Consider the following 57671-nt stretch of genomic DNA (forward strand, 5'->3'; position numbering starts at 1 on the left):
CCCTTCCCCACCCCTTCGGGCTCTATATCCCTCATTTCTCCCCCCTTCTTTTTCCCCTTGTACCACTCCCGGGTCTCGGGCCTCTATATCTCTTAGCGGAAAAATCAAACCACCATCTCCCCCCCCCCCCCCCCCCCCGCCAGTAATAGCCTGTAGTCGAGTGACTTAACATCTGTGAGATATAGTTAGCAATCTGTACTAGCATATAGCTGCGTATAGCAGGTTGTGAAAGCAATTACCGATTTGTCAATCTTTTTCTTACTACTTGCTCTGCTACCCTTTTGGGCCTGCACGCACACTGAGGTGCCGCCCACGCTGATGGCCACACCCCCCGTATCGGCGGCTACTATCAGCTTTCTATCGTTAGGCGACTCTTATACTATAGGCGAGGGCGTGAGCGAACAAGCCCGCTGGAGCGTGCAGTTGGCGCAACAGTTGCGCCAGCGCGGTACCGAGGTAGCGCCGCCCGACCTCATAGCCCGCACCGGCTGGACAACCCAGGACCTGCAACGGGCTATTGTGGCCTCCGGCAATCAGCGCACTTATGAGCTGGTGTCGTTGCTGATTGGCGTCAACGATCAGTACCAGGGGCAAAGCGCCGCTGATTATCGCCTACGCCTGCGCCAACTGCTGCAAACGGCCACGCGCTTTGCCGGTGGCCGTTCTGGCCGAGTGGTTGTGCTGTCCATACCAGACTGGGGACAGACGCCCTACGCGCAAGGGCGCAACCGGACGCAGATTGGGGAGGAAATCGACCAGTTCAACGAGGTGGCTCGGCAGGAATGCCAGCAGGCCGGCGTTGCCTTCGTGGATATTACCGGCCTCACGCGTTCCGCCAGCGGTGATGCTTCCCAGTTTGCTCCCGATGGCCTGCACTATTCCGGTCAGCAGATGGCAAGATGGGCGGAAGCGGCGCTACCCGTGGTGCAGAAAGTAGTGGCCGTGAGCGCAAAGTAGTTGCACGGCTGGCAGTGGCGCGCCACTTTATAAATTGCCGATAAGCATATAATGATCTGAAGTATAATATATTATAACTGTATCGCTACGGAAGAAGTATACTTTTTTTGTTTCAAGCAATACATCCTGCGGGATATTCTGTTCATATCGTGAAAAACGGTAGATGGTCGCGTCGCCCTTGTAGGCTGTTGTTGGCATCAAGAAGGGTAGTCCTCTTCGGCAAATTTGCATCTTCTTTTATTTTCTTCTCTGAACGCGTATGCGCCAAACCTTACTCTATTCTATTGTGTGTGCCAGCCTGTTGCCCGCCGCCGCGTGGGCCCAGACGCAGACCGTAACCGGCCGCGTAACTGGGCCTACCGGTGCCGCCCTACCCGGCGTGACGGTACTGGAAAAAGGCACCAGCAACGGCACCTCTACCGACGCGGAAGGCCGCTACCGCCTCGCCGTGCCCACGTCGGCTACCCTCATCTTCTCGGCCATTGGACAAACCTCGCAGGAAATCCCGTTGAATGGCCGTTCTGTGCTGAACGCGCGTTTGCAGGATGCCAGTACCGACCTCAACGAAGTGGTGGTAACCGGCTCGCGGGCCTCCGAAGGCCGCTCCAACATCCTCACCACCGCGCCAGTCGACGTAATTTCGGCCCGTGAAATCAAAGCGTTTGCTCAAACGGATGTCACCCAAGTGCTTACCTATGTTGCGCCTTCTTTTCAGTCGTCGCGGCAGGCTGTTTCGGATGGTACCGACTTCGTGGACCCAGCCAGCTTACGCGGCCTCGGCCCCGATCAGGTGCTGGTGTTGGTGAACGGCAAGCGCCGCCACAACTCGGCCTTGGTCAACATCAACGGCACGGTAGGGCGGGGCTCGGTGGGCACCGACCTCAACGTGATTCCCACGGCTAGCATCAAACGCATTGAGGTGCTGCGCGATGGCGCTTCGGCCTTGTATGGCTCCGATGCCATTGCGGGTGTTATCAATATTCAGCTCAAAGACGATTCGACGGGCGTGACCAGCACCGGCTACTACGGCCAGACTGCTGAATTCGACGGCAAAACCGAGCAAGTTGACATCAACGTGGGCATTGGCCTGAACAAGCGCGGCTTTCTGGACCTGAGCGGGCAGTTCCTGAACCGCGGCTACACTGACCGCTCGTTTGCGGACCGGACGCCGCTGATTTACTTGGGTAACGGCGGGGCCTATCCGGCTTCTGCCAATACCGAGGAAGCCCGCCGCGCCCTCAAGGCGCAGGACGATGCGCTGGTAGCGGCCAATGGTTTCGACCGGCGAGACTTTCGGGTAGGACAGTCAGCTACGCGCAACTTCGGTGGCTTTCTGAATGGTGGGTATCGGCTGGGACGTGGCTACGAGGTGTACCTGTCTGGTGGTGCCTCGTACCGCACGGGCCAGGGCTCGGGCTTCAACCGCCTACCCAACCAGGCCACTCAAAGTGACCTGACCATCTTTCCGAACGGCTACCTACCCTTCATCAACACTACTATCTACGACCAGTCGGCCATTGTGGGCGTACGCAACACCTTCGGCGGCTTTGCGGTTGATCTAAGCAATACCTTCGGCCGCAACGAGTTGCGCTACGACGTCAGTAATTCTGTGAATGCCTCCCTACCCCAGGGACCTGGTATTGTGAACCCGACGGATTTCTACGCAGGCCGACTGGCGTTCCTGCAAAACACTACGAACTTGAGCGTGTCGCGGCGCTTCATGGACGTGGGGCCGCTGGCTAGCCTGAACGTGGCTGCGGGGGGCGAGTTTCGGTATGATAACTTCCTGATCGGCAAAGGTGAGTACGCGTCGTATATCAACGGTGGCCGCAGAATCAACGGCGCGCCTACTGCTTCTGGCGCCCAGGTGTTTCCGGGGTATCAGCCCCAGGATGAGGTGAACAAGGGCCGCACCAACGTGGCGGGCTACCTCGATTTTGAAAGTGACATTACCGATAAGCTGCTGGTGCACCTAGCTGGTCGGGCCGAGCGCTACAGCGACTTTGGGGGCAACGTGAGCGGCCAGCTGGGTGCCCGCTACAGCATTCTGCGGACGGTGGCCGTGCGCGGTTCTATCGGCAATGGCTTCCGGGCGCCCTCGTTGCAGCAGCGCTACTTCACCAATACCAGCACGCAGTTTGTCAGCGGACTACCCAATCAGGTGCTCACCGTTAACAACGATAACCCGATTGTGCGTAACAGCTTTGATGACCCCAGCCAGCGGGGGTTTGGGGTAGGGTCGCTGAAGCAGGAAAAGTCGAAGAACTACAGCCTGGGCCTGACCAGCAGCATCGGCCGCACCTTCACGCTGACGGTAGACGCCTACCAGATTGATATCCGCGACCGGATTGTACTGTCGTCGCAGTTTGCCAAGAGCAACCCCGCCGTGACGCCGCCTACCATTGTAGACCAAATTCTGGCCGGCCGCGATGTGAGCCGAGTACAGTTCTTTGCTAATGCTGTGAATACCCGCACCCAAGGCATTGACATCGTGGCCAATGAGCGCCTGCCCTTGGGCGAAAACAGTCGCCTGACCCTGACGGCCGCCGCCAACTTCAACAAAACGGAAGTAACGGGCTTCAACAGCACGTCCTCTACCATTAACAACGACCAAACGGTAGGGACCGGCAACCTGCAAAACACGCTCTTCGACCGGCAGCAGCGCACCCGCCTCGAATACGGCAACCCGCGCAGTAAAATCAATCTGTCGGCGGCCTACACCCGCGGCATCTTCGGCATTGAAGCCCGCACGGTACGCTTTGGCGAAATCCGTACGGCCGATGCCAACCCAGCCCGCGCCAACCTCGATCAGACCTTCTCGGCCAAGTGGATTACGGACTTGACGCTGAATGCGCAAATCACCAAGCAAATAGGACTGGCCATCGGCTCCAACAACCTGTTCAACGTGTATCCAGACAAGATTTACGTGAACCCGCGCAACGAACCAAACAACTTCTCCGTGGACCCCAACCTGAGCTATAGTTCTTCGCTGGACAACTCCAACCGGGGCCGCTACCTATACAGCGCCAACCAGTTTGGCTTCAACGGTGCGTTTTACTTTGCTCGCGTAAGCGTTTCGCTGTAAGCACTTAGTGTACTACTGAAACGGCCAGCCTTCTCAGAAGGCTGGCCGTTTTGCTTAAGATAGGGAACCGTGGAGCTATTGCCCACCAGCACTCGCCGCCGAATTACTATCCAGAATCTGAAACAGCTCGTTGAGCTTGGGCGTGAGGATAATTTCGGTGCGGCGGTTCAGGGCTTTGTCGGCGGCGTTGTCGTTAGGGGCTATGGGTAGGTATTGCGAGCGGCCTGAGGCCGTCACGCGCTGGGGCGCTACTCCACTCACGGTGAGCAAACGAGCAATTTCGGTGGCGCGCAGTACGCTCAGATCCCAGTTGTCTTGCATGCCAGCGGTGCCACGCGAGATGGGCACATTGTCGGTGTGGCCCTCCACTACCACATTCACGTCGGGCTGCTCTTGCAGCACCTGGGCCAGCTTTTTAAGGGCGTCCTGGCCCTTGGGGTCCACCTTGGTAGAGCCCGATTTGAACAGCAGCTGCTCCGAAAGCGACACGTACACCTTGCCGTTGCGCAGCTCCACTTTCAAATCATTGGACTTAAAGCCTAGGAGCGCATTATTAACCTTGGCGCGCAGGTCGTTCACGGCCTTGTCTTTGGCAGCCAGTGCCTGTTGCAGCTCCGCTAGCTTTGCTTCACGCGTTTTTAGGTCCGTATTAAGCTGGTCGATTTGCGTGCGGCTTTTCTTCAGGTTCACGTCCAGCTCGCCCAACTCGGCTTCGCGGCGGGCCAGGTCCTTGGCTACCTTGTCGTAATCGGCCGATTTGTTGGCCATAGCCCGGTCGCTGTTCTTGAGCAGCTTATCGTACGAGTCGTTCAGCTCGCCGTAGAGGCTTTGCGTTTTGCGCAGGATGTTGCCCGTTTGGGTAGAGTCGTTTACGAGGCGCTTCTTGTCGAGGCGGAGTTGGGCTAGCTCGTCGTTGGCTTTCTGCAACTCGGCTACTGCCTGGCGTTGGCGTTTTTCTAAATCTTCTTTGGCTTGCTGGGTAGCCGTTTGGCGAGCCTGTAATTCGTCGTATTTGCGGGAGGCTACGCAGCTGGGTAGGGTAGTGGAAGCGGCCACTACAAGAGCGGCTAGGGTCAGCGAAGAGAATTTATACACGGAATAAATGTAGGTGAAACAGCAAGAGTAACAGAATAGTCCGGTTGGGGCTACCCTGTAGCAAGGTAGCCGGTTGCTGGGGCAACTTCCAATTCTTAAGGCCGGCTCAAACCATTTTTCAGACTATCTTTGTTGCTGTTCAACGCCGAATACAATGCTTGCAGTCAAGTCATTAGCCGAAATTTCTATCTGAATTTCAGAAATAGCCAGACAATTCTTCCGGCCAAAAAGCCGGCCCGTAGCCACCCGGCGTAGTATCTTTGTCGTCACACGCTAGTATCCGCCCCTCAATTCTTACCTGATGTCTTGGTTTAAACGCGTAGAAAAAGGCATTGTCACGCCCACGGAGGAAAAAAAGGAAACCCCCGACGGCCTGTGGTACAAGTGCCCGGAATGCAAAACCGTGGCTACCATGGCCGAGCACAAGCGCCTGCTCTATACCTGCGCCAACTGCAACCACCACGACCGCATCAACTCGGCCGAGTATTTCGAGGTGCTGTTTGATGACAACCAGTTCACGGAGCTGGACGCTGACCTCACTTCCGGCGACCCGCTGCACTTCGTCGATACCAAGCCCTACCCCCAGCGCGTAGCGGCTACCGAGCGCGCCACCGGCCTACACGACGCCGTGCGCACGGCGTATGGCCGCAGCCAGGGCGCCGAGCTGGTGATTGCCTGCATGGACTTTAAATTTATTGGGGGCTCCATGGGCTCAGTGGTAGGCGAGAAGATTGCCCGCGCCATCGACTATGCCCGCCAGCATCGCATCCCGTTCCTGATGATCAGCAAATCGGGGGGCGCACGCATGATGGAAGCGGGCTACTCGCTGATGCAGATGGCCAAAACGTCGGCCAAGCTGGCGCTGCTTTCCGAAGCCGGTGTGCCCTACGTATCCTTGCTCACCGACCCCACCACGGGCGGCGTAACGGCCTCGTTTGCCATGCTGGGCGATTTTAACATTGCCGAGCCGGGTGCACTCATTGGTTTCGCCGGTCCGCGCGTGATCAAAGAAACCATCGGCAAAGACCTGCCGAAAGATTTCCAAAGCTCCGAGTTCGTGTTGGAGCACGGCTTCCTCGATTTCATTGTAGATCGTAAAGATCTGAAGCAGAAGCTGGCAGATTTGCTGCACCTGCTGCGCCCAGCCGCAGTGGCAGAGGCTGCAACCGTGACGGCAGCACGTCGTTAAATAAATTGCCGGCAAAAGCGGCAAGCTTTTTGAAAAAGTCTCTTCAACTGTATTATTCAGATGTTGAAGAGGCTTTTTTCGTGTTGAGGTGCTTGACTTAGATAGCCTTACAGCTATAAAGCAATTTCAAACAAACATTTTTGGCCGAAGTACAGTACCCAACACCGGACAACCATCGTTTCTCTTTCCCTACATTTTTCACCAAAGTTCCTACTGATGAAATCTCCTAATGCAATTATTTCGCTGTGCTTGGCACTGATGCTGTTTCTGGGCTCGTGCGCAACCTCGCGCAATCCTAACATTCCGGACGCCAACGGCACTGGCCCACGCAAAACTGGTATGAATAAAACCACGAAGGGTGGTCTGCTGGGTGCTGGTGGCGGCGCTGTAGTAGGCGGCGTACTCGGCCGCGTAATTGGCGGCTCGGGTGGTACAGCTGCCGGCGCTATTATTGGTGCTGCCGTCGGTGGTGGTGCTGGTGCCCTCATTGGCCGCAAAATGGACAAGCAGGCCGAAGAGCTACAGCGCGATATGCAGAACGCTAAGGTAGAGCGCGTGGGCGAAGGCATTAAAGTGACCTTCGACTCGGGCATCCTGTTCGATACCAACAAATCGGATCTGCGTCCGGCTTCGATGACGGAAATTCAGAAGATGGCTGCTACCCTCAAAAAGTACCCCGACACTAACATCCTGGTAGAAGGCCACACCGACAACACCGGCACCGACGCTATCAACGACCCCTTGTCGTTGCGCCGCGCCCAGGCTGTTGCCAACTACACGCAGACGCAAGGCGTAGATGCTTCGCGCATCACTACCAACGGCTACGGCTCGAAGCAGCCCATTGCTGATAACTCGACGGAAGCTGGTCGTCAGGCCAACCGCCGCGTAGAAATCGCCATTTTCGCCAACGAGAAAATGAAAAAGGCTGCTGAAAACGGCACGCTGTAAGCTCAACTGTAGCGTAAAGAAAAGGGCTACTCCACACCGGAGTAGCCCTTTTGCATATAAGAGCTGGGCAAAAAGGCGCGTACCTCAACTTAGACTAGTGGCATTGCGTTATAAAGCCTAGAATTTTTCTCATTCGGGCCATTTCTGGGCCTTTTACGATACTAATGCACCATGAAGAAGTTACGTTTGCTCGCCCTTGCTGGCGCTTGTTTTTTTATGACGGAATGCCGGACTAGCACGGCCGTAGGCGCTGGTGCTGGTGCCGTGGGTGGTGGCCTGATTGGTGGTGGCAAAGGCGCTGCCATTGGTGCTGGGGTAGGCGCCATAGGCGGTTCACTCTATGGTAAAAGCCGCGATAAGAAAAAACGCGAGCAGCGCCGGGAAGAACGCCGTAACCGTCGCAATAACTAGCCCAGCAATATACTTTGCGGGCAATAGCAGCAGAAGGACTATCCACGATGGGTAGTCCTTCTGCTTTTAGCGTTGGTATCAAATAGCGTATTTCGCTGCTAGCTCAGTGGCGAACCAGAAGATTCCGAAGGGCAATTATTTGATAATCAAAAAGCAACTAAGAATTGTGCTGAAGGCATAACAAATAGGGGGATTTTGGCAAGGTGGTTGCCAATAGGCCAATGGCAGCCCGGTGCTGTGCGTATTCTCTCCCATTTATCTGACTTTTATGAAAACCTCCCGTTCCCTACTCTCCCTGCTGCTGGCGCTGCTGTTGCTGGGTGGCCACTTTGCCGAAGCGCAAACTACTACAACCACCAAAAAGCCTATGAGCAAAACCGCGAAGGGTGGTTTGCTGGGTGCCGGTGGTGGCGCCTTAGTAGGCGGCGTACTTGGTCGCGTAATTGGTGGTAAAAACAGCACCGCCGGTGGTGCCATTATTGGCGCGGCAGTAGGCGGCGGCGCGGGCGCCCTTATCGGCCGCCGTATGGATAAGCAGGCTGCCGAGCTGAAGCGTGAAATGGCTGGTGCCACGGTAGAGCGCGTAGGCGAAGGCATCAAAATCACCTTCGACTCGGGTATTCTATTTGCTAAGAACTCCTCTACACTGACCTCAGCGGCGCAGGAGAATATTGCTACCCTGGCTGCTACCCTCAAAAAGTACGGCGACACCAACGTACTGGTAGAAGGCCACACCGATAACACCGGCACCGACGCCATTAACAACCCGTTGTCGCAGCGCCGGGCGCAGGCTGTAGCCAACTATACGCAGTCGCAAGGCGTGGATGCATCGCGCTTTCAGGTGACGGGCTATGGCTCCAAGGAACCCATTGCTGACAATTCGACGGAAGCTGGCCGCAGCGCCAACCGCCGTGTAGAAGTGGCTATCTATGCTAATGAGAAACTGAAGAAAGCTGCCGAAAAAGGGACTATCTAACAAAATTCGCATTGCCAGGTACTACAGTCGGCGGCTTCCCTACCCAGGGAAGCCGCTACTTTTTTCGGGGGTAGGGAGGCAACTCCGCGGGGCGCTTGTGGGTAGAAAGCACATGACCAACGCCGCCCCGCTTTCGCCCGCCCAGAAAACCTGGGAAAACCACTTGATCCTGAACGATTTCTACGGCGAATTATCCTCCACTCCGCGGCGCACGCCCATGCGTGAGCTCATCAGTACCGTGTTGTCGCACCGCACTACGCACGCCGACGAGGAGCTGGCGTATTCCCGCATGCTGGAAACCTTCGGCGACTGGGAGGGCGTACTGGCCGCGCCTACCCCTGCGTTGGCCCATGCTATCCGGACCACGCGCTGGCCCGACACGCAGGCGCCGCGCATCCAGGAGATTCTGCGCCGCATCAAGGCCGAGCGGGGCGAGTTTGCGCTGGATTTCCTGGCCGACTGGCCCACCGAGCGTGGCTTGCAATGGCTGACCGATATGCCCGGCATCGGCCTGAAAACGGCCTCACTAGTGTTGCTGTTCAACTTTCAGAAACCCGTACTGCCGGTCGATACGCATGTGCACCGCATTGCCCAGCGGGTAGGGATGATTGGGCCGAAAGTGTCGGCAGACCGGGCGCACAAACTGCTACTGGAACAACTGCCGCAGGATGCGCGCGTGCTACTCAATTTCCACAAACACAACTACTGGCACGGCCAGCGCGTGTGCCTCTACACCAAGCCCGACTGCGCCCGTTGCCCGCTCAAAGCCTTCTGCGACTACTATACCGAGCACTACGGCCCCGCCACACCCGAAGCGCTGGCTGCTACCCCCAAGCGTTGGGATACGGCCTGGGGAGAGTTGCCGCATTAAGGTTTATTGAGCAGTATGATGTGTTAAGTTCTATATTATCTCAACAGATCGATTCTCGCTTTTACTTCACTATGGAAAGCATGCAATGAACTAGGTACATTAGCTTTATCGGCTTCCATGTACCAGTGCCTTTTCTCATCACCCTGTTGTATCTCCACATAATACGTGTAAGCATCAGCTACTGCATGGATGTTGACGTCTCCATTTGGCATAGCTAGCAAACTCGCGGGAATCTTGTCTGACAAGCCCTTGACTTGATCATACAAGGCTTGGCTCTTCAGTACGTATTGGCCTTGGCGTTCGGGAGATGGAAATGCTGGATATATAGTGGTAGTATCTTCATACAAATGGTGCTGCACGTTGTCAAGTTTGTAGGTTTTGAAGCATTGATCACCAAAGCACTCCATTGAGAAAGCTCCAAATACTATGTAATCTGATTGGATATAAGGCTCTTCTTCTGAGCACGCTGAAAGCAAAGAAAAGCTTAAAAGAATAACGGCGAGTTTTAGTAGTCTCATGTGAAGTTAAGTATAGATTGTTTTAATGGTAGAGCCTTCTGCAACTAATAAGGTTGCAAGGCTTGCCATGTAGTATTATTTACCTTTGTATTCTTATGCGCCTTGTTCGTCACCCAGTTCTGTGCAACTACTACGTCACCTACCGGTGCAACGCTAAGTGCTCGTTTTGCGACATCTGGGAGAAACCTTCGCCCTATATCCAACTGGCGGATGTGGAGCAAAACCTGCGTGATTTGAAGCGCCTGGGCGTGTCGGTGGTGGATTTTACGGGCGGTGAGCCGCTACTGCATCGGCAGATACATGAGTTTGTGGGGCTGGCGCACGACATGGGTTTCATCACTACGCTCACCACGAATTGCCTGCTCTACCCCAAATACGCCGAGCGGCTGCGCGGCAAAGTGGATATGCTGCACTTCTCGCTCGATGCCTCTGAAAAAGAAGTGCACGACCGGGGTAGGGGCGTGGCCTGCTACGATTTTGTGCTGGAAAGCATTCGAGTAGCGCGAGAATTGGGCGAGCGGCCCGACATTCTGTTCACCGTCTTCCGCGAAAACCTGAAGGATCTAGAAGCCGTGTACCGAGACATCGCGCAGCCCAACAAGCTGATGCTGATTCTGAACCCAGCCTTCGAATACAACGGTGTAGACGCCGGCGAGCAGCTGACGATTGAAGAACTAGATTACCTCTCTGCCTTCGGCCGTCGTAAGGGCGTCTACCTCAACGAAGCCTTCATCCAGCTCCGCCGCGATGGTGGCAACCATGTGGCTGCGCCCGTGTGCCGGGCGGCCAGCACTACCCTGGTTATCTCGCCCAGCAACGAACTGGTGCTACCCTGCTACCACCTGGGCCAGCAGAAATTTCCGGTGGAAGGCCGATTGTTCGACCTCTACAACTCTGGCGATGTGCAGCACCTAGCCGCGCTAGAAGGCCGCCTACCCCAGTGCGAAGGCTGCACCATCAACTGCTACATGCAGCCCAGCTTCGCCGTCGAAACCAGCAAGTATTTCTGGCAGGCCCTACCCAGTACCGTGAAGTACAACGTGGCGAAGGGTACGTGGAAGCGGATGCTGACGCGGTGAAGAGGTGAGATGGTGAGATGGTGAGTAGTGAAATGGTGAGTAAAAATACGGTTGTCATCCTGAGTGCAGCGAAGGGCCTTATGCTAGTCGAACGAGTCGTTAGTACGCTTGTCGTTTTGACGTGATAAGGTCCTTCGCTGCACTCAGGATGACAACCGTATTTTTACTCACCATTTCACTACTTACCACTCCTTATGCTTCTTCTACCTGTTCGCGGAAAACAACCTGAAATTAGTCCTGACTGCTACGTGGCCGATAATGCTACCATTGTGGGCGATGTAGTGCTAGGCGCCCGCTGTACCGTATGGTTCAACGCCATTATTCGCGGCGATGTAAACAGCATCCGTATCGGCGAGCAGACCAATATCCAAGATGGTGTGGTAATTCATTGCACCTACCAGCGGGCGGCCACGGTTATTGGCAGTCGTGTGAGCATCGGGCACCGCGCCATTGTGCACGGTTGCACTGTAGAAGACGACGTGCTGATTGGCATGGGCGCCATCGTAATGGACCATGCGGTGGTAGGCTCGGGGTGCATTATTGCGGCCGGCGCGGTAGTGCTGGAAAATACGCAATGCGAGCCGGGCTACCTCTACGCCGGTGTTCCAGCCCGCAAAATCAAGCCCGTAACGGATGAGCAACGTACGACCATTCAGCGCACGGCTGATAACTATGTGCAGTACGCAAGCTGGTTTAAAACGGAATAATGTTTGTCAAATAGATAGGAGTTGCTATAATCGAGAGCCATATTACTTTTTGCAGATAGAGTGAGAAGTACTCAAGTTTGAGAAGAGTACTTCAATGTTTTTATGAAAGCAGTAAGATGTCTCTCGTTTAGGCTCTATCTTTTTCAAACTTTATTTATGAACAAACTCTACATCCATTTAGCTGGCGTCTTGTTGGCTGCAACCTCGTTGACTTCGTGCAATAAAAGTCAATATGCATTTAAGCCTACCGTCTCGCCATATCATGTAAATACCACGCAGAAGCGTGTGGCAGTCGTTACAGAAGAGCCAAAATCCGCTTCTGCTGCATTAGCCGAAACACATGTTTCTTCTGATCCAATTATAGCAACTTCTGCTACCCAGACTCAGTTTGCGAAGCCTAACATAAAAGGCGAAAAGCCTTCCTTCAAAGCTGTCATGCAGAAGCCAGGTGGTAAGGTTCGGCAAATGGCAGTTGCTGGCGTGTTCAAGCAACTTCGTAAACCGCTTGCGCAACACAATGAAGTGTCCAAGGTTAGACGAGGTATGTCGAGTGCAGGTCGCGCAGGCATCATCATTGGTATTGGAGCAGTTATTCTTCTGATAGGCGGCCTTATTGGTGGAACAAACTTTGTGGCTACAATTGGTGGTATTGTCTTTTTGGTAGGGGTGGTATTACTGATTATAGCTTTAATTAACGGGAGATAGATCATAAACAGGAAACTTACAAAAGCTGGGTTCACACGAAAAAAGGGCTGCCGTACGGCAGCCCTTTTTTCGTGTGAAGATTGTATTTACAAATCCAACTCTTCGGCCGTCTCTTCCAGCTCCTGCGGACGCGTCACGCGGAGCTGTACTAGCTCCACGGCGCGGCGGGAGCGTTGCAGCACTCGAAACTCGTAGTTGTCGAGAATAGCCGTGTCGCCCACGTCGGGAATGTTGCCGTAGATCATGTTTAGTAGGCCACCTACCGTCTCATAGTCGTCGCCCTCTGGGAGGGGGTAGGGGAGGTACTCGTTGGCATCGGGAATGGGCGTGGCGGTGTTTACGCGGTATTCGTTTTCTGATACCTTCTCCACTACCGGTACTTCGTTGTCGTACTCGTCCTGTATTTCGCCTACCAGCTCCTCAATGATGTCCTCAATGGTCACAATACCCGACACGCCACCGAACTCGTCCGATACGATGGCCATGTGCATGTGTTTGCGCTGAAACTGGCGCAACAAGCGGTTGATTTTCTTGGTTTCTGGCACAAAATAGGCCGGCCGCATAATGCGCGACACTACAATTGGCTCGCCGCGGCGCACAATCTGCAACAAGTCTTTCACGTAGAGCACGCCCACAATGTTGTCGATGCTATCCTCGTATACTGGAATGCGCGAGTAGCCTTCGCTGTACGCAATTTCCAGTACCTGATCCTGGGGTGCGTTGATGTCGACGGCCGCAATTTTGGTGCGGGGCACCATAATCTGCTTCACCATGCGGTCGTTGAACTCGAATACGTTTTCGAGCAGTTCGTGCTCCGAGTCCTGCAATTCGCCGCTTTGCATGCTCTGGTCGAGCAATAGGCGCAGCTCCTCCGTAGTGTGTACTTCAGAGCTATGCGAAACTTGGCCGCCAAACAGGCCCGCTACCGCGTTGGAGAGCTTGTTGAGTACCCAAATCAGCGGAAATGTGATAAGGTAGAAACCACGTAGAGGCGCTGCAATGGCCATCGAAATAGTTTCGGGCTTCTGAATGGCCAACACCTTCGGTGCTTGCTCGCCAATGACGATGTGCAGCGACGTGATGACAATAAATGACGCGGCTACCACTGAAAAAGTGTGCACCGTCACGTCGCTCACGCCAATGCCCATACTGTGCAAAATGCTCAGTACCACATCCGATACCACGCTTTCGCCAATCCAACCCAATGCCAACGATGCCAGCGTAATGCCCAGCTGCGTAGCCGATAGGTAGGCATCCAGATTCTGTAGCATAGTGAGGGTCAAGCTGGCTAGTCGGTTGCCGCCCTGCGCCTTCAGCTCAATCTGCGAGCTGCGCACTTTCACCAGCGCAAACTCGGCCGCCACAAAAAATCCATTCAGCAAGACAAGCAGAATGGTAAACAAGATCTTTAAGCCCATAGGTGCGGACGCTGCAGCTCACGCGGCTCAGCGCCCTTTGTATCGCAAAAATACGAGATTATTGGCAAGCGGTTGGGGCAGTTCGCTGTTAAGTAAGTAAGCTACTGTTTGAAACCTCGGCAGGTCGAAGCGGTTAGGTCCGCAGGATAGTGTGTCAACGTGTAACTCTGACACACTAATTTTGTGTTAGTTCCTACCGTTCTTTGTGCTACGCAAGCTCCGCCGCGTCGAAAAAAAAGTTTATGTCTACTCTCAAAAAGCTAGTACCGCTGCTGGTGCTCCTGTTGTTGCCGCTGTGGCCCGTTGCCGCGCAGGTACTCACGCCTACCAAGCTCACGGCCGCCGTCAGCAAAACCACTGCGAAGGTGGGCGACGAAATCGACCTGGTGGTGAATGCCCGTATGGAGCCCAACTGGCACCTGTACGCCACCAATTTCGACCCCGACCTAGGGCCAACGGTTTTCACGCTCACTATTCCCAAAAGTGCGGCCTATGCGCTGGTAGGTCCGCCGAAGTCGGTAGGGGAGAAGAAGAAGTTTGACGACGTGTTTAAGGGCGACGTCACCTATTTCGAAGGCACTGGCCAGATCAAACAGCGCATCAAAATTCTCCAGCCCGGTACCCTCACCATCAAAGCTGAAGCCGACTACCAAACCTGCACCGATGTGGACGGCCGCTGCGTGCCTGGCAACGATGCCCTGTTGTTTGGTCCGATTACAGTAACCGGCACGGTTGCCGCCCCCAGCACGGGAGCCGTAACGCCACCCGCCGCTACCCCCATATCGGCTACTACCTCACCCACAGCGACGCCCGCTACGCCTACTGTCACGGCGGCCGCAACGCCCGAATCTGCGACGGCAATTGTCGCAACCGATGCCACCCCGGCACCAACCACTGATACGGCTACCCTGGGCTCCGCAGTAACTACGGAACTGGCCGCGAGTCCGGGTGCCGTTACGGCTGTTCCTACCCCGGCAGCTTCGGTAGCAGCCACGGCCCCTGCCGTCGATCCGGCAGCGGGCGGGCTGTGGGCGTTTGCCTTTGGGGCTTTCGTGTTTGGTTTGGGCGCGTTGATTACGCCTTGCGTTTTCCCCCTGATTCCGATGACGGTTTCGTTTTTTACCAGTGGGGGCGACAGCCGGCAGCGGGGCATCACCAAGGCCGTGGTTTACGGCTTGTCCATCATCTTCATTTATGTGGTGATTGGTTTATTGGTAACGGTGCTGCTGGGGGCCGATGGCCTCAACCTCATCAGCACGCACTGGCTGCCCAACCTGATTTTCTTCGCGGTTTTTGTCACGTTTGGCCTTTCGTTTCTGGGCTTATTTGAAATTACCCTACCCCACGGCATGGTCAATAAGATTGACGCGCAGGCCGATAAAGGTGGCTGGGGCGGCGTGTTTTTCATGGCTCTCACGCTGGTAGTGGTATCTTTTTCGTGCACGGGTCCCATTGTGGCTACCATTCTGAGTCTGGCCGCGCAAGGCCAGCGGGTGACGCCGGTGGTTGGGATGTTGGGCTTTTCGTTGGCGTTTGCGCTGCCGTTCACGTTGTTCGCTATCTTCCCAGCATGGTTGAAAAGCCTACCCCGCTCGGGCGGCTGGCTGAATACAGTGAAGGTGGTGCTGGGCTTTGTGGAATTGATGTTGGCGCTGAAATTCCTGAGTATGGCCGACCTTGCCTACCACTGGGACCTGCTGTCCCGCGACCTGTACATCACCATCTGGATTACGCTTTCGGGCTTGCTGGGCCTCTATCTATTGGGCCGCTTCAAACTCTCCCACGACTCCGACCTACCCCACCTGAGCGTGGGCCGGCTGCTGATGGCCGTGCTGGCCTTTGGCTTTATGGTGTACCTAGTGCCGGGCCTGTTTGGGGCGCCGCTGCCGCTGCTGGCCGGCTACCTGCCTCCCCAAACCAGCCATGATTTCTCGCTGGCCTCGGCTGCTACCCCTATGGCGCCGGCTACCCCCGCTACCAATACGCTCTGCGAAGAGCCCCGCTACGCCGACTTCTTGGAATTGCCCCACGGCCTGCACGGCTACTTCGACCTGGCCCAGGCCCAGCGCTGTGCCCGCGCGCTGAACAAGCCCATCTTTATTGACTTCACGGGTCACGCCTGCGTGAACTGCCGCAAGATGGAAGCCACCGTGTGGAGCGACCCGCAGGTGCTCAAGCGCCTGCGCGACGACTACGTAGTAGTGGCCCTGTACGTAGACGACAAAGCCGCGCTACCCGCCAACGAGCAGTACACCTCCGCCCACGATGGCAAGGAAAAAACCACGCTCGGCAAGAAAAACGCCGATTTGCAGCTCACCGGTTTCAACGTAAATGCCCAGCCCTACTACGTGCTGCTAGACCCGGAGGCTCCCGCCGACCTAGCGCATGCATTGGCGCCCCCCATTGCTTACGAGCCCGATGTAGCCGCTTTCGTGCGCTTCCTGGATGCTGGCTTGGCGCAGTATAAGAAGCAAAATCAGCCGGTGGCGGCGCGCTAGAGGCATCCTTCGCCGTACCATATCTGTCTATTGTCTAGTAAAAGAGGAAACAGCGTCAGCTTTTTCCTCTTTTGCGTTGTTTCGGCTCATTGCAACCCCGGTTTCTGCGCTGCTTTATGAAAAATTGCTTGTTGATTTTCCTGCTTCTATGGGGTGCCGTTGCCGGTCGGGCGCAATCTACCACCGCCCCCGATCCAAACCGCATCACGCTGGTTATTCATGGGGGCGCGGGCACTATCACGCGGGCTAACATGTCGCCAGAGAAGGAGCAGGCCTACCGCACCATGCTGAACCAAGCACTGCAAACCGGCTACGCTGTGCTGAAAAAAGGCGGTACCTCGCTGGACGCCGTGCAGGCTACCATTCAGGTGATGGAAGATTCTCCGCTGTTCAATGCTGGCAAGGGGGCGGTGTTCACCCACGAAGGCCGCAACGAAATGGACGCGGCCATCATGGACGGCAACACACTGAAGGCTGGCGCCGTGGCGGGTGTTACGGTGGTGCGCAGCCCCATCACGGCGGCGCGGGCTGTGATGGACCAGTCGGAGCACGTGATGCTGGCTGGCCGCGGTGCCGAGCAATTTGCCAAAGAGAAAGGCCTCGCTATTGTTGACCCTAGCTATTTCTACACCGAGGCCCGCCACCAACAGCTCGAAAAAGCTTTGGCCGCCGAGAAAAGCGCCGGTACGCCCGATCAACTCAATACTCCTACCAAAGTAGAGGCAGCGCCCGTCAAGAAAGCCAAAACCAAATTGAAACCCGGTAAGCCGCAAAGCGCTGTCCCTTATGAAGACCAGATCTTTATGGAGGGTAGGAAGTATGGTACCGTGGGTGCCGTGGCCGTGGACCAATACGGCAACCTGGCCGCCGCCACCAGCACCGGCGGCATGACCAACAAGCGCTACGGCCGCATTGGCGATGCGCCCCTCATCGGGGCCGGCACCTACGCCGACAATAACGCCTGCGCCGTATCGTGTACGGGTTGGGGCGAGTTCTTCATCCGGGCTACGGTGGCCCGCGATGTGGCCGCCCGCATGGAGTACCAGAAAGTGCCTCTGGCGCAGGCCGCGCAAGCTACCATCGAGAAGGTAGGAAAAATGGGAGGCGATGGTGGTCTGATTGCCGTAGACCGCCAAGGCAACATTGCCATGCCGTTCAATTCGGAAGGCATGTACCGGGGCTATATCAAAGTCAACGGCGACGCGCAAATTCTGATTTACAAGGAGTAAGCGTTTGCTAGTGGGTAGTATTTTGCGGGATTACCAAGCAGCCTCTTCGGATGAGTACAATAATTGTAATGAAACGCCTGTTTTCCTGCCGAAAATACCTGAACTTTGCGCCGCTCTTTATCCAGAGGAGGGTAGGGGGCCGTAAGACAGCTATGGCTATGTGCTCAGAAAAGGGCAAAAAGAAAGGCTGCACCCACCCAGATGCAGCCTCCTAATAAAGAACGTACCCACCCAGATACGTCCCGGTACTCTTCCACTTCCCAAAATCCACCCAAAAAAGCTGTAGAAGAAGGATTCGAACCTCCACGGTGTAGTTAGCCGGCCGCCGGACCAGTTTATCCCGAATCACCACCCGCGAGAGAGGCGGGCATGTCTGCCAGTTTCATCATTCTACAATGTCTGATGTAATCATCCGCCGCTTGCGTTTGATTATGACAAATGTAGTAGTTGAATCGTTATTATAAAATTTTATCAGGCATTTGCTTAAAAATTTACATTAAATTTAATAAAAGGCAATATATTTTGCTAAACGCTTAAACCCACCGCTAAAAAATGGCTCGCAATTACGAACTTGATGACACCGACCGCAAAATATTGGCGTTACTGATAGCAGACGCTAAAATGCCCTACACTGAAATCGCTCGCAAGGTGCACGTATCCGGGGGTACAGTGCACGTGCGTATGGCCCGATTAGAAGAGCTAGGAATTGTACAAGGTGCTACCCTACGCATTGACTACGAGAAACTTGGCTATGGCGTAACGGCCTTTATTGGTATCTACCTGCTTAAAAGCTCGATGTATAATGGCGTGGCGGAAGAGATGAAAAAGATTCCGGAAATTGTGAGTATGAACTACACGACTGGCAACTATGGCATCTTTGCCCGCCTCGTGTGCCGTGATACGCAGCACCTGCGCGAGGTGCTACACGACCAGATTCAACTGATTGAAGGTATCGAGCGGACGGAAACACTAATTTCACTAGAAGAGTCGTTGAACCGCCCTATCCAGCTATTGTAATAATTAAACGCATACACAAAAAGCCCTAACGTACTTCCGGCACATTAGGGCTTTTTGCGTGTGCACTAGCTGTGTAGATGAGTTACGAATAGTATGCCATTGGTAATCAGCTTAAGCTAAGCGTGGTCTATCTACACATGCTAAGCTTTGTCAGCTCTCTATAAACTGTAGGCTTTACTATTCGCTTATACAATTCTATCCATGAATTATGCCAATCCATCGACGTGAAATAAGGCTGTTTTAAGCTAAACAATTGTGGGTGAGATAATTGAGAAAACAAGGGTGAAATGGGTTTGAGGCCGCTGGCACAAGGCTTGTCTTAGCATAGACAGCAATGGTTGCAACGCTGCTGATATCTGGAAATCCCTGATTGTAAAAGCTTTCCGACATACGTTTCACTCTTTACTCTACTTTGTCCCATGAAAACTTCCCTGCTTTCGTTTGTCTTCGCCCTGAGCCTGTTTGCGGCCAGCAACTCCTTCGCAGCCGCTTCCACAGCCAACCACCACGACGACCGTCGTACGGAAATAGCCCGTCGCAAAGAAGCCGAAGCGCGTAGGCGCTACGAGTTGGCCCAGCGCAAGCAAGAACAAGAGCGCCAGCGCAAACTGGTTATGGAACGCACGCGCCGTGAACAAGAGCGCCGCTTAGCTGCCGAGCGTGCCCGCCGCGAAGACGCTCGTCGCTACAACGACCGGTATGACAAGCGTCGCGACTATAGCTACAACCGCCATTAGGCTCGGCTGTAGACATACAAAAAGCCCTGTTCCTGTGTAGGAACGGGGCTTTTGCTCTAACAAAAATAAGGTGCCTTAGGCGACAGTTACCTGCGCGTCCAGCTTCTGAGCCAATACGTGCTTTGGCACAGCGCCCACTTGCTTATCTACGATCTGACCGTTCTTGAAAACGAGCAGAGTAGGAATGCTGCGGATGCCGAATTTGGCGGAGGTCTGAGGGTTGGAGTCTACGTCGACTTTGCCTACCACTACTTTGCCTTCATATTCGCCGGCCAGCTCTTCTACTACGGGGCCTACCATGCGGCAAGGGCCGCACCACTCAGCCCAAAAGTCGACCAGTACCGGCTTATCGGAGTTGATGATTTCGTCGAAGTTAGAATCGGTAATCTCGATTGCTTTGTGTCCCATGACAGTAGGGGGTTGATGGTACAAGGTAAAATGCTTCTTACGAGCCTTGGGCCTGCAAGGTAGCAGATTGTGTGTGTAACATGCGAGTAGACGGAAAGTTCAGTTGCACTACTTTGTATTGGTAAGCTGCCTCATTACCTGCCCGTACAAGTAGCTATGAGGGATAGGCCTACGCAACTGGGGTTTGCGTACGGTGCCGCATTTTATAGAAGACGTATAGATTGAAAAAGTGCATTGCGCCTAAAATCAGAATGATAGTGCCGAGCTTTAAGCTGAGCGCCTCCACAGTTTGTTGGTAGCTGGCAATAGGGTCAGTGGTGCGAAGCGTAACGGTAGCATACCCAATATTGATGAGGTAGAACCCCATCAGGAGCAGCTTGTTGACAGAGTCGGCCAGTTCTTGGTTGCCATCAAATATGTCGACCAAGAACGTGCGGCCGTGCCGGAACAGGGTTTGGGCTACCCAAAGCGTAAGCGCAATGGTGGCGGGCAAATAAAAAGCGTACAACAGCAGATAGTAGTTCATACAGCAAAGAAGAACATGAGGCGAGTGTATCGTCTCGGGTTGGAAAAAAGAAGAGTTGTCTGTGTGAGGCGCGCAACTCAGGAAAGTAAATCAGCCAAGGTCGCTTCGCAGGTAGGGAAGCGAAAAGTGAAGCCAGCGGCCAGTAAGCGTTGGGGGTACACTTTGCGGCTTTTCAGGATAAGCTCGGTTTCAGTGCGCAGGAAGAAAGCGCCGAGTTCTAGTAGCCACGCGGGCTGCGGAAGGCGCACGATCGGCCGAAAATGCTGGTAGAGCAACTGGTTGAAAGGGCGGTTACGCACTGGATGCGGCGCGCATAGATTATAAACGCCAGTGGCTTCGGGTGCACGCAGGAAAAATTCGACGGCCCGGCAAAAGTCCTCGCTGTGCAGCCAGCTAATCCACTGCTGGCCACTACCCTGCGGCGAGCAAAGCCCCCACCGCGCTAGCCGTGCCAGCACCGGTAGCGCACCTCCTTGGCGGCCCAGCACAATGGCAGTGCGCAGCGCCACGCGCCTTGTGGCTGGGGTAGGGGCTGCCCAAAACGCTTCTTCCCAGGCCTTGGCTACCTCTTCCGAAAAACTACTGCCTATCTGGCCTGCCGCTTCCGTGTTTACCGTTTGCTCGCCGGGGGTGTGCTGGTAGATGGTAGCAGTGGAAGAATTGAGCCAGACGGCTGGTGGGCGCTGGCACTGGGCTACTGCTTCGCCCAGTATGCGGGTGCTCTCCAAGCGGCTTGCCAAGATGGTGCGTTTGTTGGCGTCTGTATATCGGCAATCAACTGACCGGCCAGCTAAGTTTATTAACGCAGCGGCTCCTTCCAATTCTTGCACCCACGCGCCAAGCGTTCGGCCGTCCCATGTAACAATGTTTGGGTCGCGGCTAGGGGAGCGACTGAGGATAACTATCCGGTAGTTTAGAGCCGTGAAATACTCCCGGAGGCAATGGCCGAGAAAACCATTCCCACCAGCAATGACAATTGTGGAAGCTTGCATACTGAACGGTTAAAAAGTTGATTTCTTATTATAGAATTTTCAATAAATATTGAAATATAAGAGGCAAAAAAAGGCCATGTATTACGGCCTCATAAGCTTCATAAAGTTGCTTAGGAACCAATTTTCATCGGCTTTGATGAGGGTAGAAGCCGCCCGATCGGCAAAGCCTGCAAACTTCTCAATGCTATCTACCATCGTTGTGAAAGCGTTGAGTTCTTCTTGGGAAGAATCGGCGGAAGAATCCACGTGGCTGATTTCGCCCAGCACTCGCATTAGTGGTTCCAGTTCCCGCTTGCGCCGCTCTTTCAGAATCAGCGTAGCTACTTTATGAATATCTTTTTCGGCCGAGAAAAACTCTCGCCGTTCGCCAGGCCGTAATTCTTTGCGCACGATTCCCCAATCCATAAGCGCACGCACATTCAGATTCACGTTGCCCCGCGAAATCTGCAACTGCTCCATAATATCATCAGCCGATAGTGCCTCGGGGGCTACAAGCAATAAGGCGTGTACTTGCGCCATCGTGCGACTCACACCCCAGGCTGAGCCTAGTGTGCCCCAACCTTCAATAAACCTGCCTTTTGCTTCATCGAGTTGCATGGTCCAAAGGTGTATGTTTATTTTGAATTTTCAATAAAAATTGAAAATAATATTTTTTGAAAAGAATAAGAGGCTGTTTTGTAGGCGAAGCGGTGCAGAAAGTCGTCAGGCTGAGCTAACAGCTTGACGACTTTCTGCACCGCCTTAGCACAAGTAAGATGCCCTATCACACTACTCCTCGTGCTCTTCTATGCCTAACTGCGCGTTGATAAGCGGTGTTTTAGGGGTTAGGAAAAAGCCGGTTAGGCTAGCAAACATAATCGGAACGATGCTGTGAAAGCCCGTGAGGGTAGCCAGCAAAATAGTGGTGCTAATGGGTGTGCGCGTAACACAGGCGTTAATGGCCGCCATGCAGCTAATCAGAATTAGGGGCAGGTTCTGATCGGGAAATAGTGAGTTGATCAGCAGCCCTACCACCGCGCCTACGAAGAACAAGGGAATGATAAAGCCCCCGCGCCAACCCGACGTAACCGTGAAAGCAATGGCTAACACTTTTGCTACGAGTAAGGCCACTAAGAAGTGTAGCGAGAACGACGTGTGGAGAAGTTCTGTCAGCTGATCGTGCCCAAAGTAGCGCGATAGGGGCACGAAGTAGGCAATAATACCGATCAGCAAGCCACCCACAGCCAACTGCCAGTAGATGGGTAGGCGCACCCTACGGAAACCTCTCCGACATTGCCGAACCGTGAAGATAAACAGCCAACCAGCCGCCGTACCGGCCAGCGCGTAGAGGATGGCGAAAAAGAAGTCGTTGATGCTGGAAGGCGTGTAGAGCGGGAACACCCAGGTAGGACCCAAGCCCGTGTGCGTAATCAGCACGAAAATGACGTAGCTGGAGCAACTAGCTACAAAGGCCGGAATCAGGGCTTGGTAGTATTCTACCACGTGCCGGTGGTGCAGGATTTCGAGCGCAAACAGGCTCCCACCCAGCGGCGCACCAAACAAGGCGGTGAAGGCAGCAGCCATGCCCGCAATGGTAAGCGAGCGGAGGTCTTCGCCCCGCAGGCGAAATTTCTGCGCCAGCCATGTGCCGGTAGAGCCTACCACTTGCACCAATGGCGCCTCGGGGCCCGCACTGCCGCCACTGGCAATACAAAGCAACGAGGAGAATATCATAGAAGGGTTGTTGTGCGGATCGAGCTGGCCGCCTTTGAAGCGAATGTTGTTGACAATCAGATCCATTTCGCCGGGGTCACCCAGCTTGTGGATGATGAGGCCCGCCAGAAGTCCCGCGCCCATCATGAGCGGGATAACCAGTAAGCCCTGCACGCCGGAAAGCAACTCTAGTAAGTGCTCAAGCACAATCCAATAGCCACCTGCCAAAATGCCGCCGGCCACACCAATAAGCACCCACAGAAAGAAAAGACGGCTGAAAACGAATGGGTTGAAACGCAACGAGTCGTTCACCTGCTTCCGGAGGACCAGCGCACGCCTACGCGTAGTAAATCTCATAACAACAAAGAATGGAGGGAATACAACGTAACAGCCCAACCCACCTGAGGTTACCAGATGCGTTGGGCTGCCACTAAAAAGTACGGAGGCAGAAGAATCAGATCAGCTGACAAACTTCCAATTCCATTTCCCGCATTTTGGTGATAAAGGCTTTGGGCTCGATTTGAAAGCGCCGCGAGAACATGTCTACTGCCAGGTGCTCGTGGGGCTCAGCAAACTGAATTTCCAGACGCTTGCGACCGGGCGCGGCTTCAATGGCCGCTTCCAGCTTGTCGATCATGGGGCCGGAGACGGTGCGCAGGTCCAGGCGCACGCGCACACCTTTGCTGAGCTTTTCGGCTACCTCGCTCAGCGGTTCCATGTTCAGTATCTTCAGTTCCCACTGGTCCTCCGAGCCGTAGCGCAACGATACTTTAGCCCGAATATACATGGGCGGCACCTGCTCGTTGGGGTAGTTGCGCGGGTTAATCACGTGCGTAAAGCGCGTGTACTCGTCCCGAAACAACGCCAATTGCAGCGACGAATCGTAGTCTTCCAGCGTGAAGGCCGCGAAGGGCTGCCCATTGCGGGTGGTGCGGTAGGCCACGTTCGTAATCAGCCCCGCCACGTTGATGTCCTTGTTCTTGTGGTTCTCGATTTTGTCGAGGGAGGTGGTGCAATACGAGTCGATTTCCATCTTGTAGTTATCGAGCGGGTGGCCCGAGAGGTAGAAACCCACTACATCCTTCTCGCGGCGGAGCTGCTCGGTGGCGGGCCACTTCTCCATGTCGGCTACCTTGGGTAGGGGCATGGCTACCGCGCCAAACGCGCCACCGCCAAACAGGCTCTGTTGGGCTGAGTCCTGATCGGCTTGGTGCTGCTGGCCCAGCTTCACGGCCTTGTCGATGAGGTTTTGGTCACCCGAGGGCGCCTCCACGAACTGGCGGCGGTGGTAGCGTTCAAACGAATCGAACGCGCCCGACAGAGCCAGGCTTTCAAAGGTTTTTTTGTTCACGGCGCGTAGGTTCACACGCTTCGCGAAATCGAAAATATCGGTGTATTTGCCCTTGCGCTTGCGCTCTTGCACGATTTCCTCCACGGCGGCTTCGCCCGCGCCCTTCACCGCAGCCATCCCGAAACGAATCTGGCCCTTCTCGTTCACGTTGAACTTCATGATGGATTCGTTCACGTCGGGGCCGAGTACGGCTACGCCCTGCTTGCGGGCTTCCTCAATGAAGAACGTCACCTTCTTGATGTCGCCCATGTTGTTGGTGAGCACCGCAGCCATGTACTCGGCAGGGTAGTGGGCCTTGAGGTAACCGGTCTGGTAGGCCACCACCGAGTAGGCAGCGGAGTGGGAGCGGTTAAAGCCGTAGGCCGCAAACTTCTCCATCACGTCGAACACCTCGTTGGCTTTTTTCGCCACAATGCCGTGCAGCTTTTTGGCGCCCTCACAGAACTTCTCGCGCTCCATGGCCATCTTCTTCATGTCCTTCTTACCCATGGCACGGCGCAGCAAGTCGGCGCCGCCGAGCGAGTAGCCGGCCAGAATCTGGGCCGTCTGCATAATCTGCTCCTGGTACACCATAATGCCCTGGGAGTAGTTCAGGATGGGTTCCAACAGCTCGTGCGGGTACTCCACCGGCTCCTTGCCGTGCTTGCGGTTGATGAAGTTCGGGATGAACTGCATGGGACCGGGCCGGTACAGGGCGTTCATCGCAATCAAGTCCTCGATGTTGGTCGGGCGCAAGTCTTTGAGGTACATGCGCATGCCTTCCGATTCAAACTGGAACGTGCCGATGGTGTCGCCGCGCTGGTACAGCTCGTAGGTTTTCAGGTCGTCGATCGGAATGTCGTCGATGTCGATTTTGACGCCGTGGTTCTGCTCAATCAGGCGCATGGCATCCTCGATGATGGTCAGGGTTTTGAGGCCCAGAAAGTCCATCTTCAGCATACCGGCACTCTCAATCACCTTGCCGTCGAACTGCGTCACGAGCAGGTCCGAGTCCTTCGAAGTCGATACTGGAATGTACTTCGTGATGTCGTCGGGGGCGATGATGACGCCGGCGGCGTGAATGCCGGTGTTGCGCACCGAGCCTTCGAGGCGCTCGGCTAGGCGCAGAATCTGGCCTTTGAGGTTGTCCGGCGCTTCGTCGCGGCGGATCATGTCCAGCTCCTGCACCTCGGCAAAGGCCTTGGCCAGGGTAGTGCCTACCTGCTCGGGCACCATCTTGGTCAGGTCGTTGGTCTGGGGTAGGGGCAGCTCCATGGCCCGCGCTACGTCTTTGATAGACGACTTGGCGGCCATGGTACCAAAGGTGATGATCTGCGCCACCTGCGTTTTGCCGTACTTGTTTACCACGTAGTCGATGACCTTCTGACGGTTCACGTCGTCGAAGTCAATATCAATATCGGGCATCGACACGCGCTCCGGGTTCAGGAAACGCTCGAACAGCAGGGAGTACTTAATCGGATCGATGTTGGTGATGCCGATGCAGTAGGCCACCGCCGAGCCCGCCGCCGAGCCCCGGCCCGGACCTACCGCCACGCCAATGCTCCGGCCGTGGTTGATAAAGTCCTGGGTAATCAAGAAGTAGCCCGCAAAGCCCATCGTTTCGATGATGCGTAGCTCGTAATCCAGGCGCTCCTCGATTTCGGGCGTGCGTTCCGAGTAGCGGGGGCGGTTGCCCTCAAACGCACCTTTGTAGGTGAGGTGACGCAGGAACGCGTCGGCCGTAGGGTGCTCGGGGGGTAGGGGGAAGTTGGGGAGGAGAATATCGCGCTGCAACTTGGGCGGCGTGATTTTGTCCACGATTTCGTTGGTGTTGTCTACGCTTTCCGGCACGTCGGCAAACAGCCGGTTCATCTCCTCCTGGCTCTTGAAGTAGAACTGGTCGTTGGGGAAGCCGAAACGGGCACGTGGGCGCGGCATCTGTCGCTCCTCATCAATGCGCATGAGCTGCCGGCGCACCGAATCGTCACTGGCCGCCATGGGGCGGATGGTGTCGAGGTGGTCGTAAATCACCTTGTTGTCGCCCGAAATCAAGCGGAAGTAGTTCGTCTCGAAGTCGCCGACCGGAATGCTGTGTTCCTCGCCGGTGTTCACGCAGAGTAGGAGGTCGTGGGGCGCAAAGTCGTTCTGCTCCACGTAGTGCGAATCGTTGGTACAGATGACCTTGACATTGTATTTGTGCGCGAGCCGCAGCAGCACCTGGTTCACATCTTCCTGGCTTTTGCCGGTGTTGTCGATGTTCATCAGGCCGTGGCGCTGGATTTCGATGTAATAGTCATCGCCGAATACATCCAGCCACCACTTCAGCATCTCTTCCGCTTCTACCTCCGATTTCCAGAGAATAGCCTGTGGCAACTCCGCGCCAATGCAGCAAGAAGTAGCAATCAGGCCCTCGTGGTATTGCAGCAGCAACTCCTTATCGATGCGCGGGAACTTGGAGTACACACCTTCGATGTAGCTCATGGAGCACAGCTTGGCCAGGTTGTGGTAGCCGGCTTGGTCCTTAGCTAGCAGCAGTTGGTGGCGGCGAATATCCCGCTCGCCTTTTTCGCGGCTGAACGCCTTTTTGTGGCGGTCTTCTACCAGGTAAAACTCGCAGCCCACAATGGGCTTCACGTTGTATTTATTCGCCTCGGCCACGAAGTTAAACGCCCCAAACATGTTGCCGTGGTCGGTGAGGGCTACGGCGGGCATGCCGTCGGCCTGGGCCTTTTTCATCAGGGCCGAGATGCTGGCTTGGCCGTCGAGAAGGGAATATTGGGTGTGGCAGTGTAAGTGCGAGAATACGGGCATGAGCAACGGGCGTCGCGCCGTTAGGGCGCGAAGCGGATAGTAAAGTTACCCACGAATCAGCGGACAGGAAAGGTTGTGCGGTAAGAGGTTTTGTATAAGACACCACATGCAGGCGTATTACATGCTACTGTACTATTGCCGGAAGTCGTTGGTAAACTAAACCGTGAAATTCACGGAAAGCTGGGGTGAATGACGCCGATACCATCACTCTATTCCACGGTTCGAAAAGAGCAAGCTGAACCCGTTGAGTTTAAAAGCGTTTACCTTAGCATACATAATGTTTTGTTTTTCGGGTCCTGCCGGATTTTTCTCGATATGCAGCGCATTCTTCTCTCCGTCTCCTAACGGTTGCGTCTTTCTGCAGGCAGCAACCCTACCCTCATGAAAGTCCTTACCACCCTCACCGACCCGGTGTATACCGAGCCCGTTGCGCCTACCCGTCTCGATACGTTCCTGCTGCGCTTCTGCCAGGACAAGCGTGACCTGCCGTTTCTCTACCTCTTACTGGAAATCTCGGCGACGCTGCTGCCTATGGCCGTGGCCTTATTCCTGCCGTTGCCGGGGTGGGCATGGTGGTCGGTGCTGGTTGTATATCTAGGGCTATCCACTTTCTACTTTAAAGGTCCGTTTGGGCTGATGCTGCATTGTACCAGCCACCGAATCTTGTTCAAGAAGAAGTATGGGTGGATGAATCAGTACATACCGTGGGTGATTGGGCCACTGTTTGGACAAACGCCCGAAACGTATTACACCCACCACATGGGCATGCACCACCCCGAAAACAACCTGCCCGACGACGAAAGTTCTACCATGTATTACCAGCGCGACTCGTGGCTGAGCTTTGGGCACTACCTCGCCGACTTCTTACTCCTGGGCTTCCCGAAGCTGTTTGGTTATCTGTCGCGCACTGGCAAAACCAAGTTTAAATGGCGTGCTTTCAAGGGGGAGCTGGCCTTCATTCTGGCCTGCGTGGTGCTGGCCTTCTTGAACCTGCCAGCTACGTTTGTTGTGCTGATTCTGCCGTTGATTGTTGCGCGCATCGTGATGATGCTGGGCAACTGGAGCCAGCATGCGTTTATCGACGGCAACGACCCCGCCAACTGCTACACCAATAGTGTAACGTGCATTAATACCAAGTACAATCATAAGTGTTGGAACGATGGCTACCACATCAGCCACCACCTCAAGCCCGCCCTACACTGGACCGAGCACCCCAACCACTTCCGCAAAAACGTGGCTGAGTACGCCCGCCAGGAGTCGGTGGTGTTCGATGGCATTCACTTCCTGCACATCTTCGCCTACCTCATGACGCGCCGCTACGACTTGCTGGCCCGCAACTTTGTGAACCTGGATGGCCGCTACGCGTCAGATGTAGAAATTATTGATCTGCTTAAAGCAAGGACACAGCGCATTGCCCGCGTGCCGGAGCCAGTGTTGGCATAGCTATAGCTACTGAGTAGGAGTTGAGTTGTTCGTTAGCTAGTAGCAAAAAAGCCGCTGTCATCCTGAGCGCAGCGAAGGACCTTCTCACATAGAAACAAGTCGTTGTTACGACTGTCGTTCAGATGTAAGAAGGTCCTTCGCTGTGCCCAGGATGACAGCGGCTTTTTTGCTGCCACCCGACAAATTACTTCGCTGGCGTGACGGTCAGCACCTCACCGGGGCGCACGTTGAAATCAGGCTTGTTGTTCCACTCCATAATTTGCTTGATGGTGACACCGTACTTGCGCGAGATGCCATACATCGACTCGCCGGCCTGCACCGTGTGCTGCACTGTGGTAGGGGCGGCGGGCTGGGCTTTGGCGGGGGTAGGAGGGACAATAGGTGTAGCCTGCGGCTTTGTTGCGGGCGTGGTCGTAGGCTGAAGCGAAGCAGCTTCTTCCGGAGGCGTCACGCGAAGCTGCTGGCCGATTTTTAGAGATGGGTTCAGGGGTAGGCCGTTCCAGGCTTCCAGGTCGCGGGGGCTGATGTGGTAGAGGCGGGCAATACCGTAGAGCGTTTCCTTGGTGCGTACCGTGTGTAGGCCGTTCGGCGGAATGGCAGCGGGCGTGACGGGCGCTGCCATCACGGGGTAGGGGGCAGCGCCCGGCGCAGCGGGAGCCTCCTCAGTAGCTGTTGCCGTAGCAGGGGTAGGGGAGTTGCTGGCTGCCGGCGCTGGAGTGGCAGGGCGGGTAGGAGCCGGCCGGTATACGTTACGCGGGGCTGCCGGAGTTGCTGGGGCTGGGCTGGCTGCGGCGGGCATGGCCGCGGTATCTGCTACGCCAGTGGTAGCAACTTCGTCGTTCAGCATAGCAGCCGTGTCGGCGGGAGCAGACGCAACTACGGGTGCTGGTGCTGGGGCCGGAGCGGCGGGCTGGGTAGAAGGTGGGAACGTTTTGGTAGACGGCACGGGGGCTGGACCAGGTGCGGCCAGGGTAGCGCGCGTTGGGCGGGCAAAAGCTGCCAGCGCCGCTTCGTTCTGTACCGTTTTGTACTCCACGGGCACGTCGCGGGGGCGGGTGTGCTGGAGCCACAGCACACGGCCAGGGCGCAACTCCTCGTTGCGGGCCATGCGGTTTTTGCTCAGAATAGAACGCACCCGTATGCCGTATTGCTGCGAAATGGTGGTGATGCTCTCGTTGGGCTGCGCTACGTGGTACTCCACGGCCGCTTTATCGCGCTTTTTCTGCACGAAGTAGGGCTGGCCAGCCACCACGTTATCAAATGCATAGAGGTCATTATAACGCATGAAGCGGCGCAGCTTCATATCGGCACGCTGAGCCAGGGTCTCCTTGGTTTCGCTGGGTAGGGCAATGAGAGCCCGCAGGCCGTTGATGAGCACAAAGCCAGGGTGGCGCGGGTCGGGGGTAGGCTGGGCCGAAAGAGGGGCCGTGGAGGCCATCGGCTGCTGGGCGGCCAGGGTAGCCAGCTGGGTAGGGTCGGTGATGGGCACCAGCACGGTATACACTTTGTCCGACGGCACGGCCGAGGCTAGCAGCCAGCGGTTGTGCTTGGCTAGTTCCTCGGGCGTAGTCTGAAAGCTGGCGGCCATAGCAGCCAGCGGCTGACCCGCAACAGCCGGAAACTCCTGTAACGCCAGCGCGGGGTTGCCATTCAGCCCCACGGCCTGCTCAAAGGCTATCTTATGCGCCAGAAACGTGATGATGTAGGGGTGCGAGCGTTCCGTCACCTCCATCTCGGTGGCCGCGGCGTCGGTGGGTAGGGTGTAGGGCTTGGTGCCTCCAATGCCTAGGTTGTAGCTCAGCAACACATCCAGCCAGTTATGGAAAGCGTTGTGGCTGCGTTTGAAGTACTTGGCTGCCGCGTGCGAGGCCGTGACAATGTGCTTGCGCTCGTCTACCTGGTCGTTCATCAACAGGCCGAAGTCCGTGGCTGCTTCGCGCTTGAACTGCCAGTAGCCCACCGCGTCGTGGATGCTCTGGGCATCGCCCTGCAAGCCGCTTTCCTGCAACGCCAGGTAGCGAAAATCCAGCGGCACGCCTTCCTCCTGAAATACCCGGTCGATGATGGGAAAATACGCATCGGCCAGCAGCACGCGGGCTTGAAACGAGGCGGGGTGGCTGCGCAACGCATCTACTTTCTGCTGCACGGCGCGCTGGCCGCCGTTGCTGAGGCGCAGGGTAAGGTTGGCGAAGGGTAGGGTAGCGGGCACCGAAGGGCTACCCGACTGTGCCGCCACCAGCAAGGGCAACAGGCACAGCAACAAAGCAAAAAGTCGTTTCATGGGCTACTACAGGGGCGCGCCGGACTGGTGGCGGCCCATCCAACCCCAAAATAGGCGAAAAAATCCGGGTTGGATGCAGACAATGGTAGTGCCTGTATCGAAGCAAGCAGGCCCGAAAAAAAACGGTGGTCATACAGACCACCGTTTTTCACGCAGCTATTAGTTCGATGGCCTGCCTCCACCGCCGGGCGGCCGACCACCAGCAGGACGACTACCGCCACCCGACGGACGACCACCTCCGCGGAAATCACCTCTACCCTCGCGGCCGCCCTCAGTAGGCATGTTCACGTTGCCGCGGCGCAGGTTGTAGGTAAACATCAGCATGAAATACTGTTGCAGGTTGTTGGTTACCACCCGCTCGTTGTAGGCCACCGTGATGTTGTTTTGAATGCTCTGGTTTTGCTTCAGAATATCAAAGGCATACAGCTTAATCTCGCCGCGCTGGCCGGGTAGGATGCGCTTGCCGATGCTGGCATTCCAGAGCAAATACTGCTGGCTGGCCGCCGACAACCCCTGGTTGTACTGATGCGTCACATTGGTTTGCAGGTTGATGCCCGGCCCAAACGTCCAGCTCAGGCGCACCGAGCTATTTTGCACATAATAGTTGGTGTTGAGGCGCACGTTGGTGGTGTTGCGCGCATACGTCAGCCGGCCATCCGTCGAAACCGTGAAATCGAGCGTGGTGCTGATATTGCTGCTCAGCGTGATGCCCAGTCCCACGTTCGGCGACTTCGAATAGTTCAACACCCCGTTGTTGATGCCCGGCGTGCGCGAGTAGCCCACCGAGCCGTTGAGGTTCAGGTTGGTTTTGATGAAGTTCAGCGGCAAACCATAATTGCTGAACGCCCGCACCGAAAATTGCTGACCCAGGTTCACAGGGCGCGTGAGCTGCCCGCCCAAGGGTAGGGCCACCTCGCCGCCGTTGATGGTCAATACCGTGTCGCGGGGCGTTACGAAGGTGCTGTTGGTGATGTAATCGTCGGTAATGGTGCCAAATATGCCAGCAAAAAAGGAGGTCGATTTTTCGGGCTTCGAGGCTGAGTAGCGTAGCGCCAATACGTGCTGGTATTGTTGGCGCAGGTTGGGGTTACCGGTGGTCAGCTGGAGCGGATTGGCGTTATTTACTACCTCCTGTAGCTGCCCAATGCCAGGCGCCGACGTGCGGCCGTTGTAGTTCAGGCGTAGGTTTTTCTCCCGCGAGAAGCGATACCGCACCTGCGCGTTAGGCAGAATATTATAGAACGTGCGGTTGATGCCCGTCCCGGCCGGAAACTTCTGGTCGCTGTCGAGGTCGGCCTTCTGGGCCGTTACGCCCGCCGAGGCTTGCAGCGTTTCAGTCTGGTGGCGGTAGCTGGCGCCTACCCCCTGCGTGAGGTAGGTATTGGTGAAAACGTTGCTCAGGCCTGCATTGATGTCGGAGTAAGCATTGTCGGTCTCCGATAAATCGTAGGTTTTCTTGTCCGAGTCGTTGGGTGTGTAGGCCACGTTGTAGTTGAACTGCAACAGGTCCTTTTTGCTCAGCGGCTCTGTGTATGATACGCCCGAGTTTAGCTCCCAGCCTTGCTGGTTGAGGGTAGCATACTGGTCCAGCACCGTCGTATCTGAGAGGGAGTAGAGGTTGCTGTTGCCGTCCTTGCTGTTATAGTTGGCGTTGAGGTCCAGCGAAATCGTGCGACCGGCTTTGGTAAAGCGGTGGCGATACAGCAGTTGGTTGGATGAGTTGATGCCGGTGAGGCGCGAACGATAATCCGTCGATACCACGCCCCGCGGCACGTCGCCTACCAGGGTCTGGCCGTCCAGCGTACTATTGCCGGTGTTCTGCTGAAACGACAGGCGCGGAATAAACAGAATAGAATTGGCCGAGTCGATCTTGTGCTCCAGGCGCAAGTTTGCGCGGTGGTTGATGTTGCGGCTGTTGACGAAAGAGTTTTCGAGGTAGCGTTGGTTTTGGGTAGCGTACTGGCGGTCGGTGCTGCTAGTAATGCGGTTGTTGGTCTGGTTGAAAAAGTAGCTGCCCGTCACCTGCGTTTTCTTACCCCATTGGTCGGAGTAGTTGAGGCCCACCGCATTAGTCGTGGAGATGCCCCCGCCTTGCGGCACCAGAAAATTTCCCCCGCCACCACCGCGGCCGCCGCGGCCGCCACCGCCGGCTCCTACCAGATCGGCCGAGGCAAAGTTTTGCATGTTGATGTTGTTGGACTGCGCCACCAGCGAAATGCGCTGGTCGCCATTGAAGCTGTTCACGCTCACGCTGGCCTGGTAGCGCTCCGGTCCGGCCCCCAGCACTAGGCGTCCAAACTGCCCCTTTCGGTACTGCGGCTTGGTTACGATATTGATGGTTTTCTGCGTGTTGCCGTCGTTGAAGCCCGAAAACTGCGACTGCTCACTCTGGCGGTCAAACACTTCAATCTTATCAATAATCTCAGCCGGAATATTTTTCATGGCCGCGTCGGGGTCGGTACCGAAAAACTCCTTGCCGTCCACCAAAATCTTCTGCACCTGCTCGCCCTGCGCGTTCACCTTGCCATCTTGCACCGTAATGCCGGGCATTTTGGTCACTAGGTCGCGGGCGTCGGCGTCGGGGTTGGTCTTGAAGGCGTTGGCATTGTACTGGGCCGTGTCGCCTTTTTGCACGGCGGCGGGTGTTTTGCCTACCACTTCCACCCCTTTCAGTGTAATGCCGCCGGCCTGTAAGGGTAGCGTGCCCAGCGTCCGGTTTGTTTGCGTAAGCTGCACCTGCCGCCGGATGGTCTGATAGCCCAGAAACGACACGGCCAAAATGTAGCGCCCGGCAGGCACATCGGCTATGCTGAAGTTGCCTTCCGTATCTACGGCCGCGCCGCGCCGCACCGAGTCGGGCACCTGAATCAGCACCACGTTGGCCCCAATCAGCGGCGATTTGTCGGCGGCATCTTCCACTCGGCCGGTTACTGGCAAGGTGGTCTGGGCCAAGGTGGAGCCGCTGAGCAGCAATAAGATAACGAAGAGAAAAAGTCGTTGCATATAGAGTAGGTAGCGGCTTATTGGACGAAGGTAGAGGGGGCGGGTTTAAGCTTTTGGCCTGTACTCTGCTGGAACTCTGCGGTTCGCCCAGGAATATCTACTAACTGGCAAAAGAGGCCGACGAAATATTCTGCTGGTGGTGCTGAAGCAGACCCTGGAGTGTGCCGGAGGTTGCAGGCAAGGCTACCACTGCGCCGGTTGTTGTAGCGCGCGCCTTGCTCGTGTATTCAGCTTCACGTTTTCCCCTAGGGTTTCACATGCAGTGTAAGTAGGGTAGGGCTGAGCGTAGAGTTGTAGAAACCACAACGGCTCCTTAGCTTGTCGGATATGTTTCACTGCCCTATTCGCTTGCTATTCGTTGGCGCATTGTTAGTTAGTACACTGTTCTGCACAAACGGTATGGCAGCACAGCTACCCGCTGCCGATACAGCGCAGTTGCGCCGCCACCTCGTAGCCCTGACTACCACGCCGCAACCCCGCAACTACCTTCACGAAGCCAGCCTGAACCAAGCCGCCGATTATATCAAAGCGGAACTGGCCGCCGCTGGGGCACACCCTACAGAACAGTCCTACCAGGTACAAGGCCGCATGTACCAGAATATTCTGAGCAGCTTTGGGCCAGTTGATGGGCCACGACTCGTTATTGGTGCCCACTACGATGTGTGCGGCGAGCAGCCCGGTGCCGACGACAACGGGACAGGTGTGGCTGCGCTATTGGAGCTGGCCCGCTTGCTTGGCCACCAGCCACTCACGTGCCGGGTCGATCTGGTGGCCTATACATTAGAAGAACCGCCGTTTTTTCGGACGCCGCAAATGGGTAGCTATGTGCATGCTCGCAGCCTGCACGAGGCCGGTGTGCCAGTGCGTGGTATGATAGCGCTAGAAATGCTGGGCTATTACGACGACCGCAAAAACTCGCAGGACTACCCTTTCAAGCCTTTGCGCTGGCTCTATGGCAGCCGCGGCAACTACGTAACAGTGGCGCAGAAATTTGGTAACGGCCGCTTTGGCCGGCGGTTTGCCCGCCTGTACAAGAAAACCGCCGCCCTACCCGTCAAGCGGTTCAAAGCCCCCGCCTGGCTGCCGGGCATCGACTTCTCCGACCACCTCAACTATTGGCATTTCGACTACCCCGCCGTGCTACTGACGGACACGGCCTTTTACCGCAACAAGCAGTACCACGAAGCCGCCGATACGCTCGACCGACTGGATTTGCGCCGGTTGGCCCTCGCCGTAGATGCCGTGCTGGCGACGGTAGTGCGGCTGGCAACGGAGTAAGCTACCCTTGCCAATCAGTATAGATGCCTGATGCGCTTGTGCTGCACGAACAAGCTTGCTTGAGAATAGCATAAAGGGACTCAGCAACCACCTGTTTCAAAAAAATCATTTTTCTAAAACGTTGGTAAGCAGGGGTATTTGCTTAATGAGATTGTCTGCCAGTCTGAATTAGAAGAGGGCCTTTTCGGTCTAGTACTGTCTTGCAGAAAGGGGCCAACTTCTGTGTAGTAAAGTCGTTATAGTCTCTACTGTGTTATATTTGTATAATAATGGTTATAAAAAATATAATTATTACATTAATTCACCAGCGTTGGCATTTGAACGAATCCAGCGTTGCACCAGCATAGAACAGGCATAAGCATCTTCGAATAGAAGAATTCCTGTTTTGCCTGCTGGTTGAAAAAACTCCTACATGATAAATGTTACAAAGCCTTTTCTGCCGCCTCAAGAGGAATACGACCACTACCTGCAGGGAATTTGGTCGAGAAAATGGCTGACTAACAATGGTCCGTTAGTCAATGAGCTGGAACTTACGCTAAAAAACTATTTTGGCGTGCCACACTTGTTCTACGTGACCAATGGCACCATTGCTTTGCAGCTGGCTATTAAAGCGTTAGATCTGCAGGGGGAAGTTATTACCACCCCGTTTTCTTTCGTTGCCACCACCAGCAGCATTGTGTGGGAGGGGTGTACCCCGGTCTTTGTCGACATCGACCCCGCCACGTATAATATTGATCCAGCGCTGATTGAGGCCGCTATTACGCCCCAAACCACGGCCATTCTGGCTACGCACGTGTTTGGCAATCCGTGTGCTGCGAAGGAAATAGGCTCAATAGCCGCCAAGCACAAGCTGCGCGTGATTTACGATGCAGCCCACGCGTTTGGCACCCAGTATCAGGGGCGCTCTGTGCTGCATCAAGGCGACATCAGCACCTTGAGCTTTCACTCCACCAAATTATTCCACACCATTGAAGGTGGCGCGCTCATCACGCACGACGCGGGCTTGGCCAACAAAATTGCGCACATGCGCAACTTCGGCTTCCATGGTCCCGAAACGTTCCAGGGGGTAGGCATCAACGGCAAGAACAGCGAGTTTCACGCCGCCATGGGTTTGTGCAACCTCAAGTACGTGCAGCAAATCCTGGATCGGCGGCATGAACTGACCGAGGTCTACCACCGCATGCTGAAGTCTTTGCAGGTAGGCAAGCCTTTCCTGCACCCCAATGCCGGCTTCAACTACGCCTACTACCCGGTTGTGTTTGAAAGTGAGGCGGTTTTGTTGCGAATGATTGATGCCATGCACGGCGTGTACGTCTACCCCCGGCGGTATTTCTACCCCTCCCTGGAAAAGCTGAGCTACGTGCGGCCTGGCCAGGAGATGCAGGTATCTTCCGATATTGCTTCCCGCGTATTGTGCCTCCCGCTGTATCACGAGCTATCGGTGGAGGAAGTGAAAATGATTTGTCGGGCTATTCTTCGCGCCGAACGGTATTGAGGGGGGGCTACTCAAAACGGCAGCGGTTAGTTAGGCCAACCGCCCCGGCGCCTTGCCTGATTTGTTGCGTACTTGCCGTGGATCTATGAAGGAAAAAACCTTAAAAGACCGCGCGGCCGTCAGCATGGTATGGCTCACGGGGGAACGATTCGGCAGCCTGATCAGTGATTTTCTGATTTCCGTTTTCCTTGCCCGGATTCTGGGTCCCAGCGAGTTTGGCCTGATAGCCATGGTAGCGGTTTTCATTGCCCTGTTGCAGCCGTTTACGGATGCGGGCCTGGGGAGCGCGCTGCTTCGGAAAAAAGACGCTACTCCCGAAGATTACGACACCGTGTTCTGGAGCAATCTGGGCTTGTCTGTTGCTGCCTACGCCATTGTGTTTGCCTGCGCGCCGCTGGTGGCGCAGTTTTACAAGCAGCCGTTGCTCACGGACATTATCCGGGTGCTGGGCATCAGCTTGATGTTGAACTCGTTGAATATCGTGCAGAACATTCGGCTGACGAAGCTGCTGGATTTTCGTACCATCAGCCTCCGGTCGCTGGTCAGTAATATTCTCTCCGGCGGTATTGGGTTGTATTTAGCCTATCGTGGGTGGAGCTACTGGGCGCTGGTGATGCGGCAACTGCTCAACGCGCTCATTACGAATGTGCTGTATTGGGCGGCGCGAGCGTGGTTTCCGTCGTTCAATTTCTCTACGGCTTCGTTCAAGGATTTCTTTGGGTTCGGCTCCAAAATGCTGCTTTCCAGCCTGCTCGATACGGGCTTTCGCAACATCTACCCGCTGCTGATTGGCAAGTTCTATTCGGCCTCTGCGCTGGGGTTCTATAACCGCGCTGTGAACCTGAAAGACATTCCGCAGACTCTGGTTTCGCAGGTCACCGGCCGGGTTTCCTACCCCGTTCTGATTGAGTTGCAGGACGATCCGCCCCGGTTGACGCAAGCCTACAAGCGCCTCATGCAGCTGGTGTCGTTTGCCTACTTCCCGATTCTGATGGGCCTGATGGGCCTGAGCAAGAGCGTGATACTGGTGCTGTTTACGGACAAATGGGCCAGCGCTATTCCCTTGCTGCAAGGCCTTGCGTTTGTGGGCCTGCTCTACCCCATTCATGCCCTGAACCTGAATATCCTGACGCTCAAAAAACGGTCTGATTTATTTCTCGTTCTCGAGATAATCAAGAAAGCATTGACGGTGGTGTTCCTGCTACTCACCTATCGGTGGGGCGTGATGGGCCTGATCTACGGGCAAATTGCCTTGTCATTCGTGGCCCTGATCATCAATACCCATTACTCCAAACAGCTGATTGCCTACGGTTTTGTGCACCAGTTGCGCGACTTGCTGCCTAGTTTCTGCACATCGCTTGCTATGGGCATGGCCCTGCTGTGGGGTAGTGAGCAGCTACAGGTTTTCACTTGGTGGACCTTGCTGATGTGGGTCGTAGTGGGCGGGGCCATTTACCTCACACTGTCGGCCATCTTCAACCGGAAAAACCTGCGCTACCTATACGATTTCTCCAGGGAGAAGTACCTCACCATGCGGATGGCCGGTTGACGGCTGCTTCGCTTCACAGCGAGAAGCCGCCCGCTTACCTACCCAGCCCAAATTAGTCTAGCCTATGAAAGTCGCCATCATGCAGCCGTATTTATTCCCCTACATCGGGTACTTCCAGCTGCTGGCCGCGGCCGACTTATTCGTGGTGTACGACGACGTGCACTACATCAAAAAAGGGTGGATCAACCGCAACCGCATTCTGCTACACGGAGCCGAGCATCTATTTACGTTGCCCTGCCTGAATGCCAGCCAAAACAAGCTCATTAATGAGGTAGAGGTAGACTGGGCAAGCAAAGAGGTGCGCAAAGTGCGCCTGACCATGGAAACGGCCTATCGGAAAGCGCCTTTTTTCGAACAGGTATACCCGTTGGTGCAACACGTATTGGAGGGTAGCGGCCCCGCTACCATTGCGGAGGTAGCTACCCACAGCATCCGGGCTGTGTGCGCCTACCTTGGCATTGATACGCCGATTGTCACCAGCTCGCAGCAGCCCTACCACAACACCCACCTCAGCAAAGGTGCCCGGCTGGTGGATATCGTGCAGCAAGAGGGCGGCGACCAGTACCTGAACCCCATCGGCGGCGAGGCGCTCTACACCAAAGAGTTCTTTGCTGAGCACGGCATTGCGCTGCACTTCGTGAAATCCCTACCTATCCGGTACGCGCAACCCGTGCCAGACAACGGATTTGTGCCCTGGCTTTCCATCCTGGATGTGCTGATGTACAACGAGAAAGAGACAGTTACAGCCTTTATACAAGACTACGAACTCCTATGAAAAACGTACTAATACTAGGCGGGCAGGGTAATGCCTCCGTTATTGGCAATGCCATATTGGATGCGGCCCAGCGGGGTAGCCAGGAATACCAGTTTTGCGGCTACGTAAACGACCGGGACGGTTGCGAAGAAATAGAAGGCTACCCCGTGAAGGGCGGGCTTCAGGACATTCCGCGTCTGCTGGAAGAAGGCTACTACTTCCTGAACACCATTTACAAGATAGATGGGCAGCGGGAGCGGATTGCGCTGTTCGAGTCGCTGAACATACCGGACGACCGGCTGGCTACCTTCGTGCACCCAACGGCTTACATTGCCGCCAACGTGGAGCTGGGGCCTGGGTGCGTGGTGATGCCCCACGCCATTATCTCGACCAGCGTAAAGCTGGGCAAGTGCACCCGCGTGATGATTGGGGCCATTGTCAGTCACAATTGCACCATTGGCGCCCACACGTTTGTGGCGGCCGGCTCTTGCTCGGGCTCCAACTTGCAAGTAGGCGAAGGCGTGCACATCAGCATGAACGCCACGGTACGGGAGTTTCTGACCATCGGCAATTACTCTACCCTGGCCATGGGCAGTGTGCTGCTGAAGGATGTAGGCGAGCTGGAAATCTGGGCCGGTAACCCAGCTAAAATGCTGCGCAATGCACAGTGAGGTGCCGCTGGTAAGCGTGCGGGTCATCACCTACAACCACGGGCGCTTTCTGCGAGAGTGCCTGGATGGGATTATGGCCCAGAAGACGTCTTTTCCTTTTGAAGTGGTAATTGGGGAAGATTGCAGCACCGACAACACCCGCCAGATTTGCCAGGAGTTTCAGGCGCGCTACCCTGATACCATCAAGTTGCTGCTGCACGCGCAAAACGTAGGTGCGCAGGCCAACGCCCGGCTGGCCCGTGAAGCCTGCACCGGCAAATACATTGCGTTCTGTGAAGGCGATGACTACTGGACCGACCCCACCAAGCTCCAGCAGCAGGTAGACTTCCTGGAGGCAAATCCGGCCTACGTGCTGTGCTTTCACAACTGCTGGATGAAGTTTGAGCAGCAGCCAGACCGGGAAATGGAGCTGTTTCATGACTACACCAAAGCCGACTACGCCATTCCGGACCTCATTGGAAAGTGGCTTATCCCTACTGCTTCCGTTGTATTTCGCAACCACCTCTTCACCGAGTATCCCGAGTGGCTGCGCAACGCGGTGGTAGGCGACACACCCTTTTATATTCTACTAGCTTCTTTTGGCTCGCTGAAACTAGTACCAGGTATTATGGCTGTATACCGTCGGCACGATGGGGGCGCCACTAACTTGCTACACGGATATCGCTACTGGGAGCGTATGATAGAATTGTATTGTGCTATAAATGAACATTTTAAACATCGGTACAGTAAAGAGATAATACCCGTTCTAAAGTGGTTTCACTACAAGCTAACTCAACTGGCCTTGCAAGACAACGACTTTGAAAAATATCGACATTATGCACAGCGCTCTTTGCTCTTTAACACAAAGATGTTGCTACGTTACCAGCATATCGGCATATTTCACTATCGTATTGCTTTCATGGGCCTGACAGCTATAAGTCCTCTATTTTTCAAAGTACGTGTCCAGCGACAAGTGCAAAATAAAGCGTAATAAAAGGCCTGGAATGCTCTGAAATCAGTGATAGTCAGAACTAACTTTCATGGCTAGAGCTGACCTCAGGTTTCGACCTGCTTTTACGTCCATAAACTACCGCTTGCGCACTAGCAGGAGCCCGTCGCGCAAGGGTAGGAACACGTTTTCCACCCGCTCGTCCTGCTGCACCTTATCGTTGAAGGCACGTACGGCCCAGGCGTCTTTGTCGCCGGCCTTGATGGGGTAGGAGGATAGGACCTTGCCGCTCCAGAATACGTTGTCGATCAGGATGAAACCACCTGGCCGCACCTGCGGCAGTACCAGCTCGTAGTAGGCGTCGTTATTGATTTTATCGGCGTCGATAAACACCATATCCCACTCGCCGGGTAGGGTAGGGAGTATTTCCAGAGCTTTCCCGATGTGCAGGTGTACTTGGTTGCTGAGGCCGGCCTCGGCCACGTAGCGCCGAATGCGGGTTTCCAGCTCGGGGTTTTGCTCCACGGTGTGCAGCTCGCCGTCGGCGGGTAGGCCCTCGGCTAGGCACAGGGCCGAGTAGCCCGTAAACGTGCCCAGCTCCAGCACCCGCCGCGGCCGGATCATGTGGCTGAGCATACTCAGCAACCTGCCCTGCAAGTGGCCCGACAACATCCGGGGAGCCAGCACCTGCACGTGTGTTTCGCGGTTGAGGCGAGCTAGCAAAGGCGTTTCGGGGGAGGTGTGGGCTTCGGCGTAGAGGTCAGTTTCGTCGGTCATGAAGAAGGGTAGGCGGTTTGCTCGGCGGGCCAGTCGTTGCGGAGTAGCTGTACGAAGGCCGAAGTAAGCACCACGGCCAGCACACTCGCGCTGATGCTTCCCACCAGCCCCGAAATGATGAAATCCATGCCGTAGTGATGGTGGCTGTACCAGGCAAAAATCAGCACAAATATGCTAAACAGCGCCGCAGTCAATAGCCAGAAAATAGCTTGCTGGCGTGTAGACACACGCGGCGGACGTCGCGTAACCGGCAACTGCCACACAAACCACAGCACTATCAGCACGCCTACTAGCGACGAGCCGTATTGCAGCCACACAAACAGCGGCCGGTTGTGCACGGTATCAATCAGAAAGGGAAGTTGGTGGGCAATGCGGCCCCGCGTGTGCGTCACACCATCCCACACCAAGTGCGACCCAGCGCCAATGATAATAGCCAGCAGCAGGCGCGGGCTCCACAGGTTGCTAAGGGGCCAACGCTGGGCAGCAAAGCGCCCAAACCGGCGCCGCAGAAACACCGGCATACTGCGCACCAGCGGCCGTTTCACCAGCCCATGAAACAAGCCCGTGAGCACCAATGCTAAGGGCAAGTCAAGCACAAAAATACCTACCGTAGAATGCCCGAAGCCGCCGCCCGGCCGCAGCCGCAGGAAATACTCAAAATCGGGCGACATGCTGCCTAGAATCAGGCCCGTAGCTGACAGCCAGCGGCGGCCTTTGTACAGCAACGGCACTACAATGGCCGGGTGAGCAAGGGTGAACGGCATACGGAGGAAGGGTAAGACAGCAAGGCACAGTAAGCCCGCAAAGTAACACGCAATCAGGTAGGGAAGGGGACCAGATGAAATTTCAACACCTGAAAGCCGGCTTTGCCTTGGGCGAAATAATGCTTTGTGACGCGGAATAATCCCTCGTAGCGAAACATCTCCCTACCCTCGTGCCTCACCTTATGTAGCACCCGTACGGGCCGGCCGGTTTCTTGGCTGCGACGCAGGGCTAGGTTACGCCCTGTCATTTCCTGGTTGGTCACCTGTCGACCAGTGCGTAGGTCGCGTCCGCCGCTGCCGGAATAGATGATTTCCTCCTCCGCAAACTCATCATCCTCGTACGCGCCAGCCAGCACAATCGAGTCGGCACCTTCGGCCTGCGTGCCGCTTACGCCCGCCCGCCGTGGCCGGTGCATTCCTACCAGCGACAATGCTAAGCGGTTCTCAAATAAGTCGCCCGGCCGGTAGGAAGCAATGTGGCCGAAAATAGGCATGCTAATAAGTTGGTAAAGGGGTAAAAAGGTGGCTGTTTTAAAACGGCTGTCATCCTGAGCTTGCGAAGGACCTTATCACGCTAGAACGATAGACGTCCTGCCATGATAAGGTCCTTCGCAAGCTCAGGATGACAGCCGTAAGATTACTCACCACTCACCTTACTCAGGCACGTACTGCAACACGCTCAAGTTATCCTCTCGCAGCACGTCATTGGCCATATCCAGCAATTCCGTAGCGGTGATAGTGCGCACCCGATCAAAGATTTCGGTGATGGGCTCCACGCGGTTCAGGTCCAGCGTACTCTTGGCGAGGAGCTGCATCAGGCCGCCGTTGCTTTCTTCGGCCATGGCCAATTGGCCCATGAGCTGCTCTTTGGCAGTGTGTAGCTGCAAGCCACCAAGGGGCTTTTCACGCAGCCTTTTCAACTCCTTTTGCACCAAGCCAATAGTACGGTTTACCTGCTTTTTCTCAGTGCCGAAGTAGATACCGAACATGCCCGTATCGGTGTAAGGCGAGTAGGTGGAGTCGATGGCGTAGACCAAGCCGAATTTCTCGCGCACACCCAGATTCAGACGTGAGTTCATGCCGGGACCGCCCAGCACGTTGTTGAGCAGGAAAAACGGAATCCGGCGGTCATCATCAATAGCATAGGCCGGGCCACCGATGAGGCAGTGCGCCTGCGTGATAGGCTTACGCTCCAGCAGCTCGCGGCGCTGGTAGCCAGCAAAGCTGGTGCGGGGCCGGTCGCCCAGTTGGGCAGGTAGGGGCGCCAGGTATTTCTCGGCCAGGCGCTTCACCTCCTTAAATGGCAGGTTACTCACGGAACTGAACACCAGCCGGTCGGTGCGCACATTTTCGCTCAGGAACTGCCGGAAATCGGCCTGCTGAAAGCTGCTCACGCTCTGGCGTGTGCCTAGGATGTTGTGCCCTAGGGCGTGCTGCCCAAAAATTACCTCGTCAAAATCATCAATAATAGCGTCGTCGGGCGCGTCGAGGTACATCGACATTTCTTCCAAGATCACGCCGCGCTCCTTCTCGATTTCTTTCTCAGGGAATACTGAGTGGAAGGTGAGGTCAGTCAGCAGCTCGAAGGCCCGCTCGAAATGCGTGCTGAGCAGCGAGGCGTAGAAGCAGATTTTTTCCTTGGTGGTGTAGGCATTCAGCTCGCCGCCAACGGTTTCAAGGCGGTTGAGAATGTGGAAGCTCTTGCGGCGCTCAGTGCCTTTGAAGGCCATGTGCTCCCAGAAGTGCGCTAAGCCCTGCTGCTCGGGGCGCTCATCGCGCGAGCCAATATCAAGCAGAAAGCCGCAGTGCGCGATTTTAGTGTGAGGTACCTGTTTATGGAGTACCCGAATGCCGTTGGGCAGTTCGAGCAAATCGTAGTCGAGCATTCGTCGGGAAAAGCAGAAAAGTAGAAAGGCAAAAACCCCGGCGGGCCGGGGTAGGGGCCGGCCGGGCTACTATAACAGCCAAGCCCGGTGCGTAGTTGCAAAGGTACGTGCTGCATGAGGGCAACGTACAAAAAGAGCAACAAAAGCCAACGAAATACGCCGCTGCCTTAGGCCCGCATCAGCTCGCGATATACCACTTCCTGGGGCGCGACCATACGCTGCAGCCGTTCTGCCTCGGCCAGTGGGGCCAACAGCTGAGCTGTGCCGATGCCCCGGCCGCACAGAAAATGCGTGAGCGGGCATTGGGCATACCCCGTCACGTCGCAGGAGCGGCACTCCAGGTCTGCTGCCGATTCTACTACCCAGGCCTGTGGGCTGAGCGGCCCGAAGCCGAAGGTGGGTGCCGTAGAGCAGTACACCGCGCAGGTAGGCGCCGCCACCGCCGAGCACAGGTGCAGCATGGCCGAATCGAGCACGTAGTTGAGTACGGCCCCGCGTAGCAGCACCGCCGTAGCCAGCACCGATAACCGCCCAGCCAGATTAACAACTCCCGAACGGTGGCTACGTGCGGCTAGCTCCGCGCACAAGGCGGCGTCGGCGGTAGTACCTACCAAGTATACTGGGTAGCAGGAGGGTAGGGCGGCCAGCAGCTTCAGCCATTGCTCGGTGGGCAACTGCCGGGTGCGCTGGTCGGCGCCGGGTGCCAGGCACAAGTAGTTACCCGCCAGCGTATAGGGCATGGCTGCCTCCACATCGGCGAGGGTAGGGTAGAGGCGTGGCAGCGTAAGGGGCGTGTAGGCGGGTGGAGCCAGCAGTTGCAGGTTGCGCGCCACCTCGTGCGTATCAGTTGCAATGAAATACGGAACGGCCCGCGTGAAGCCCGTAGATAACGGATTTTTAGTAAATCCAATTCTTTCCTCGGCGCCAGAAAAAGCGGTTAGCAAGCCTGTGGCTGTAGAGTGCTGTAAATTAATGACCCGGTGGTAGTTAACCGCCCTGATCTGCCGCAGTAGCTGATGGGCAACGGGTAGTTTAATCTGTGATTTTTCTACTGTAAGTATCTGATTTATAAAAGGATGATTTTGTAACACACTAGTGTGTTCTTGCTGAATCAACACATCTAAAATACTGGTTGGTTCTATCAGACGAAGGTATTCGATTAGAGCTGTGAGCAGAATAACATCAGCCAACGAGCCAGTTTGAATAAGTAGGGTAGAGCGGTTAGGGAGCATTGCTGTATCGGAAAAAGCCAACTGTATAGAAAAGCAACTTTATTGGTATAGTGCAAAATGACGGCCAAATTTTATTCCTTCCCTTATAACCCGTAACATCAATAGGCTATGCGTATTCCTGTTCGGCTTCCAAACTAGCTGGGCAACATGTTGATGCGTGCCGGTTTTATGCTCTCCTTGCACCAATTTCACTCCCTCTACTCATCTGCATTTCGTTACAAAAGCCGAGGTAGCGTCACTGGTGCTACTGCTGTTGCCGGTTGGTGCATCTGCTGTTGTGCATTCTCTGCCTAAGTCTATGTGGGAAGGAGAAGTGGGCGTTTTAGTCGGTGGCTCCGGCGGCGGCACGGGCCATTTGCTGCCTACTACAACCTGCTTACTTCTTCTGCTACCCTATTAGGGGTTGCAAGCGCTGGCGTGCCCCGCTTGCAAGCCTCACGCGCATGCTCTCCTACTTCCATTTGGCAGCACCGCGCCGATGAATACCTAGCACTGCTACCCCACCCGCCCTGCCTTATGCACCTCAGCAATGCCCAACTGATGGCTGCGGCGTAGCGCTTGCTGGTGGGGTAGGGAATAGCTTTTCGGGACAATCGCCGGCTCAATCTGTTAACTTGCTGCGGCGCTATTTTGGCGTCGTCCTCATCTTCTATCCTGTCTTTTCCATGCGCTACGGCCCCATCGACCCACAGTTATTCATCGAAAACCGCCGCCATTTCAAGGTCTTATTACCCCCGGCGTCGCTGGCTATTTTCAATGCCAACGACATCATGCCCACCAATGCCGACGGCACCATGGCGTTTCGGCAAAACAACGATTTGTTCTACCTGTCCGGCGTCGATCAGGAGGAAAGCATCCTGGTAATCTTCCCCGATGCCAAGTTGCCGCAGTACCGCGAAATTCTGTTCCTGCGCGAAACCAGCGAGCATATTTTGGTGTGGGAAGGCTACAAGCTCACCAAAGACCAGGCCCGCCAACAGTCGGGAGTGCCCACCATCATGTGGCTCGACTCGTTTAAATCGGTGCTGCCGGCCTTGATGAATGAGGCTGAAAATGTGTATTTAAACACCAACGAGCACATTCGGGCTGTGGTGGAGGTGGAAACTCGCGATGCTCGCTTTGGCAAGTGGCTGCGCGAAGCCTACCCCCTGCATCAGTACCGTCGCGTGGCTCCACTCATGCACCGGCTGCGCGCTATTAAAAGCGATGAGGAAGTCCGGCTGATGCGCCAGGCTGCCGACATCACCGATAAAGCGTTTCGCCGCCTACTGGGCTTTGTGAAGCCGGGCGTGATGGAATACGAGATTGAGGCTGAAATCTTTCACGAGTTCCTGCGCAATGGCTCGCGCGGGCCGGCCTACAGCAGCATTATTGCCTCGGGCGAAAATGCCTGCATCCTGCACTACGTCAGCAACGAGCGTGAGTGCAAAGATGGCGATGTGCTGCTGATGGACTTTGGGGCCGAATACGCCAACTACGCCGCCGATTTGTCGCGCTCCATCCCGGTGAATGGCAAGTTCACCAAGCGCCAGCGCGATGTGTACGAGGCTGTGTTGAGCGTGATGAAGTTTGCCACCTCGCAGCTAGTGGCTGGCAACAACATTGAGGAGTACCACGCCGCCGTGGGGCGCCGCATGGAGCAGGAGCTGATTAAGCTGGACCTGCTCAACGCCAACGACGTGAAGAACCAAGACCCCGCCGCGCCCCTGTATAAGAAATACTTTATGCACGGCACCTCTCACTACCTGGGCCTCGATGTGCACGATGTAGGCGACAAATACCGGGTGTTTGAGCCGGGCATGGTGTATACCTGCGAGCCAGGTATTTACATCAGGGAAGAAGGCCTTGGCATACGCCTGGAAAATGATATTCTCATCACGGAAACCGGCAACGATGACCTGATGAAAAACATCCCGTTAGAGGCAGATGATATTGAGCGCCTGATGCAAGCCGGACGCTGATACAGCGCTATCACTAGCGTTCAACTGAAATTCCCGCCGTGCTGCCAACGTGTAGCATGACGGGAATTTTAATTTCTGATCGGAGTTTCTGAGGCTCTGTTTGTTATATTCAATGAATAAAATATATTTTTTTATGCTGGGAAATAAGGCCTAAAATGCGGTCGATTTGCTTGAAAATGGGCTTTATAGGGTAGTAAATCAGTATAGGGTATACGTGACCGAATACGCACTTACTACAACTTTATTCTCCCTAGAACGGTATAGGCAGCATATTCCGCCTCATACTCTCTCCCATATTGAGCGGATCTATTACAAGTTTTACCCAATTTTTTCTCTTCTATGAGACACCTTTTAACCACAACGGCGGCACTCGGACTAGCCATGTTCGCAGCCGCCCCCAAAGCCCAGGCACAGACCTCTGACCACAAGACGGTGATTGGCCTCTCAGCCAATGCCTTCCAGTATAAAGGCAACCTGGGTTCTGATTATTGGGACTTCAGCCGCTCCAAGTGGGGCCCTGGTATCTCTATCAACCAGTACATCGCTCCCGGCTTGAGCATCGGTCTGCAAGGCAGCTATGCTGAGCTGAAGAAGTCGATAGGCACCAACGGTAGCAACTTTGCTACGAACATCGTAAGCGCCAATGTACCGATCAAGCTAATGCTGAACAACGGCTGGGCGCTGAAAGAGGATGCCTTTATCCAGCCCTACATCCTGTTGGCACCTGGTATCCTCTACTACAGCCGCGAAGGCCAGTACCGCCTCAACAATGTGAACAGCAACATCAATGCTGACGAGACCAAATTTGCTGGTCAGGCAGGTTTAGGTATTAACTTCCGCATCAGCGACAACATCGGCATCTTCGTGCAGACCTCGCAGGTAGTAGGCTACAAAGCCAACCTCGACGGTAGCCCGGGCGGCGACAACGATGGCTGGGATGACCGTTTCTTGCAGCACTCGGCTGGCCTGAACATCGCGTTTGGCAAGCCAAAGGATGAGGACATGGACGGTGTTCCAGACCGCAAAGACAAGTGCCCCGGTACTCCTGCTGGTGTAGCAGTAGACGAAAACGGCTGCCCACTTGATGGCGACGGCGACGGTGTTCCAGATTACCAGGATAAGTGCCCCACCGAGAAAGGCTTGGCTTCGCTGGAAGGCTGCCCCGACCGTGACGGAGACGGTGTACGTGACTCAGAAGACGAATGCCCCGACCAGGCTGGTCTGCCCGCACTGCGCGGGTGCCCTGACTCTGACGGCGACGGCGTAGCTGACAAAGACGACAAGTGCCCCAACACCCCTGCTGGTACCCAGGTTGACGCAACCGGCTGCCCAGTAGTAGTAGACTCTGACGGTGACGGCGTGAATGACGACGTGGATAAGTGCCCCGGTACTCCAGCTGGCGTAACGGTTGACTCGACTGGTTGCCCGCTGCCTATCCCCGCTGAAATCCGCAAGCTGGAGCAACCCATCCGCTTCGAAACCAACAGCACAGTAATCCAGCGCAGCTCGTACACTACCCTCGATAAGATGGTACAAGTACTGAACGACCACCCCGAGTATAGCCTCCGCATCTCGGGCTACGCTGACAGCCGCGGTACCGATGAGTACAACCAAGGCCTGTCGGAGCGTCGCGCTGAGTCGGCTAAGACGTACTTCACTGGCAAAGGCATCGACACGAACCGTATCCCAACGGAAGGTTTCGGCGAAAGCAAGCCAGTTGTTCCGAACACCTCGCGTGCTAACATGGCGAAAAACCGCCGCGCCGAGTTCAAGTTCGAATTCTACATCCCTAGCCAGCCGCAACCCTAATCCTGCACTGCGCTAAAGCAAAAGGGGCGAACCATTGGTTCGCCCCTTTTTTGTGTTGATTGAATTATCAGATTACGGCGCGGTTTCGCGTACCACATTGGGTAGGAACTCAGCCAGTCGCTCGGCCTGTGCCCGCGTAAAGTTGCCGCTTACATCGAGCAGCACAAACGAGTCGGGGGCGCTGTTGAGGTGGCCGGTGGCTACCATCTCCTGCACTTGGTCGCCCTGCTGCCGAACGGCGTAGCGCAATGCCGTATCGTTATCAGGGGCCGATACGGCCAAGGGGGTGTACCGCTCGTTTTTTAGTAAACCGTCTACTTCCTGGCTCAGCCCTTCGTTGGTAAGCTTCAGCGCCCCCGATGAAGTAGGTGTAAAGGCCAACACCTTACAGCTTCGGATAGCCGTTAGCGCCTGCGCTAGGTCGTTGTCGCCGCCTAGCTTGCCCAGGCGGCCTAGCAGTAGCCGCGTAGTCAGCCCCGCCGACCACTCGGTGGTGCGGAAGCCGGGGCGGCCATCGTACTTGCGAAAAAACTCGGCCACGGTACGGGCCGGCGTGCCGGGGCCACTGGCCCGGCAGCCACTTAGCAGCAGCGCCAGCGCGGCTATTAAGGAAAAAGCATAACGTTTCATGCGCCTAAATTGCGCCAAATTCCGCTGCTATGCTTTGGGCAACTTACTTCGCAGTCATTTTGTCGAACGCCACGGCATTCAGGAAATACACGTCGCGGTTGGTACCATTGGTGGCTCTAATGTGCTGGTAGCCAAAGGCCAGAAAGCGACTGCCGTACCAGGCCAGCATACCTTGTTGGGTGGCGTTGTTGGCCTTTTCCTTGTTGTCGCTGAGGGTGGTTTGCACGGGCACCATCAGGTCGTTGGAAGAGGCATTGGCACCGTCGATCAGCTTGTAGCGAATGCGATACTCATCGAGGTAGGCCAATACAAACCGCCGGCCATCGGGTAGGGGACGCAGCTGCACCATCTCCACCAAATCATAGCTGCGAGCATCTTTCAAGACAAACGTATTGTCCCACAACAGATTGCCCTCATGGTCGAAGCCGCAGACGATGGCGTGGGTAGTATAATAGCCCTCGGTGTTGTTGCCGTAAGCGCCCAGCGGAACACCTGAGTTGGGCTGGTAGGGCACCGTGTTGCGAAAGCGCTGATTGTATACCTCGCCTACCAGCACATACCCATAGGAGGTGGGCAATAGTTCGTGCGTGAGCAAACGGTAGTGCAGGCGGAGGTTGCGGTTGGTGGCGCGCATTTGCTCGCCACGTACTTTCAGCCGCACTGCTCGCTTGGGCGACACAAAATCGAAGAAGTGCTTCAGGTTCAGGAAATCGTAGAAGCGCAGGCTGCGGCGGCTGCCCGTGAGGGTAGGCGCCTCGTTCAGATCAGCCACAAACAGGCCCTGGGCGTAGCGCGTGTCGCGCAGGCTGTAGGTGCCCAGCAGCAGCCGGTCGCGGAGGCCAGGGCTGAGTTGAGCCATAAGCAGGTTCCGGTCGCTTTCGGCCTGCACAAACTCTGAGCGTAGCAGCTGGCCTTCCGCCGACAGCTCTTTCACTTGCAGGCGTGTTTTATAACCGTTGGTCTGGCTGCTGATGAAATCGACGCGCTGCGCTAATGGGTCGACGGCAAAGGTGAAGTTGGTAGGCAGCTGCTCGTAGATGGCGGGAAGCGCGCTGATGCGGTTGCGGCGCAAGTTCAGCAGCAACGCTGTCAGATGATTTTCAACCATCACCGTCAGGAACGCCTGCCCGCGCAACACCCGAAAATCGTAGATACTGCGCACGTCTTCCGCCTCAAACATGTGCGCGTACAATACGCCCGTCTGAGCATCCAGCTCGGCTATCCACAGCTGCTTGCCTAGCAAATCGGGCCGGAACAGCGCGTAGACCATCATGCCATCGGAGGTGAGCCGATCAAAGGAAAAGCCCTTGGGCACCTCCAACGGCGACGACCACACGGGCCGCAACTGGTAGTCATATTTCTGAAAGCTGAGCGTAGTAGTGAAAGCGCCGGGCTTCAGCTGCTCCACTAGCAACACCACACTACTATCGGCGGGTAGGGGCTGAATGCTGACTTCGCTGTTGTAGGCATCCAGGGGTAGCTCCAGACGGGCGGGCTGCGTGGGCTCCTCGGCGGCCAGCGCCGAGCCTATACACAGCCAGAGCAAGGGTAGTAAAAATAGCTTCATCGATAGGTGTAGAAAGGGCGTAGTGGTAGAATTACGATAAATCAACCAGAAAAGCCAGCGCCCACGGGTTGGTTTATTACTACCTGATGCTAATAGACACCGTTTTCCACAAAAAAGCCGGCCGTACGTGAAGTAAAGCCGGCTTAGATAACAGCTGGAAGAGCCTAGAGAGGTAGGTCTCTTACCTTGCGCCTAGCTCTAATAAGGTGTCAAACTCCTCGGGCCGTAACGGCATCACCGACAGCCGCGACTGACGCAACAAGGCTATTTGAGTTAGGCGCTCATCGGCCTTGATTTGGGCCAGCGACACGGGTTGAGGTAGGGCCTCGCGCGGGGCTAGGGCTACGGCTACCCACGGGCTGCCCGTTTCGGCAGTAGTGTCGGGGGCGGCGGGGGCTACTACCTCGGCTACACCTACCACTTCTTTGTCGGATACACTGTGGTAGAACAGCACCAGATCTTGGGGCTGCATCTGCTGCAAAAAGTTGCGGGCCTGGTAGTTGCGCACGCCCGTCCAGTCGGTGCGGCCTTCTTGCAGAAAATCCTGCCAGGAGTATTTTTCGGGTTCGGATTTAACGAGCCAGTAGTTCATAGAAAGCAAACGGAAAATGAGAACTACAAACTTATAACAAAGCGGCCTACCCGGATTATGCCAGGTAGGCCGCTTCAGTAGGGTAGCAGTTGCTATCTTAGGTAGCGGGCGCGCAGCAAATCACCGCTGGCCGACACAATCTGCACCTGAAAATCGGGCCTGGAGTTGTCGTTGAGATGCACGTAGAAAATCGTTTTATCATCATTCTGCGACCAAACGCCCTGGTGTTGAGTAGGGCCAGGACCAATACCGGGCGCGATGTAGAGCAGGGTGCCATCTTTCTCAAAGCGGAAGCCGTCGCCGCCTTCAAATGGCATATTGTAACGCACTGGTTGCTCAACCCACGTGTAGTTATCCGGGCGGTAGGTAGGCGTTTCATCCGACTTGGCCTCGTAGGAATTCAACCATAGTTGACCAAACAAGTACGAATTCACTGCCTCCGGCGACACGGTCTCATCATCCGCGGAGCAAGCACTAAACAATAAGTTGGCGAGCAAAAAGCAGCCGAGAAGTACTAAAAAGCGCATATACAGTAGTGAATCTAGACAAGCAGTGACGTAACGTAAAAAGGAGCCATATCTTGCCCCAAACGTTGCACGTGGCTATTGCACTTGCTCTACTTTTAAGACTTCTGGCGTTAGCTCAACAACTTTCAACTTGTAGTCGGAGCCATACTGCGCGGAAAGATGGCCGTGAAGGATGTTCGAGCTCTCCCAGGTCCATATTCCTACTTCTTCCGGGATAGAACCTCCATCATTAGGAGCCGGGCTGTAGTGAACTAAACGCCCATCCGTATGGAAAAGATAACCTGAGCGCGGCCACGAGGGCGGAAACGAGTAACCTTTAGGCCGATAAACCTGAATAGCGCTGTTCGCCGCTTCTTCTTCGTGCGACCTCAGCCAGATTCGGTCAACTAGCTGGGTCTGCGTCGGCGCAACATCAGCGTCCGACTCGCAAGAAGCCAACTGTAAAAACAGAAATACTGCAAAAAATAGTGTTAGCAGACGCATGTAAGAGAAGGAGTAATAATTTCAACCAAGAGCCTCCTTGCTGCCCCAAACGTTGCACGCTACTTTTCTAGCCGTCGTACTTTTAACACATTATTTTCCAGGGAGACGATTTCCAGGCGGTAATCTGGCTCCTGTTTGTCTTCCAGGGAAATAAGAACGGTGTTGTCGCCGTCCATTTTCCAAGTGCCTTCGTGGCCTTCCAAGCCATCGGTGGGGGCAATGTCGTATTGCGTGAACAAGCCGGCGCGGTCGAAGGCAAAGCCAGTGCGGCCCCGTGAGGGCGGAAACGCATAGGTGTTGGGCCGGTAGACCAAGACGCCCTCCTGGTCTTCCTCGTGGGCGTGCAACCAAGTGCCTTCCAGTTTGCGCAGGTTGATACTGGACTGCGTGCAGGTAGCGGCCAAAAACAAGATGCTTAGGAAGGCAAGGAAAGTAAAAAGACGCATAATACTCAGAGCAAGGAGATGAAAACGGCACGGGCAACAAAAAACGCAGCGCCCGGCTCGAAACCTACGTAGTGTTGTATACGGTAACTACCGCGCTGGGGTCCGCTGGAGCAAAACCGGGCTTAAGCTACCAGTTTGCCCGTATCTTTACCGAGCTGCGTTCTGCCTGGCACCCGGCATCCGGCGCGACCCAAACTCCTAAGTTCCCTACCCCGTGACCAATCGTGACCTGATTCGGGCTTTCAAACTGGCGGCCCAGCTGCTGGAGCTGCACGACGAGAATCCGTTTAAAATCCGCGCCTACGAAGGCACCGCCAATGCCCTTGATCAGCTCAACTTTCAGGTGGCCGACGTGGACCGCACCGGTCTGCCCGACCGCACCGGCCTGAGCAAAAGCGCCGCCGCCCGCGTGGCCGAGCTACTTGATACGGGCTCGTTCGATGAGCTGACGCGCTTGCTAGCCATTACGCCACCCGGCGTAGTGGAACTGCTGAACATCAAAGGCATCGGCCCCAAGAAAATCCGTCAGTTGTGGCGCGAGGCTGGTATTGAAAGCCCCGAGCAACTGCGCGAAGCTGCCGAGCAGGACCAAATCAGCAAACTGAAAGGTTTCGGCAAAAAGACCCAGGACCTGATTTTAGCCGCCCTCGAATTTACCAGCCAAAGCAAAGGTAAGCTGCTGTTTCCGCAGGCCGAAGCCCTGGCCGCCGACCTGCAAGCCCGCCTCCGCGAGGCGCTACGCACCGAGCAGGTGGCCGTGGCCGGGGAGCTGCGCCGTTGCCTCGAAACCATCGAAACTATTGTGCTGGTAGCCGCTACCTCTACTCCCGACCGCGGCCACGATGCCCTGGATGCGCTAGAAGGCCTGGCCGCCGAGCCTACCCAGTGCGGGGTATATTGCTGGCGCGGCACCACCACCGAATCGGGTGTGAAAGTGGAGGTGCATTTCGTGACCAAGGAAAACTTCACCAACCAGCTGTTCCTGCTTACTGGCAACGAAGAACACCTCACCGAGGCCCTACCCGGCGCCATGCCCGGTCAGCCGGCCACATTGCGCCAAGTGGTCAAGAAAGAGCGATTTTATCAAGAGGAAGCCATCTACGAGAAAGCCGGCCTGCAATACGTGGTGCCCGAATTGCGTGAGGGTAGGGGGGAACTAACTCTAGCCAAAGAGCAGAAAATACCGCGCCTGCTGGAAGACACCGACCTGCGCGGCTCCCTACACAATCACAGCAACTACTCCGACGGTGCCCACACCCTGCGCCAAATGGCCGAGTGGCTGCGCGACCACCAGTACCAGTACCTCGGCATTTGCGACCACTCGCAGGCGGCGCACTACGCCAATGGCCTCTCACCGGAGCGCGTGCGCCAGCAGCAACAGGAAATCGACCAGCTAAACCAGGAGCTGGAACCGTTCCGCATTTTCAAAGGGATTGAGTGCGATATCTTGAGTGATGGAGCGCTGGACTACACGCCCGACGTGCTTAGCTCCTTCGATTTCGTGGTGGCTTCCGTACACAGCAACCTGCGCATGGACGAGCGCAAGGCCACCGAGCGAATGCTGCGCGCCATCGAAAATCCTTACTGCACTATGCTGGGCCACCCCACCGGCCGCTTGCTGCTGCGTCGTGAAGGCTACCCGCTCGATTTCAAAGCCATTATTGATGCCTGTGCCAAGCATGGCGTCATCATCGAAATCAACGCCAACCCCTGGCGCCTCGACCTAGACTGGCGCTGGGTGCGCTACGCCCTCGACCAGGGCGTGCGCCTCAGCATCAACCCCGACGCCCACCACACTGACGGCTACGCCGACATGCGCTACGGCGTGCTGATGGGGCGCAAAGGCATGCTGACGCCTGACATGACCTTTAATGCGTTATCGGTGGAAGAGGTAGCGGCGTATTTCGCCGAGCGAAAAGCTAACATCAAACCGCCCCTGGAACATAAAAAGTCGTTGTTTGAGTAGGGGCGCGTGGCCCGCACCTATCGTTGCTGAGGTTGTTTTTCTAGTTTGATAACGTTGCCCACACCGCCGTTCAACGACGGGCGCGTGTAGCGCGTCCCTACCGCATGAAAATTCTGGTTCTGCGCTTTTCCTCCATCGGCGACATTGTGCTGACTACCCCCGTGGTGCGCGCCATCCGGCAGCAGGTGCCCGGTGCGGAGGTGCATTTCTGCACCAAGCCCGCCTACCGCGGCTTGGTCGAGTCAAACCCTTACATCAAGAAGGGCCACTACCTCACGGGCTCCCTACGCGAGTTGGCAGCAGAGCTACGCGCCGAACGATTCGACTACATCGTTGATCTGCACAATAACCTGCGTACTAGGTTGTTGAAACTGCAACTCAACGTGCCCAGCAGCAGTTTCGATAAGCTGAATTTTCAGAAGTGGCTATTGGTGCGGTTCAAAATAAACCGCCTACCCCACCTGCACATTGTGGACCGCTACCTGGCCGCAGCCGCGCCCCTGGGCGTGCGCAACGACGGCAAGGGCCTCGATTACTTCATCCCCGAAAAAGATGAGGTAGACCTAGCCACGACGCTACCGGCTCATTTCCAGCGCGGCTACGTGGCCTTCGCTATTGGGGCACAGCACGCCACCAAGCGCCTACCCGTAGAGCGCATCATTGAGTTGTGCGGGCAACTAGGGCGGCCCGTGGTGCTACTTGGCGGCCCCGAGGACGAAAGCACCGGCCACGTGGTGGAGCTGGCTTTTGAGAAGGAAGCGGCCACAGCAGTACCGCCTACCGCCCAAATTCCCGATAGCCCATACTATTTTCCTGAGACCCCAAGGTCCCAAGATCCTAAGACCCTCATCTACAACGCCTGCGGCAAGTTCAACCTGCATCAGTCGGCCTCGCTGGTGCGGCAGGCGCAGCTCGTCGTCAGCCACGATACGGGGCTGATGCACATTGCGGCGGCTTTCAAAAAAGAGATTTTCAGCGTGTGGGGCAATACGGTGCCGGCTTTTGGGATGTACCCCTACCGCACGGAGTTTCGGGTGCTGGAGGTGGAAGGGCTGGCGTGTCGGCCGTGTTCCAAAATCGGTTTCGGGCAGTGCCCGCAAGGACATTTCAAATGCATGCGCGACATTCGCTTCGATCTGGATTTGCCGCCCGCTCGGGATGGGCGGTAGGTACAGCTTTTCGTTATTATAAATTGATGCAATCAGCGCATTCGTGGGTATGAAAAAGAAGAGGCCCGCTCGAAGCGGGCCTCTTTGCGCAAACAAGATGAGCTTGGTAGCACGGATAAATCAGGATAGTCAGCAAGAAAAGCTGGAATTACCCAATCTTGCTGAATCCGCAGTACGAATGCAATACCTCCGGCAACGCAATGCCATCTGCTGTTTGATTGTTTTCCAGCAGAGCCGCTACGATGCGGGGTAGGGCCAGCGCAGAGCCGTTGAGCGTGTGCAGCAGTTGCGTTTTGCCACCTTCGGCGCGGTAGCGCAGCTTAAGACGGTTGGCCTGGTAGGTTTCGAAATTGGAAGCCGAGCTAACCTCCAACCACCGCTGCTGGGCGGCGCTCCACACCTCTAGGTCGTAGGTGAGAGCTGAGGTAAATCCCATGTCGCCGCCGCAGAGGCGCAGCACACGGTAGGGCAGTTGCAGCTTTTGCAGCAGGCTTTCGATATGCGCCACCATTTGCTCCAGAATAGCATAGCTTTCTTCAGGCTGCGTAATCTGCACGATTTCCACCTTGTCGAACTGGTGCAGACGGTTCAGGCCGCGCACATCGGCGCCCCAGCTGCCAGCTTCGCGGCGGAAACAGGGCGTGTAGGCGGTGTTGCGGATAGGTAGCTTTTCCGTCGGAATAATCTCGTCGCGGTAGAGGTTGGTGATGGGCACCTCCGAAGTCGGAATAAGGTAGAGATTATCCTGTGCATCGTGGTACATCTGGCCCTCTTTGTCGGGCAGCTGGCCGGTGCCATAGCCCGAGGCCTCGTTCACCAGAATCGGGGGCTGCATCTCGGTGTAGCCAGCGGCGCGGGCTTCGTCGAGAAAGAAGTTGATGAGTGCGCGCTGCAACCGCGCACCCTGGTTTTTATACACCGGAAAGCCCGCGCCAGTGATTTTCACCCCTAGCTCGAAGTCGATGATGTCATACTTCTTGATCAGCTCCCAATGGGGTAGGGCATCGGCGGGTAGCTCGGGTTTGTCGCCTACCTCGCGCACCACTTCGTTGTCCTGGGCTGTGCGGCCCTCGGGCACGCTGCTGTGGGGCAGGTTAGGCAGCTTCCAGAGCACTTGTTGCAAACCCTGCTCCACCTGGGCCAGCTCGTCGGCGTGCTGTTTGGTTTGCTGCTTGAGGGTAGCGGTGCGGACTTTCAGCTCCTCGGCTTCGGCCTTGTTGCCAGCCTTCATCAGGCCACCAATCTGGCGGGCCAGCTCGTT

The 57671-nt window shown here is 55.8% G+C and carries 48 protein-coding genes (1 of these 48 running past the window's edge); 25 read left to right on the forward strand and 23 right to left on the reverse strand.

The window, feature by feature from the left end; genetic code table 11:
• The first annotated feature begins 243 nt into the window (after positions 1-243).
• Together J4D97_RS18320 and J4D97_RS18325 are read left to right on the forward strand one after the other, a co-directional pair.
• Positions 244-957 carry an SGNH/GDSL hydrolase family protein gene (locus J4D97_RS18320; RefSeq protein WP_347879368.1) on the forward strand — a complete coding sequence of 238 codons (714 nt, stop codon included), beginning with the start codon at positions 244-246 and terminating at the stop codon, positions 955-957.
• 259 nt (positions 958-1216) lie between these two features.
• The gene (locus tag J4D97_RS18325) at positions 1217-4042 is read left to right on the forward strand and encodes a TonB-dependent receptor (RefSeq protein ID WP_208308838.1); all 2826 of its coding nucleotides are present in this window, start codon (positions 1217-1219) and stop codon (positions 4040-4042) included.
• Positions 4043-4117: 75 nt separating this feature from the next.
• Here J4D97_RS18325 and J4D97_RS18330 read toward each other — a convergent pair whose 3' ends face one another.
• Positions 4118-5137: an OmpA family protein gene (locus J4D97_RS18330; RefSeq protein ID WP_258048910.1), complete on the reverse strand. Its 1020-nt coding sequence runs from the start codon at positions 5135-5137 to the stop codon at positions 4118-4120.
• A 301-nt stretch (positions 5138-5438) separates the two neighbouring features.
• On the opposite strand from J4D97_RS18330, the gene accD reads away from it, so the two are divergent.
• The 5 genes from accD to J4D97_RS18355 all read left to right on the forward strand — a co-directional run bounded on the left by accD (position 5439) and on the right by J4D97_RS18355 (position 9532).
• Positions 5439-6326: an acetyl-CoA carboxylase, carboxyltransferase subunit beta gene (accD, locus tag J4D97_RS18335; protein ID WP_208308839.1), complete on the forward strand. Its 888-nt coding sequence runs from the start codon at positions 5439-5441 to the stop codon at positions 6324-6326.
• Between the two features lie 216 nt (positions 6327-6542).
• Entirely contained in the window at positions 6543-7274 is a 732-nt protein-coding gene (locus J4D97_RS18340) for an OmpA family protein (protein ID WP_208308840.1), read from the forward strand.
• Between the two features lie 171 nt (positions 7275-7445).
• Complete coding sequence (locus tag J4D97_RS18345; RefSeq protein ID WP_185281177.1) at positions 7446-7685, forward strand: YMGG-like glycine zipper-containing protein; 240 nt, start codon at positions 7446-7448, stop codon at positions 7683-7685.
• Positions 7686-7953: 268 nt separating this feature from the next.
• Positions 7954-8661 (forward strand): OmpA family protein, encoded by a 708-nt coding sequence (locus J4D97_RS18350; protein ID WP_208308841.1) that lies wholly within the window; start codon positions 7954-7956, stop codon positions 8659-8661.
• 112 nt (positions 8662-8773) lie between these two features.
• Positions 8774-9532 (forward strand): endonuclease III domain-containing protein, encoded by a 759-nt coding sequence (locus tag J4D97_RS18355; RefSeq protein WP_208308842.1) that lies wholly within the window; start codon positions 8774-8776, stop codon positions 9530-9532.
• Between the two features lie 35 nt (positions 9533-9567).
• On the opposite strand, the gene J4D97_RS18360 is transcribed toward J4D97_RS18355, so the two are convergent.
• Complete coding sequence (locus J4D97_RS18360) at positions 9568-10050, reverse strand: hypothetical protein (RefSeq protein ID WP_208308843.1); 483 nt, start codon at positions 10048-10050, stop codon at positions 9568-9570.
• Positions 10051-10145: 95 nt separating this feature from the next.
• Between J4D97_RS18360 and J4D97_RS18365 the strand changes: the two genes are divergently transcribed.
• From J4D97_RS18365 to J4D97_RS18375, 3 genes are all read left to right on the forward strand, one after another.
• A complete protein-coding gene (locus tag J4D97_RS18365) occupies positions 10146-11129 on the forward strand; it encodes a radical SAM protein (RefSeq protein ID WP_208308844.1) in 984 nt (327 codons plus the stop codon).
• A gap of 194 nt (positions 11130-11323) precedes the next feature.
• The gene (locus J4D97_RS18370) at positions 11324-11836 is read left to right on the forward strand and encodes a gamma carbonic anhydrase family protein (RefSeq protein ID WP_208308845.1); all 513 of its coding nucleotides are present in this window, start codon (positions 11324-11326) and stop codon (positions 11834-11836) included.
• Positions 11837-11992: 156 nt separating this feature from the next.
• Positions 11993-12541 (forward strand): hypothetical protein, encoded by a 549-nt coding sequence (locus tag J4D97_RS18375; protein ID WP_208308846.1) that lies wholly within the window; start codon positions 11993-11995, stop codon positions 12539-12541.
• A gap of 86 nt (positions 12542-12627) precedes the next feature.
• On the opposite strand, the gene J4D97_RS18380 is transcribed toward J4D97_RS18375, so the two are convergent.
• A complete protein-coding gene (locus tag J4D97_RS18380) occupies positions 12628-13959 on the reverse strand; it encodes a hemolysin family protein (RefSeq protein WP_185281171.1) in 1332 nt (443 codons plus the stop codon).
• Positions 13960-14201: 242 nt separating this feature from the next.
• On the opposite strand from J4D97_RS18380, the gene J4D97_RS18385 reads away from it, so the two are divergent.
• The 4 genes from J4D97_RS18385 to J4D97_RS18400 all read left to right on the forward strand — a co-directional run bounded on the left by J4D97_RS18385 (position 14202) and on the right by J4D97_RS18400 (position 19440).
• The gene (locus J4D97_RS18385; protein WP_208308847.1) at positions 14202-16457 is read left to right on the forward strand and encodes a protein-disulfide reductase DsbD family protein; all 2256 of its coding nucleotides are present in this window, start codon (positions 14202-14204) and stop codon (positions 16455-16457) included.
• A gap of 116 nt (positions 16458-16573) precedes the next feature.
• On the forward strand, positions 16574-17686 hold the full coding sequence (locus J4D97_RS18390) for an isoaspartyl peptidase/L-asparaginase family protein (protein WP_208308848.1): 1113 nt from the start codon (positions 16574-16576) through the stop codon (positions 17684-17686).
• A 552-nt stretch (positions 17687-18238) separates the two neighbouring features.
• Positions 18239-18703 carry an AsnC family transcriptional regulator gene (locus tag J4D97_RS18395; RefSeq protein WP_185281168.1) on the forward strand — a complete coding sequence of 155 codons (465 nt, stop codon included), beginning with the start codon at positions 18239-18241 and terminating at the stop codon, positions 18701-18703.
• 419 nt (positions 18704-19122) lie between these two features.
• Positions 19123-19440, forward strand: a complete 318-nt coding sequence (locus J4D97_RS18400; RefSeq protein WP_208308849.1) for a hypothetical protein — start codon at positions 19123-19125, stop codon at positions 19438-19440.
• A gap of 75 nt (positions 19441-19515) precedes the next feature.
• On the opposite strand, the gene trxA is transcribed toward J4D97_RS18400, so the two are convergent.
• From trxA to dnaE, 6 genes are all read right to left on the reverse strand, one after another.
• Positions 19516-19848, reverse strand: coding sequence for a thioredoxin (gene trxA / locus J4D97_RS18405; RefSeq protein WP_185281167.1), 333 nt, complete (start codon positions 19846-19848; stop codon positions 19516-19518).
• 169 nt (positions 19849-20017) lie between these two features.
• Positions 20018-20374: a hypothetical protein gene (locus J4D97_RS18410; protein ID WP_208308850.1), complete on the reverse strand. Its 357-nt coding sequence runs from the start codon at positions 20372-20374 to the stop codon at positions 20018-20020.
• A gap of 77 nt (positions 20375-20451) precedes the next feature.
• Entirely contained in the window at positions 20452-21366 is a 915-nt protein-coding gene (locus J4D97_RS18415; RefSeq protein ID WP_208308851.1) for a TIGR01777 family oxidoreductase, read from the reverse strand.
• A gap of 81 nt (positions 21367-21447) precedes the next feature.
• Positions 21448-21963, reverse strand: coding sequence for a GbsR/MarR family transcriptional regulator (locus J4D97_RS18420; RefSeq protein ID WP_208308852.1), 516 nt, complete (start codon positions 21961-21963; stop codon positions 21448-21450).
• Between the two features lie 171 nt (positions 21964-22134).
• Positions 22135-23415 (reverse strand): chloride channel protein, encoded by a 1281-nt coding sequence (locus J4D97_RS18425; RefSeq protein WP_208308853.1) that lies wholly within the window; start codon positions 23413-23415, stop codon positions 22135-22137.
• Between the two features lie 97 nt (positions 23416-23512).
• Positions 23513-27199 (reverse strand): DNA polymerase III subunit alpha, encoded by a 3687-nt coding sequence (dnaE, locus tag J4D97_RS18430; protein WP_208308854.1) that lies wholly within the window; start codon positions 27197-27199, stop codon positions 23513-23515.
• 381 nt (positions 27200-27580) lie between these two features.
• On the opposite strand from dnaE, the gene J4D97_RS18435 reads away from it, so the two are divergent.
• Positions 27581-28642, forward strand: coding sequence for a fatty acid desaturase family protein (locus tag J4D97_RS18435; protein ID WP_208308855.1), 1062 nt, complete (start codon positions 27581-27583; stop codon positions 28640-28642).
• Between the two features lie 184 nt (positions 28643-28826).
• Here the strand turns inward: J4D97_RS18435 and J4D97_RS18440 are convergent, their stop codons facing one another.
• Positions 28827-30923 carry a LysM peptidoglycan-binding domain-containing protein gene (locus J4D97_RS18440; protein ID WP_208308856.1) on the reverse strand — a complete coding sequence of 699 codons (2097 nt, stop codon included), beginning with the start codon at positions 30921-30923 and terminating at the stop codon, positions 28827-28829.
• Between the two features lie 159 nt (positions 30924-31082).
• Complete coding sequence (locus tag J4D97_RS18445; protein WP_208308857.1) at positions 31083-33926, reverse strand: TonB-dependent receptor; 2844 nt, start codon at positions 33924-33926, stop codon at positions 31083-31085.
• A gap of 399 nt (positions 33927-34325) precedes the next feature.
• Here J4D97_RS18445 and J4D97_RS18450 point away from each other — a divergent pair, with 399 nt between their 5' ends.
• The 6 genes from J4D97_RS18450 (at position 34326) to J4D97_RS18475 (ending at position 40643) form a co-directional block, all read left to right on the forward strand.
• Complete coding sequence (locus J4D97_RS18450) at positions 34326-35204, forward strand: M28 family peptidase (RefSeq protein ID WP_243900401.1); 879 nt, start codon at positions 34326-34328, stop codon at positions 35202-35204.
• Between the two features lie 412 nt (positions 35205-35616).
• A complete protein-coding gene (locus J4D97_RS18455; protein ID WP_208308859.1) occupies positions 35617-36699 on the forward strand; it encodes a DegT/DnrJ/EryC1/StrS family aminotransferase in 1083 nt (360 codons plus the stop codon).
• A gap of 85 nt (positions 36700-36784) precedes the next feature.
• Entirely contained in the window at positions 36785-38248 is a 1464-nt protein-coding gene (locus J4D97_RS18460) for a lipopolysaccharide biosynthesis protein (protein ID WP_208308860.1), read from the forward strand.
• 64 nt (positions 38249-38312) lie between these two features.
• Positions 38313-39023, forward strand: a complete 711-nt coding sequence (locus J4D97_RS18465) for a WbqC family protein (protein ID WP_208308861.1) — start codon at positions 38313-38315, stop codon at positions 39021-39023.
• Positions 39020-39673 (forward strand): hypothetical protein, encoded by a 654-nt coding sequence (locus tag J4D97_RS18470; protein WP_185281157.1) that lies wholly within the window; start codon positions 39020-39022, stop codon positions 39671-39673. Before J4D97_RS18465 ends, J4D97_RS18470 begins: the two co-directional genes overlap by 4 nt.
• The gene (locus J4D97_RS18475; RefSeq protein ID WP_208308862.1) at positions 39663-40643 is read left to right on the forward strand and encodes a glycosyltransferase family 2 protein; all 981 of its coding nucleotides are present in this window, start codon (positions 39663-39665) and stop codon (positions 40641-40643) included. The genes J4D97_RS18470 and J4D97_RS18475 overlap by 11 nt, the downstream gene beginning before the upstream one ends.
• Before the next feature lie 96 nt (positions 40644-40739).
• Here the strand turns inward: J4D97_RS18475 and J4D97_RS18480 are convergent, their stop codons facing one another.
• The 5 genes from J4D97_RS18480 to J4D97_RS18500 all read right to left on the reverse strand — a co-directional run bounded on the left by J4D97_RS18480 (position 40740) and on the right by J4D97_RS18500 (position 45260).
• Complete coding sequence (locus J4D97_RS18480; protein WP_208308863.1) at positions 40740-41378, reverse strand: O-methyltransferase; 639 nt, start codon at positions 41376-41378, stop codon at positions 40740-40742.
• Positions 41375-42142, reverse strand: a complete 768-nt coding sequence (locus J4D97_RS18485) for a DUF4184 family protein (protein WP_208308864.1) — start codon at positions 42140-42142, stop codon at positions 41375-41377. The genes J4D97_RS18480 and J4D97_RS18485 overlap by 4 nt, the downstream gene beginning before the upstream one ends.
• A gap of 53 nt (positions 42143-42195) precedes the next feature.
• Positions 42196-42636 carry a YDG/SRA domain-containing protein gene (locus tag J4D97_RS18490; RefSeq protein WP_208308865.1) on the reverse strand — a complete coding sequence of 147 codons (441 nt, stop codon included), beginning with the start codon at positions 42634-42636 and terminating at the stop codon, positions 42196-42198.
• Positions 42637-42795: 159 nt separating this feature from the next.
• Positions 42796-44028, reverse strand: coding sequence for a M16 family metallopeptidase (locus J4D97_RS18495; RefSeq protein WP_208308866.1), 1233 nt, complete (start codon positions 44026-44028; stop codon positions 42796-42798).
• 167 nt (positions 44029-44195) lie between these two features.
• Positions 44196-45260, reverse strand: coding sequence for a glycosyltransferase family 9 protein (locus tag J4D97_RS18500; RefSeq protein ID WP_208308867.1), 1065 nt, complete (start codon positions 45258-45260; stop codon positions 44196-44198).
• A 665-nt stretch (positions 45261-45925) separates the two neighbouring features.
• On the opposite strand from J4D97_RS18500, the gene J4D97_RS18505 reads away from it, so the two are divergent.
• The gene (locus tag J4D97_RS18505) at positions 45926-47221 is read left to right on the forward strand and encodes an aminopeptidase P N-terminal domain-containing protein (protein WP_208308868.1); all 1296 of its coding nucleotides are present in this window, start codon (positions 45926-45928) and stop codon (positions 47219-47221) included.
• Between the two features lie 339 nt (positions 47222-47560).
• Positions 47561-49030, forward strand: a complete 1470-nt coding sequence (locus tag J4D97_RS18510) for an OmpA family protein (RefSeq protein ID WP_208308869.1) — start codon at positions 47561-47563, stop codon at positions 49028-49030.
• A gap of 72 nt (positions 49031-49102) precedes the next feature.
• Here the strand turns inward: J4D97_RS18510 and J4D97_RS18515 are convergent, their stop codons facing one another.
• From J4D97_RS18515 to J4D97_RS18540, 6 genes are all read right to left on the reverse strand, one after another.
• Positions 49103-49660 (reverse strand): DUF4252 domain-containing protein, encoded by a 558-nt coding sequence (locus tag J4D97_RS18515; RefSeq protein ID WP_208308870.1) that lies wholly within the window; start codon positions 49658-49660, stop codon positions 49103-49105.
• Between the two features lie 43 nt (positions 49661-49703).
• Positions 49704-51227, reverse strand: coding sequence for a hypothetical protein (locus J4D97_RS18520; RefSeq protein WP_208308871.1), 1524 nt, complete (start codon positions 51225-51227; stop codon positions 49704-49706).
• A gap of 181 nt (positions 51228-51408) precedes the next feature.
• Complete coding sequence (locus J4D97_RS18525; RefSeq protein WP_208308872.1) at positions 51409-51819, reverse strand: EVE domain-containing protein; 411 nt, start codon at positions 51817-51819, stop codon at positions 51409-51411.
• Positions 51820-51911: 92 nt separating this feature from the next.
• Positions 51912-52346 carry a hypothetical protein gene (locus tag J4D97_RS18530; RefSeq protein WP_208308873.1) on the reverse strand — a complete coding sequence of 145 codons (435 nt, stop codon included), beginning with the start codon at positions 52344-52346 and terminating at the stop codon, positions 51912-51914.
• 75 nt (positions 52347-52421) lie between these two features.
• Complete coding sequence (locus tag J4D97_RS18535; RefSeq protein ID WP_208308874.1) at positions 52422-52829, reverse strand: hypothetical protein; 408 nt, start codon at positions 52827-52829, stop codon at positions 52422-52424.
• 59 nt (positions 52830-52888) lie between these two features.
• Positions 52889-53275: a hypothetical protein gene (locus tag J4D97_RS18540; RefSeq protein ID WP_185281142.1), complete on the reverse strand. Its 387-nt coding sequence runs from the start codon at positions 53273-53275 to the stop codon at positions 52889-52891.
• A gap of 214 nt (positions 53276-53489) precedes the next feature.
• Between J4D97_RS18540 and polX the strand changes: the two genes are divergently transcribed.
• Entirely contained in the window at positions 53490-55241 is a 1752-nt protein-coding gene (gene polX / locus J4D97_RS18545) for a DNA polymerase/3'-5' exonuclease PolX (RefSeq protein WP_208308875.1), read from the forward strand.
• Positions 55242-55345: 104 nt separating this feature from the next.
• On the forward strand, positions 55346-56410 hold the full coding sequence (locus J4D97_RS18550; protein ID WP_208308876.1) for a glycosyltransferase family 9 protein: 1065 nt from the start codon (positions 55346-55348) through the stop codon (positions 56408-56410).
• 148 nt (positions 56411-56558) lie between these two features.
• Here the strand turns inward: J4D97_RS18550 and serS are convergent, their stop codons facing one another.
• A protein-coding gene (gene serS, locus J4D97_RS18555; RefSeq protein WP_208308877.1) for a serine--tRNA ligase crosses the window boundary here: on the reverse strand, positions 56559-57671 show its 3' portion. 162 nt of this gene lie beyond the right edge of the window; only the last 1113 of its 1275 coding nucleotides appear in the window; its start codon lies off the right edge, out of view — the gene reads right to left on this strand; the stop codon is at positions 56559-56561.

The organism is Hymenobacter defluvii, from assembly GCF_017589435.1.
GTDB lineage: Bacteria > Bacteroidota > Bacteroidia > Cytophagales > Hymenobacteraceae > Hymenobacter > Hymenobacter profundi.

What these genes read in the sequence shown, in the direction of transcription:
- J4D97_RS18325 (WP_208308838.1), top strand. Translation starts at nt 1,217, where the DNA reads ATGCGCCAAACCTTACTCTATTCTATTGTGTGTGCCAGCCTGTTGCCC.
- accD (WP_208308839.1), top strand. Translation starts at nt 5,439, where the DNA reads ATGTCTTGGTTTAAACGCGTAGAAAAAGGCATTGTCACGCCCACGGAG.
- J4D97_RS18340 (WP_208308840.1), top strand. Translation starts at nt 6,543, where the DNA reads ATGAAATCTCCTAATGCAATTATTTCGCTGTGCTTGGCACTGATGCTG.
- J4D97_RS18345 (WP_185281177.1), top strand. Translation starts at nt 7,446, where the DNA reads ATGAAGAAGTTACGTTTGCTCGCCCTTGCTGGCGCTTGTTTTTTTATG.
- J4D97_RS18350 (WP_208308841.1), top strand. Translation starts at nt 7,954, where the DNA reads ATGAAAACCTCCCGTTCCCTACTCTCCCTGCTGCTGGCGCTGCTGTTG.
- J4D97_RS18355 (WP_208308842.1), top strand. Translation starts at nt 8,774, where the DNA reads ATGACCAACGCCGCCCCGCTTTCGCCCGCCCAGAAAACCTGGGAAAAC.
- J4D97_RS18360 (WP_208308843.1), bottom strand. Translation starts at nt 10,050, where the DNA reads ATGAGACTACTAAAACTCGCCGTTATTCTTTTAAGCTTTTCTTTGCTT.
- J4D97_RS18365 (WP_208308844.1), top strand. Translation starts at nt 10,146, where the DNA reads ATGCGCCTTGTTCGTCACCCAGTTCTGTGCAACTACTACGTCACCTAC.
- J4D97_RS18370 (WP_208308845.1), top strand. Translation starts at nt 11,324, where the DNA reads ATGCTTCTTCTACCTGTTCGCGGAAAACAACCTGAAATTAGTCCTGAC.
- J4D97_RS18375 (WP_208308846.1), top strand. Translation starts at nt 11,993, where the DNA reads ATGAACAAACTCTACATCCATTTAGCTGGCGTCTTGTTGGCTGCAACC.
- J4D97_RS18380 (WP_185281171.1), bottom strand. Translation starts at nt 13,959, where the DNA reads ATGGGCTTAAAGATCTTGTTTACCATTCTGCTTGTCTTGCTGAATGGA.
- J4D97_RS18385 (WP_208308847.1), top strand. Translation starts at nt 14,202, where the DNA reads ATGTCTACTCTCAAAAAGCTAGTACCGCTGCTGGTGCTCCTGTTGTTG.
- J4D97_RS18390 (WP_208308848.1), top strand. Translation starts at nt 16,574, where the DNA reads ATGAAAAATTGCTTGTTGATTTTCCTGCTTCTATGGGGTGCCGTTGCC.
- J4D97_RS18395 (WP_185281168.1), top strand. Translation starts at nt 18,239, where the DNA reads ATGGCTCGCAATTACGAACTTGATGACACCGACCGCAAAATATTGGCG.
- J4D97_RS18400 (WP_208308849.1), top strand. Translation starts at nt 19,123, where the DNA reads ATGAAAACTTCCCTGCTTTCGTTTGTCTTCGCCCTGAGCCTGTTTGCG.
- trxA (WP_185281167.1), bottom strand. Translation starts at nt 19,848, where the DNA reads ATGGGACACAAAGCAATCGAGATTACCGATTCTAACTTCGACGAAATC.
- J4D97_RS18410 (WP_208308850.1), bottom strand. Translation starts at nt 20,374, where the DNA reads ATGAACTACTATCTGCTGTTGTACGCTTTTTATTTGCCCGCCACCATT.
- J4D97_RS18415 (WP_208308851.1), bottom strand. Translation starts at nt 21,366, where the DNA reads ATGCAAGCTTCCACAATTGTCATTGCTGGTGGGAATGGTTTTCTCGGC.
- J4D97_RS18420 (WP_208308852.1), bottom strand. Translation starts at nt 21,963, where the DNA reads ATGCAACTCGATGAAGCAAAAGGCAGGTTTATTGAAGGTTGGGGCACA.
- J4D97_RS18425 (WP_208308853.1), bottom strand. Translation starts at nt 23,415, where the DNA reads ATGAGATTTACTACGCGTAGGCGTGCGCTGGTCCTCCGGAAGCAGGTG.
- dnaE (WP_208308854.1), bottom strand. Translation starts at nt 27,199, where the DNA reads ATGCCCGTATTCTCGCACTTACACTGCCACACCCAATATTCCCTTCTC.
- J4D97_RS18435 (WP_208308855.1), top strand. Translation starts at nt 27,581, where the DNA reads ATGAAAGTCCTTACCACCCTCACCGACCCGGTGTATACCGAGCCCGTT.
- J4D97_RS18440 (WP_208308856.1), bottom strand. Translation starts at nt 30,923, where the DNA reads ATGAAACGACTTTTTGCTTTGTTGCTGTGCCTGTTGCCCTTGCTGGTG.
- J4D97_RS18445 (WP_208308857.1), bottom strand. Translation starts at nt 33,926, where the DNA reads ATGCAACGACTTTTTCTCTTCGTTATCTTATTGCTGCTCAGCGGCTCC.
- J4D97_RS18450 (WP_243900401.1), top strand. Translation starts at nt 34,326, where the DNA reads ATGGCAGCACAGCTACCCGCTGCCGATACAGCGCAGTTGCGCCGCCAC.
- J4D97_RS18455 (WP_208308859.1), top strand. Translation starts at nt 35,617, where the DNA reads ATGATAAATGTTACAAAGCCTTTTCTGCCGCCTCAAGAGGAATACGAC.
- J4D97_RS18460 (WP_208308860.1), top strand. Translation starts at nt 36,785, where the DNA reads ATGAAGGAAAAAACCTTAAAAGACCGCGCGGCCGTCAGCATGGTATGG.
- J4D97_RS18465 (WP_208308861.1), top strand. Translation starts at nt 38,313, where the DNA reads ATGAAAGTCGCCATCATGCAGCCGTATTTATTCCCCTACATCGGGTAC.
- J4D97_RS18470 (WP_185281157.1), top strand. Translation starts at nt 39,020, where the DNA reads ATGAAAAACGTACTAATACTAGGCGGGCAGGGTAATGCCTCCGTTATT.
- J4D97_RS18475 (WP_208308862.1), top strand. Translation starts at nt 39,663, where the DNA reads ATGCACAGTGAGGTGCCGCTGGTAAGCGTGCGGGTCATCACCTACAAC.
- J4D97_RS18480 (WP_208308863.1), bottom strand. Translation starts at nt 41,378, where the DNA reads ATGACCGACGAAACTGACCTCTACGCCGAAGCCCACACCTCCCCCGAA.
- J4D97_RS18485 (WP_208308864.1), bottom strand. Translation starts at nt 42,142, where the DNA reads ATGCCGTTCACCCTTGCTCACCCGGCCATTGTAGTGCCGTTGCTGTAC.
- J4D97_RS18490 (WP_208308865.1), bottom strand. Translation starts at nt 42,636, where the DNA reads ATGCCTATTTTCGGCCACATTGCTTCCTACCGGCCGGGCGACTTATTT.
- J4D97_RS18495 (WP_208308866.1), bottom strand. Translation starts at nt 44,028, where the DNA reads ATGCTCGACTACGATTTGCTCGAACTGCCCAACGGCATTCGGGTACTC.
- J4D97_RS18500 (WP_208308867.1), bottom strand. Translation starts at nt 45,260, where the DNA reads ATGCTCCCTAACCGCTCTACCCTACTTATTCAAACTGGCTCGTTGGCT.
- J4D97_RS18505 (WP_208308868.1), top strand. Translation starts at nt 45,926, where the DNA reads ATGCGCTACGGCCCCATCGACCCACAGTTATTCATCGAAAACCGCCGC.
- J4D97_RS18510 (WP_208308869.1), top strand. Translation starts at nt 47,561, where the DNA reads ATGAGACACCTTTTAACCACAACGGCGGCACTCGGACTAGCCATGTTC.
- J4D97_RS18515 (WP_208308870.1), bottom strand. Translation starts at nt 49,660, where the DNA reads ATGAAACGTTATGCTTTTTCCTTAATAGCCGCGCTGGCGCTGCTGCTA.
- J4D97_RS18520 (WP_208308871.1), bottom strand. Translation starts at nt 51,227, where the DNA reads ATGAAGCTATTTTTACTACCCTTGCTCTGGCTGTGTATAGGCTCGGCG.
- J4D97_RS18525 (WP_208308872.1), bottom strand. Translation starts at nt 51,819, where the DNA reads ATGAACTACTGGCTCGTTAAATCCGAACCCGAAAAATACTCCTGGCAG.
- J4D97_RS18530 (WP_208308873.1), bottom strand. Translation starts at nt 52,346, where the DNA reads ATGCGCTTTTTAGTACTTCTCGGCTGCTTTTTGCTCGCCAACTTATTG.
- J4D97_RS18535 (WP_208308874.1), bottom strand. Translation starts at nt 52,829, where the DNA reads ATGCGTCTGCTAACACTATTTTTTGCAGTATTTCTGTTTTTACAGTTG.
- J4D97_RS18540 (WP_185281142.1), bottom strand. Translation starts at nt 53,275, where the DNA reads ATGCGTCTTTTTACTTTCCTTGCCTTCCTAAGCATCTTGTTTTTGGCC.
- J4D97_RS18550 (WP_208308876.1), top strand. Translation starts at nt 55,346, where the DNA reads ATGAAAATTCTGGTTCTGCGCTTTTCCTCCATCGGCGACATTGTGCTG.